This window comes from Amycolatopsis sp. NPDC004625, from assembly GCF_040609695.1.
GTDB lineage: Bacteria > Actinomycetota > Actinomycetes > Mycobacteriales > Pseudonocardiaceae > Amycolatopsis.
Genome location: NZ_JBEXKX010000061.1, coordinates 1 through 45,348, shown reverse-complemented (window position 1 = coordinate 45,348; position 45,348 = coordinate 1). Strand labels below are relative to the sequence as shown.

The 45,348-nt window shown below is 67.3% G+C and carries 36 protein-coding genes; 13 read left to right on the top strand and 23 right to left on the bottom strand.

Going from position 1 to position 45,348, the window contains the following annotated elements:
* Positions 1-243: 243 nt before the first annotated feature.
* Positions 244-624, bottom strand: a complete 381-nt coding sequence (locus tag ABZW17_RS40940; RefSeq protein WP_354826597.1) for a hypothetical protein — start codon at positions 622-624, stop codon at positions 244-246.
* Between the two features lie 451 nt (positions 625-1,075).
* Here ABZW17_RS40940 and ABZW17_RS40935 point away from each other — a divergent pair, with 451 nt between their 5' ends.
* Positions 1,076-2,524, top strand: coding sequence for a HEPN domain-containing protein (locus ABZW17_RS40935; protein ID WP_354826595.1), 1,449 nt, complete (start codon positions 1,076-1,078; stop codon positions 2,522-2,524).
* A 644-nt stretch (positions 2,525-3,168) separates the two neighbouring features.
* The gene (locus ABZW17_RS40930; protein WP_354826593.1) at positions 3,169-3,921 is read left to right on the top strand and encodes a hypothetical protein; all 753 of its coding nucleotides are present in this window, start codon (positions 3,169-3,171) and stop codon (positions 3,919-3,921) included.
* A 112-nt stretch (positions 3,922-4,033) separates the two neighbouring features.
* Here the strand turns inward: ABZW17_RS40930 and ABZW17_RS40925 are convergent, their stop codons facing one another.
* The gene (locus tag ABZW17_RS40925) at positions 4,034-5,992 is read right to left on the bottom strand and encodes a hypothetical protein (protein ID WP_354826591.1); all 1,959 of its coding nucleotides are present in this window, start codon (positions 5,990-5,992) and stop codon (positions 4,034-4,036) included.
* A 192-nt stretch (positions 5,993-6,184) separates the two neighbouring features.
* Between ABZW17_RS40925 and ABZW17_RS40920 the strand changes: the two genes are divergently transcribed.
* Positions 6,185-6,454, top strand: coding sequence for a DUF1883 domain-containing protein (locus ABZW17_RS40920; protein ID WP_354826589.1), 270 nt, complete (start codon positions 6,185-6,187; stop codon positions 6,452-6,454).
* Positions 6,455-7,037: 583 nt separating this feature from the next.
* Here ABZW17_RS40920 and shbA read toward each other — a convergent pair.
* Positions 7,038-7,664: an RNA polymerase sigma factor ShbA gene (gene shbA, locus ABZW17_RS40915; protein ID WP_354826605.1), complete on the bottom strand. Its 627-nt coding sequence runs from the start codon at positions 7,662-7,664 to the stop codon at positions 7,038-7,040.
* 605 nt (positions 7,665-8,269) lie between these two features.
* On the bottom strand, positions 8,270-9,133 hold the full coding sequence (locus ABZW17_RS40910) for a hypothetical protein (RefSeq protein ID WP_354826587.1): 864 nt from the start codon (positions 9,131-9,133) through the stop codon (positions 8,270-8,272).
* A gap of 387 nt (positions 9,134-9,520) precedes the next feature.
* On the opposite strand from ABZW17_RS40910, the gene ABZW17_RS40905 reads away from it, so the two are divergent.
* Positions 9,521-9,742: a hypothetical protein gene (locus ABZW17_RS40905; protein WP_354826584.1), complete on the top strand. Its 222-nt coding sequence runs from the start codon at positions 9,521-9,523 to the stop codon at positions 9,740-9,742.
* Between the two features lie 309 nt (positions 9,743-10,051).
* Here ABZW17_RS40905 and ABZW17_RS40900 read toward each other — a convergent pair whose 3' ends face one another.
* Entirely contained in the window at positions 10,052-10,519 is a 468-nt protein-coding gene (locus tag ABZW17_RS40900; RefSeq protein ID WP_354826582.1) for a hypothetical protein, read from the bottom strand.
* A 213-nt stretch (positions 10,520-10,732) separates the two neighbouring features.
* Here ABZW17_RS40900 and ABZW17_RS40895 point away from each other — a divergent pair, with 213 nt between their 5' ends.
* From ABZW17_RS40895 to ABZW17_RS40880, 4 genes are all read left to right on the top strand, one after another.
* Complete coding sequence (locus ABZW17_RS40895; RefSeq protein ID WP_354826579.1) at positions 10,733-12,271, top strand: hypothetical protein; 1,539 nt, start codon at positions 10,733-10,735, stop codon at positions 12,269-12,271.
* 364 nt (positions 12,272-12,635) lie between these two features.
* Entirely contained in the window at positions 12,636-12,872 is a 237-nt protein-coding gene (locus ABZW17_RS40890; protein WP_354826576.1) for a hypothetical protein, read from the top strand.
* A gap of 368 nt (positions 12,873-13,240) precedes the next feature.
* Entirely contained in the window at positions 13,241-13,810 is a 570-nt protein-coding gene (locus ABZW17_RS40885; protein WP_354826574.1) for a hypothetical protein, read from the top strand.
* A 385-nt stretch (positions 13,811-14,195) separates the two neighbouring features.
* A complete protein-coding gene (locus ABZW17_RS40880) occupies positions 14,196-14,795 on the top strand; it encodes a hypothetical protein (RefSeq protein ID WP_354826572.1) in 600 nt (199 codons plus the stop codon).
* A gap of 21 nt (positions 14,796-14,816) precedes the next feature.
* Here ABZW17_RS40880 and ABZW17_RS40875 read toward each other — a convergent pair whose 3' ends face one another.
* Together ABZW17_RS40875 and ABZW17_RS40870 are read right to left on the bottom strand one after the other, a co-directional pair.
* Positions 14,817-14,951 carry a WD40 repeat domain-containing protein gene (locus ABZW17_RS40875; protein ID WP_354826570.1) on the bottom strand — a complete coding sequence of 45 codons (135 nt, stop codon included), beginning with the start codon at positions 14,949-14,951 and terminating at the stop codon, positions 14,817-14,819.
* Between the two features lie 88 nt (positions 14,952-15,039).
* Positions 15,040-15,750: a WD40 repeat domain-containing protein gene (locus ABZW17_RS40870; RefSeq protein WP_354826602.1), complete on the bottom strand. Its 711-nt coding sequence runs from the start codon at positions 15,748-15,750 to the stop codon at positions 15,040-15,042.
* A 415-nt stretch (positions 15,751-16,165) separates the two neighbouring features.
* Between ABZW17_RS40870 and ABZW17_RS40865 the strand changes: the two genes are divergently transcribed.
* Positions 16,166-16,312, top strand: coding sequence for a hypothetical protein (locus ABZW17_RS40865; RefSeq protein WP_354826567.1), 147 nt, complete (start codon positions 16,166-16,168; stop codon positions 16,310-16,312).
* A gap of 291 nt (positions 16,313-16,603) precedes the next feature.
* Here ABZW17_RS40865 and ABZW17_RS40860 read toward each other — a convergent pair whose 3' ends face one another.
* From ABZW17_RS40860 to ABZW17_RS40845, 4 genes are all read right to left on the bottom strand, one after another.
* A complete protein-coding gene (locus ABZW17_RS40860; RefSeq protein WP_354826565.1) occupies positions 16,604-19,810 on the bottom strand; it encodes a hypothetical protein in 3,207 nt (1,068 codons plus the stop codon).
* A 772-nt stretch (positions 19,811-20,582) separates the two neighbouring features.
* Entirely contained in the window at positions 20,583-20,996 is a 414-nt protein-coding gene (locus ABZW17_RS40855; RefSeq protein ID WP_354826563.1) for an Lsr2 family protein, read from the bottom strand.
* A gap of 847 nt (positions 20,997-21,843) precedes the next feature.
* On the bottom strand, positions 21,844-22,263 hold the full coding sequence (locus tag ABZW17_RS40850) for a hypothetical protein (RefSeq protein WP_354826561.1): 420 nt from the start codon (positions 22,261-22,263) through the stop codon (positions 21,844-21,846).
* Entirely contained in the window at positions 22,260-23,009 is a 750-nt protein-coding gene (locus ABZW17_RS40845) for a zf-HC2 domain-containing protein (RefSeq protein ID WP_354826558.1), read from the bottom strand. The genes ABZW17_RS40850 and ABZW17_RS40845 overlap by 4 nt, the downstream gene beginning before the upstream one ends.
* 526 nt (positions 23,010-23,535) lie before the next feature.
* Here ABZW17_RS40845 and ABZW17_RS40840 point away from each other — a divergent pair.
* Together ABZW17_RS40840 and ABZW17_RS40835 are read left to right on the top strand one after the other, a co-directional pair.
* Positions 23,536-23,982, top strand: coding sequence for a hypothetical protein (locus ABZW17_RS40840; protein WP_354826555.1), 447 nt, complete (start codon positions 23,536-23,538; stop codon positions 23,980-23,982).
* A gap of 5 nt (positions 23,983-23,987) precedes the next feature.
* The gene (locus tag ABZW17_RS40835; RefSeq protein WP_354826553.1) at positions 23,988-25,376 is read left to right on the top strand and encodes an alpha/beta fold hydrolase; all 1,389 of its coding nucleotides are present in this window, start codon (positions 23,988-23,990) and stop codon (positions 25,374-25,376) included.
* 858 nt (positions 25,377-26,234) lie between these two features.
* Here ABZW17_RS40835 and ABZW17_RS40830 read toward each other — a convergent pair.
* Positions 26,235-26,675, bottom strand: coding sequence for an RICIN domain-containing protein (locus tag ABZW17_RS40830; protein WP_354826599.1), 441 nt, complete (start codon positions 26,673-26,675; stop codon positions 26,235-26,237).
* A gap of 716 nt (positions 26,676-27,391) precedes the next feature.
* Complete coding sequence (locus tag ABZW17_RS40825; protein WP_354826551.1) at positions 27,392-28,405, bottom strand: YncE family protein; 1,014 nt, start codon at positions 28,403-28,405, stop codon at positions 27,392-27,394.
* A 1,148-nt stretch (positions 28,406-29,553) separates the two neighbouring features.
* On the opposite strand from ABZW17_RS40825, the gene ABZW17_RS40820 reads away from it, so the two are divergent.
* On the top strand, positions 29,554-29,754 hold the full coding sequence (locus tag ABZW17_RS40820; protein WP_354826549.1) for a hypothetical protein: 201 nt from the start codon (positions 29,554-29,556) through the stop codon (positions 29,752-29,754).
* A 736-nt stretch (positions 29,755-30,490) separates the two neighbouring features.
* On the opposite strand, the gene ABZW17_RS40815 is transcribed toward ABZW17_RS40820, so the two are convergent.
* The 4 genes from ABZW17_RS40815 to ABZW17_RS40800 form a co-directional block, all read right to left on the bottom strand.
* Positions 30,491-31,051, bottom strand: coding sequence for an MOSC domain-containing protein (locus ABZW17_RS40815; protein WP_354826547.1), 561 nt, complete (start codon positions 31,049-31,051; stop codon positions 30,491-30,493).
* Between the two features lie 53 nt (positions 31,052-31,104).
* Complete coding sequence (gene msrB / locus ABZW17_RS40810) at positions 31,105-31,572, bottom strand: peptide-methionine (R)-S-oxide reductase MsrB (protein ID WP_354826545.1); 468 nt, start codon at positions 31,570-31,572, stop codon at positions 31,105-31,107.
* Positions 31,573-31,866: 294 nt separating this feature from the next.
* Positions 31,867-32,526, bottom strand: a complete 660-nt coding sequence (locus ABZW17_RS40805; protein ID WP_354826543.1) for a hypothetical protein — start codon at positions 32,524-32,526, stop codon at positions 31,867-31,869.
* A 215-nt stretch (positions 32,527-32,741) separates the two neighbouring features.
* A complete protein-coding gene (locus ABZW17_RS40800) occupies positions 32,742-33,158 on the bottom strand; it encodes a hypothetical protein (RefSeq protein WP_354826541.1) in 417 nt (138 codons plus the stop codon).
* A gap of 60 nt (positions 33,159-33,218) precedes the next feature.
* Here ABZW17_RS40800 and ABZW17_RS40795 point away from each other — a divergent pair, with 60 nt between their 5' ends.
* Entirely contained in the window at positions 33,219-33,956 is a 738-nt protein-coding gene (locus tag ABZW17_RS40795; RefSeq protein WP_354826538.1) for a hypothetical protein, read from the top strand.
* Positions 33,957-34,114: 158 nt separating this feature from the next.
* Here the strand turns inward: ABZW17_RS40795 and ABZW17_RS40790 are convergent, their stop codons facing one another.
* The 6 genes from ABZW17_RS40790 to ABZW17_RS40765 form a co-directional block, all read right to left on the bottom strand.
* Entirely contained in the window at positions 34,115-39,265 is a 5,151-nt protein-coding gene (locus ABZW17_RS40790; protein WP_354826536.1) for a CHAT domain-containing protein, read from the bottom strand.
* Positions 39,262-40,338, bottom strand: a complete 1,077-nt coding sequence (locus ABZW17_RS40785) for a hypothetical protein (protein WP_354826534.1) — start codon at positions 40,336-40,338, stop codon at positions 39,262-39,264. Before ABZW17_RS40785 ends, ABZW17_RS40790 begins: the two co-directional genes overlap by 4 nt.
* A 1-nt stretch (position 40,339) precedes the next feature.
* Positions 40,340-41,401: a trypsin-like peptidase domain-containing protein gene (locus ABZW17_RS40780; RefSeq protein WP_354826532.1), complete on the bottom strand. Its 1,062-nt coding sequence runs from the start codon at positions 41,399-41,401 to the stop codon at positions 40,340-40,342.
* An 861-nt stretch (positions 41,402-42,262) separates the two neighbouring features.
* The gene (locus ABZW17_RS40775) at positions 42,263-43,240 is read right to left on the bottom strand and encodes a tetratricopeptide repeat protein (RefSeq protein ID WP_354826529.1); all 978 of its coding nucleotides are present in this window, start codon (positions 43,238-43,240) and stop codon (positions 42,263-42,265) included.
* 18 nt (positions 43,241-43,258) lie between these two features.
* Entirely contained in the window at positions 43,259-44,791 is a 1,533-nt protein-coding gene (locus ABZW17_RS40770) for an NB-ARC domain-containing protein (protein WP_354826526.1), read from the bottom strand.
* A complete protein-coding gene (locus tag ABZW17_RS40765; protein WP_354826524.1) occupies positions 44,792-45,106 on the bottom strand; it encodes a BTAD domain-containing putative transcriptional regulator in 315 nt (104 codons plus the stop codon).
* Positions 45,107-45,348 lie beyond the last annotated feature (242 nt).

The following is a 45,348-nucleotide window of genomic DNA, read 5'->3' as shown; positions in this document are numbered from 1 at the left end:
GTCCGTCCGCGATCTCGTCGCCGCCCCGTTTGGCGACCAGCCGTACGAGCTTGCGGAACTGGTCTGGTTCGAGCCCGGTGAACGGGGCAATCCACCCCGGCCGGGACGCTGTGATCCCCGCAAGCCCGACACCGAAGCGGTCGATCCGGACCGCGGGCAGCGTAACCCGGGCGGCCCGGAAGACCGACGAGGTTCTTCCACCGGGGCACGGGCAGCGCGACAACCTACACCTACATCGGCTTGCTATCGCACTGGCACACAGTGTCGAACCTCCAGCCTGGTGAGCGCGAGCGGCACCAGCGCCTCGAGGTCCGGATCGAGCTCGCAGGGCCGGCAGGAGCGGTGACGTCGGCGCATGTGGGGCTCCGACAACAGCATCACTACCACCGAGACCAACCCAGACATCCCGTCGCCCGGCCGGGGAGCCTGCACCAGCTGCGTCGCCCGCCGTGTCAGGTTCGCGGCGGCGTCGTCGGAGAAGCCGGAAAGATCATCAAGTACCGCTGCGTTTGAGGTCCCCGTGCGGTCGAGACGGCATCGGCAGGCCCGCTGCAGCCGGGGCAGGAGCTGCCAGTCCGCGGCGCCGAGATCGTCGTGTCCGGGTTCCATCTTCGTGATCCTCATCGCGTCGCAGGGTGCCTACACCTACTAGCCTCGCCGACTGCACCCACTGTCAAAAACTTTTCGCGGCGACCACCGGGCCCGGATTCCCGGTCACGCAATCGGCGGGCTGACGCGTTCATGACTCTGGCTGCGACACTTGGCCCTTGGCACCGCGGCCAATTATCCGCGCGAACTCCTGCACCGGCGCTGGAGGGCAGGGTATCTCGAGCTCGCAGGTCGGCGTTCGCCTGCTTACCTTTGTCGCCGACCCGTGGCTTGCGCACCGTTCGCCAGGTGGTCCACGACTACGCGGCGTCGCCGGTCGCGGCCGGCAGGAGCACGTGCTACGAAATGTTGTCCTCGGCGAACTGACGAGGCTTGTCACAGTGTGTGGTCGCGCGGAGGGTCGGTGACCACTAAGTTCGCTGCTATCCGCTCACGGACCTGCAGGGCCAATCACGATGGAGCTGACGTGACGACGATCCGCAGGCTGCTCAGCCCGGGCGACTACCCGCTCGTTTGGCAAGTTCATGACGGCTCGTCGGTGTCTGGCCTGGTCACGCTGGCTGGTGGAGAAGCCGTGAGTGGGGTGGCTTACGACTTGCCGGCGAAGTCCGTGCCGACAGGGCACGATGGGTGGATCGATCCGTCGTGGACAGTCTGGGAGCCGAGCGTCGAGCCGTACGGGGTGGCCCGCGGCCAACTGCGTAACAACCTGGATGTTGCGCTGATCGATGCGTCCGTTTCGCACGAGCTGCCGGGCCAGTCCCTGTTGCAGGCAGATCTTGCCGTGTGTGGCGCGAACCTCCGCGAGAACACCGACTTGCTGTTCGACGAGATCACCTTTCAGGTCACCGGTCTGACGGCACTCTCGGGTGTGACTCCTCTGAAGTACTTCGAGCACCCGGCAAGCCTGCGCGGAGGAGAGCGGCCGCCCGAGTTCCGGGCGACATGGAACGACGAGGCGGACCACTCCTGGCCCGCGGGCGCCGCGGACACGGTGCGGATGCACTATCTGTGCACGTTCAGTCATCCGCAGATGTACACGATGTCGGTAACGGCGTCGCCTGCGGTTACCGTCAGTGGGCCCGCTCGGCCGCTTCGACAGTGGCTGAGCGAGTACGTGCACCCGGTCGCCGAACTGGCCAGCTTCGCCACCGGACGGCCACAGGCGATCACCTGGGCGGAGGTCACGTTCGCTGGAGGGCACGGCCCGTGCGTGGTATTCGGGGCAGCGCTGACCCAACAGAACGAGGTCGCCGGCAGGCCGCATCCGAGTGAGCTCCCGCTGGTGCATTGCGGCCCCGATGGTGCACCGTTGCCGAGGCTGCTGGCCGGTTGGGAGGCTCTCAAAACGGAGCACTCGACCTTCGTCGACTACTTCGTCTCGATCAGCACTGCGGCGCTGCCGGTGACCTCGCGCTTCATCGCGCTTATCGCAGCCTTGGAAGGCTTCCACAGTAAGAAGTACGGTATCGGAGCGACGAGCCCGACCGAATTCAAGAAACAGAAGAAGGGTGTGTTCGGGCGGTTGAGGGAGGCCGCTGGTGTTTCGGACGAGGACTACCAGTGGCTCCGCGCAGAGGGAGCCTACTTCGGCGCGTACGCGCTGCAGGAGCGGCTTCGGTTTCTCGCTGGTACCTTGCCGGAGCCTGTGCGAGCGCGGGTGAACTCCGCCGTGGATCCGATCCCACCACTGCTGCAAGGGATTGTGGATCAGCCAGAGGACATCTGGCAGGTGATGGGCAAAGCACGCAACAACCTCGCGCACGGGAACAACACGCGCCAGGACAACGCACAGCTGGCCGCGTTAACTCGCCTCGGACATACCGTTGCGGTCGCGTTCGTCCTCGAATCCTTCGGTGTTGCAGCCGAGAGACTCGCGGTTGCGATCGACCGCGGCGACCGGTCTGTCCTGTGAGGGTGGCGGCCTTGGGAGCGCCCCATGACGGGAGCTGCGCGCACTCCGGCACCAGCCGGGACGAGCAGGCTCGTGCTCGTCGGTATAATATAGGCCTGGGAGCGGACCTCGTTCATCTGCCGTTGGAGCTCCCCGGCCACTTCCTCGGGGCGCCGGACGTAGATGCGCGTGGACACCTCGATGGCGGCGGGCAGGCGGGTCGGTGTGCTGGATCCACGGGTCGTCGAACTTCGGGGATCTGCAGCTCTACCGTCACAGCCAGGCTTGAGCGCCGCAGTCCGAACGCCCAGACCCGCGGTGCAAGCGGTGTTCTCCCCGCCGCTGCCGGGTGCCTACCCGTCCGCGAGGCGTCCGACGTCCACAGTCGCTGACGACGCGAGCAGGAGCCTGAGCTCGCGGCCTGGTCAGAGGTGACAAGCTCGTCTACAGCGGCGACGACGTCGTAGCGCATTACGCGCGATCGGTTCCGCCAACACCCAGCACCGCGACTAATGCCGGTAGCCGCCACGCACTCGCCCCCGAGGCTCCTCCCGAGCAGGCAGCTGGAACTAGGCTGGGATCATCGGCGAAATACACTGCGGGTTCGTGGCAATGTGGAAAGGTACGATGTGGCGCTTCATCCCCTCCAGGGTCCGCTGGACCGCATGATCGACTATCTGAGCGACGCGCAGCAAATCAACGACGTGATCCAGGAACGCCTCCAGCGAACCACCGCTAGTCGTCGAGCGCAAGGCAAACCTGGTGGTGGGCAACCAGGCAAGCCGCACTCCTCCCTTAACCGCGCCGTCGTCGTGGCGTCGGTCGGAGCACTAGAAGCATTCAACGAAGATCTTGCATTGACCGCCCAACCACTCGATCCACAAGCAACTCCACCGTCCGACTGGTACCAGATCGACGGCAGGCACGGAATGGTGCAAACCCCGAGCCCCTACAACCTGCGCAAGCTCTACTGGACCTTCTTTCGCTACGATCCGACACGCGATTGGGAGTGGAATGTGGAAGTCGCCCCAGCAGAACTCGGCACCGGAAGTACGTGGCGGGTCGGAGCGAAGAGGTACCAGGGGGTTGACGCCGCCTCGTTCCTGGACGCCATGGTCAAAGTCCGGCACGGCTTCGCTCACCAGGACAAGGCACAGAAGCCGCCCGTCCACGCAGGTATCGTGACGCTGACTCCGGCCGGCAAGATCTCAATCCACTCACACCACGCTACGAACGCACTGAGCGTGCTACTCCAGTTCGCCGTCGTCACCACGCACGGCCTCAGTAACTGGTTGCCGGTTGCAGGACAGTTCCGATGGTCGGCACGGATGAGTGCAGCACGGTGGGAAGAACTACTGCGAGGCACGGCAGCGGGGAATTTAGTGACGAAGAGCTGGAAGAATGCCCCGCAAATCTAGCGAATACGTGTCGATCACGTACGTCGAAGAAAGGTCGACCACCGGGGCTACGGTAGCATTGGGTGTCCAACATAGCCCCGGTTGTGGCTGCGGCAGCATGGGCGACGTCAAGTCAGTCCGATGTCTGCACGATCGGCCGGATCGCGAAGGGCCGGTAGCCGGTCAGGGCGGGCAGGTCGAAGTGGTCGAACCGGTTTGCTTGCAAGTGCCAGCGGACCAGCCGGGTTCCGGCGCCGCGTTCGTGATGGAACACCAGCGTGGAAGGAGTCTCCCAGAACGGGGCGGCCGGAATTGCCGTGCTGGTGTCGCAGCCGTCGGGCAGCGGCTGCTCCTGCGGTTCGCTTGTCCCAACTTCCAGCAGCCACGCCGACGGCGGGGCGTACTGGAACGCATACAGCCGCCGGCCGCCGGGCGCCAGTTCGTACCGGCGGCCGGCCGGCACCGCGATCCGCTCCTCGTCGGGGGTGTGCCAGATCGTCTTGCTGCTGTCTGCTTCCAGAGTGGCGCCGGAGAACGGGTCCATCTGCCACGGATCGACGGTCAGCGGTTCGGGGTGGGTGTCCGGGCGCCAGCGGAACACGCGGCTGCCGGTGGGGGAGCCCCGCCGGTAGTACACGGCGCCGTCGTGGACGGCGAGGACTTGGTGGGTCAGTTCGTCGGTCCGGGGTAGGCTCGCCGCCTCGCCGGTCGTCACGTCCAGCAGGTGCGGCCGGTGCCACGAGCGGCGGCCGACGTGGTTCTCGACCCCGGCGAGGAATCGTCCGTCGGCGCTGCGCACCAGGTGGGTGCCCAGGTCGACGGGCAAGCGCTTGACCGTTCCGTCCCACCGCACCAGCACACCGGGGCCGGGTGAAGTGGCCACCGCGATCCCGGTGAGCGTTTCGTAGGCGCGGTAGCGGTACCGGTCCGGGACGCGGCCGAGAACCACCGGCCCGTCCAAGCGCCACACGATGACATCCCCGTTGCCGCCGATCACCCCGGCGCGCGGAGGCGCACCCGGGAACGTGACCGGATTCGCCGCCCGCGCTGGCTGCTGCACCGCGGCCAGGGGCGCCGACGTGGACCGCAGCGACGGACGCGGTCGTGCCACGATCCCGCCCTCGACCGGCTCGATGTACCGGGTGGCGGCGTAGGCGAGCAGCCCGGGAACGTCATCGGCAGGGATGAGCAGCCGTTCGGCGAGATCGTCGACCGGGGCAGGGTGGCCCCACGCGGCGATGAGAGTGAGGTCCGCGGCGGCCCAGGCGTAGCGGGCCTGGGCCGCGGCCTGCTCGGCCTGGGTGGCGAGCCGGTCGGGCAGGTCTAGGCGCTCGGCCGCGGAGGGCGGCTGCTCGGCCAGCCGGTGCCGCGTGCCGTCGGGAACAAGCACTCCGGCGGCGACGAGCAGCTCGATGGCTTCGCGGGGTGACTCCGGTGGTGTGACGCCCAGCTGCGCGCAGATGGCCGGGTCTGGCGGGTCGCCGCGCAGGGGTTCGTCGAGCCACGACTCCGGCCGGCGCGGGCCGTATCCGGCGGCGAAGTAGGCGACCTCCATCACCGGGTAGCCCAGCACCAGGCGCCAGCCGGGATCCGGGGCGCCGATCGCCGGCCGGGTCCGCCGTACCCAGCGCGGCAACCCCGGCTCGCCGTCGCAGGGCCAGAACTGCAGCAGCCAGACGTCGCCTTCTTCCCCGGCCGGGGCCGCGCGGCGGGCCACCCGGGCGTGGAACAGCCCTCGCCGGCCCAGTTCGAGGGTGCCTTCGTGCTCGCCGCCGGTGAGGGTGGCGAAGGCGAGCCGGCCGGTGCGGCTGTGGAACGGCGTCTCGACGACCTCCTCCCACTCGGCAAGGGTGATCTGCGGTGGGTGGTCGTGGGCTTCCATCCGGACGGCTTGGTAGGGGTCGCCGGCGTGGCCGTGGACCCAGGCGTCGCCGGCGGTGGCGATCGTGCCGGACAACGCGTCGGTCGCCAACTCGCCGAGCAGTTCGTGGCCCCACGGCGGCGCCGCGTCGGCGGCGTGGCGGTCGCGGATCACCAGTACGCCGTGGTCGGGCAGGTATTCGTCGTCTTCGAGAACCCCCAAGAGCGTCACGGCACCAACGTATCGGGCAACACCGACAGAATCTGGTCACATCTGGCTCGCCGGGCCGATGACCGCGTTCCCTTTCAGGGCGGAGCACCATGACCGCGGCCGAGCAGTGGCGTCTGGTGACTGCGACGCCGTGGCCGCTCCGAACTGCACGGGGTGTTCCGCTGGTGGCCGATCTTCACTACAAATGCTCGTATGGAACACCTGTGGCACGAGATTGGGGCCTGTGCGGGCGGCGCTCGCTTCGAGCTGACACTGCGCGGCTGCGCCGCGAGGATCTGTCTGATGGACGCCGAGAACTACCGGGCGTACTGCGACGAAGACGAGGACGGGTACGAGTACCACTACGGCGGCTTCTGGGAAGCGAGCCCTGTTGAGCTGGTGTTGCCCTACGACGACTTCTGGTACCTCGTCATCGACAGTTACCCCGGTCGAATCAAGTACTGGCTCACAGGGCCTTACTGACCCAAGCAAGAGTTCGTCAGGCCGGCCTCGTTGAACCGGCCGATCTCCGCCGCCCGTCTCCGTCTTCGAAGTTGACCCGGCCTTGCCCGCGACGGTCTGCTTGGCCGACACCTTCTTGCCGTCCGCGTCGGTGAAGCCGTCTTCCTCGAAGGCCATCGCCTAGCGGCGCGGCATCGCGTGGAACTCCGCGCGACAGACGAACGTCCTCCGTCGGCGGTGAGGCTGCGTAGTCTCGGTATGCCTGTTCGGTGTCCTGCTCGCGTACGGGCTGGGTTCGGAGCCAGTCCGCGAGTGTGCGCAAAGCGACCGGGTCGTCTCTTGCTGCGGCCTTGCGGTAGGCCTGTTCGATATCCCGTTCCCACAGTCGGTGATCGCCGTGCGGCGCTAGAGCCACGTGCCGACTGACAACCTTGACGATGTCGTCCGGCTCGCCGGACGCCGAGCCGGCGGCGGTTGTAACAGGCACGCTGGTGAACCTACCCTGCCGGGCCGGAAACCGTCGTCGAGCGGCGGGGCACCTGGTCGGCTGTTACGGCCGACCAATGCTTCCGCCGCTGGGCGGCGCACGCCGCCGGAATGCCCCTCAGAGCCCGCTGTCGCGGATCGTGGCGCGCAGCTTCGTCAGCGCTCGGTACTGCGTGATGCGAACGTTGCCGGCGGAGATGCCCAGCGCCTCCGCCGTCTCGTTCGCCGACAGTCCAACGATGAGCCGCAGTGACAGGATCTCTCGGTGCAGCGGCGGCAGCGACTCCAACAGCCGACCGAGCCGGGGGCGGAGGTCGAGGTCGTGCACGTGGGTCTCCGGCTCGTTGCCGCTGCGCGTGCGGTCTGGCAGCTCGGGCACGGGCTTCGACCGGTCGCGCGTAACCGAGCGGAAGGCGTCGGCGACCTTGTTCGCGGCGATGGCGCGCACAAGGTAGAGGAACGAGCCGCCGCGGTCCTGGTAGTTCGGCAGCACCTTCAGCACGGCCAGGCAGACCTCGTCGGCGACATCGTCGGCCGAGAGCCAGGACTGGTTGCGCCCGCCCACCCGGGCGCGGCAGTAGCGTACGACCGTCGGCTTGATCAGTCGCAGCAGCGACTGGACGGCGTCTGGGTCGCCGGCGTGCGCCGCCGCCACGATCGGGTTGAGCTGTTCCTTCGTCAGCGCGCCCTCGGGCCGCGGCGAGTCCTCGAGCACGGTGTAGCCGTCGACGACCGACTCGGCCACCCTCTCTTGGGCGGCCGGCGCGTCCGGTTCGGTGTCAGTACGGCCCGGGAGGCTGTCCAGCCACAGGTCGGTGGTGAAGATCGAGTCGACCGCGGTGGGGGACACGCCCGCGTTGGACATGGCCAGCTCGTCCGCTATGACCGAACTTGCGAGCCGTTCCGTCGATGCCGTCGCCGCCGCCGTGAAGGCTCCCGCTGCTACAGCCGCCACGACGGCTCGCCCTCGGAGCGCCGACGACGGAGGATGAAGTCGATGGGAAGTGTGGGACTGGCGGGCAAGCTCGTCGGTCCGGGTGAGGATCGCGGCGACATCGCCAGCCGAGCTGAGCTGGCGGATTCGGTGCGACACTTCAGTGCCGAGCGAGGAGCCCTCGATCAGCTGCAGGAACGGGATCACCGACTCCACGGTCACGGTCATCTCGCGCGCCGTTGGGGCGCGGCCTCCGGAGACGATCTCGTCGCGCAGCGCTCGCAGCGCCGTGGCCTCTGGTGCGTCGCGCCAGCTGCAGTTGCCCTGTTCGGCGAGAGCTTCGACCACCTCGTGAAGGCGTAGCACGGTGGCTTGGAGACGGGCATGCTCGGCGTGGTCGTGGTCAGGCGCGTTACTCATGTTCCACCTCGTTTCTGCTCACGTCGTTTGGCTTCGGTGCGTATCCGGTAGAGGTAGCCTTCGACGGCTCGGGCAGACAGATCACAGGCTTGGCCAGCCTCCTCGAACGTCTCGTCGAACAGCGCGATCCGCGCGGCCGTGTCGCGGATGGCGGGCTTCATGCCGTCGAGGAGTTCCTTGACCTGCGCCAGGCCTTCTACGTAGTCGGCTGGGTCGTCGAGCGCGCGGTAGCGGTCGTCATCGTCTGCCAGCGCGAGCGCGCGGGTGTCGGGATGGTCGTGTTCGGTGACCCAGTCCTTGAAGGCGTCGGTGAAGCTGCGTACGCATGCGCCGACGAAGAACGTCTTCAACGACGCGCCGCGCTCCGGTGACCATCGTCCGCCGCGCAGGGCGTCGCGCTCGAACAGGTGCAGGCCACGGGCGACGGCCTCGCACGCCAGCTCGAGCCTGTCGTCGGCATTGTGGGCCAGGTGCTCGCGGACCTTGTCGGTCGCGTCCACAGGGCGTTGCGCGTCCCGGCACATCTGGTAGATCACCTTCCGTCTGATGAACGAACGCAGGACCGGGAGGGCGTATGCGGCCAGTTCGGCGCGGAAGAGCTCGTACTCGGGTCCGGTGAAGTCCTGCTCGGCGAGGCGCTTGTGCACCTGGGCGTCGCCGCCGAGGCGGGTAAGACGGGTTATCGCACGGTCGGCCTCCCGAGTCTCCGCGTTCGTCTCGGCGGCGGTCTCGCCGTAGTCCTCGAACTGCTCCAGAACCCCGTCCACGTCCGCGAACAGGTCGTCGGGATCCAGCTCGGGTTGTAGGTGTGCGCTCGGGCGCCGCGGCGGCTGACCGCCTGGGAACCGGTGCACCGACACCTGCGTCTCCTTGCTGTACGGACGACCCCCGGTCGGGATCGCCGACGCGGTTCCTGCGGTCCTCGTTCCTCCGAGTGCACGGAAACCATGTATGTGAACCTTCTAGGTCCCCTGCCCCCGGTCACCCCACGACTTTCTTCGCAGAAACTTTTCGTGGGCTGGCCAGCAAATTCGCCCCTACATCCCTGTCATGACCGACAACGAGGACCGGGTTCGGCGGCTCGACGTCGCACGCGCTCAGTCTCCCACGCCGGCGCGGCCGGGCGGCGGCAAAGTCCCCGACACCCGCGGGCGCGCGCGGACCCGGCGAAGCCGTGGAGCAATGTCATCGACAGTTGGTTTCGTGACGCGAAAATCCGCCGGGACGCGCTGATCGCGTTGGCGTTGATGCTGGTCACCGTCGTGATCATCGTCTGCGCGGTCGCGGGGGTACTGGGTCCCCTCGCCCGGGCAGCGCCCGACAGCTACGGCTTGCGCATCGCCGCCACGGGGCTGCTCGGCGGTGGCGGGCTCGCCTACGGCGGCAAGGGACTGAACCGGTGGCGTAGACGAGCCCGCCGCGCCGCATCGCCGACAGCCGCGTCCCAGGACGAACGTTCCCCCGATTAGTGTCAAGCAACGTGCTTCTGACCTCGAAGAAACCGGCTGTCGGGGTGCAACCGTCGAAAGATCTCGAACGAAGGGTGACCGGTTTCCGGTCGCTCGACGATTGCGCAGGTAAGAACGTCGAGCCGCGAACGGAGCAGGAAATGTCCGAGCAGACCAACGTCGCAGGTGACCCGGTGGTGATCCGCAGGCCGGGGGTGGTCCGGCTGGCCGAGACCGTGTTCCGCGTGCATAGCTCCAGCAGGCGGGTCCGGGGGCTGGAGCAGGCTCGGCCAGCACGGGGTAGAGGAACTACCGGCACGCGGACGTTCGTCAGCAGATGGTGATGGTGTTCGAACCGGCGACGTAGGTCTCCGCGTAGTGACTGCCGTTCGGGTAGTACAGGTGCACCTGGAAGTGGATGCACGACGATCCCGGTGCGTAGACCTGCATGCTGATGCTGGCTCCTGTGCCGTAGTCGTTTTCGGTTGGCAGCCAACCCGCCGTGTCGGACCCCAAGTCCTTCGCGGTGCGCCCGCCCGCCGGGTTGCTTCGGACGCTGATCCAGTTCGTCAGGCAGCGAGGAGAGTAGTAGACATCGACGTTGGTGACCACCTGGCCGAGTTCGGTCTCGATTCCCCGCGTAGCGATCCACTGCGCGCCGTTGGCGCAGACGTTGGGGCCGCTTCTCGGGTCGGTGCCATTGTCGCCCGGTCCGGCCTGGGCCGTGCCTTCCGTTGCCGCAATGATCGCCGCAGCGGCCCCGAGGCACGACGCCCCACGTCTGATGATGCTTCTCACTTGATTCTCCGTTCGTTCTTCGACGTCTCATCGAGAAGTTCAAGGTAAACATGGGCCGACGAAACAGGAGTGTTGTTGCCGCAATTTATCGCCGTGAAACATACCTAGACGGACGCTGGTGGTGTGGTATCCGGCTGTCTAGAGTCGGCTGCCGTGGGGCAAGGGGCAGCCAGTCGGCGGGGCCGGCCGAATACCGTGGCTGGGAACTTCCGCGTGGGCCAGAGTGCGGATCTGCCGTCCGCGCATGCCGTGAGCTGGTTGCTGCGGATGAACAGGCTGCATGGCCCGGACGACGAGTTGACTACGGTGCGCAACTTCGCGGTTGCCTTGTCTGCGCACCGGGGTGGGACCCCGGTCACGCCAAGCCGGATCTCCCGTTGGGAAACCGCGCAAGCCGCAGTGGGAACCGCTGACATCGTCGGCTACGAGCAGGTGTTGGGAATCTCCGCGGGACATCTGGTGACAGTCGCGGACCTTGTTCGTCGACCTGCGTCATCGCCGCCGGCCGCTCCGATGTGTCAGGTGCAGGAGCTGCTGGAGCGGGCCATCGGTGGTGGTTACCTGCATTGCACCGAGTGGATGAAGATCAGCGCGGCGCTGACCACCCCGACGCACGCGTTGATGCGGCGGGCAGAATGGCAGGTGCTGGTCAACCGCTTGTTGGTGGAGACATCGGTGGCGCGTGGCTGGCGTTATGTTCCCCGGTTCACGGCTTTGGAACACCTTGGCGCCCACCCGGAGGCTGCCCGGCCGATAGTCGAGTCGGTCGATGCCTTGCTGCGGGATCACTACACGCAGGTGCTCATCGATCCGGTGGCGCTTCTGTCACGGATTCCGTTCACGCAGGCGTCAACGGTGCTCTACCGGCACCTGACCGATCCCTGTGGCGAACGGGTGTTGCACGCGACGCTGATCGGCTGGGGTCTGCGCAGCGCGAGCTGCCGGCTGAGTACGGATGTGCGGCAGCGCCTTGCGGATGTGGCCGGTGCCGTGCTGACCGATCGCACGGTGTCGGCCGCGACCCGGAGCGCGGCGGCCGATCTGATCGCGGCGCTGCGGCCGCTCGGGGGACTCACACTGGCAGCGCCGGTCCGGCGGCAACTCGACGTGGAGTTTCGGGCTATGGTCGCTACGCGATCCCGGGTGCCGGAAGACACCGCTGGCCTGGTGGTGGGGAATCTGGTGAATGCGGTCTCGAGTGGGCTTCGGGTCGTTCACGACGAGGACCCTGTGCTTCCGCATGTGCTGGCCGCCGCCCTGTTCAGCAGTAGCGTGGAACGCAAGGTGAATGCCGGCCTGTTGCTCGCCGCGACTCCCCTGAAGGCGCTGGTCGCCGACGCGCTGGCTCGTACGCTCGGCGAGCGCACCGCGATGGGAACCGCGGTCGCCGAGGGGATGGTTGATCTGCTCGGCGTGACCGGCGACCATCGACACCGCGGTGCGCTGGAGACTGTGCTGGCTGATCCGCAAACCCCCGACGGGGTCGCTGCGCGGGCGGCCATGTCCCTGGGGCACCTGCCGGGTCGCACTCCGTCAGCGCTGTGGCTGTCTGCGCTTGATAGGTGCACGGCGTCGGCGGTGCAGCGTGCCGTGCTTTACGGCGCGGGTATGACCGCGGACGTTGATCTGCTCGACATCGTGGCGGCCGCCCCGGAGCGGGACAGCTCGGTGCGTGAGGGAGCGCGCTGGTGGCGCCGCGAGGAACTGAGGGATCAGGTGTCGATGCAGCTCGGGGAAATCAGCAGGCCTTGACGCTCGGAGCGAGCTGGTCGGCATCCACGATCCGCCCGTCCATCACTCAAATTGTCCTGGAACTGTCCAGTTTCTGACTAGTCGCAGATCTGCTTGAGTGGCTCCGGAATCGAGATGATCGAGCCAGGGATGCGCAACTCGACGTGGCGGTGGCTTTCCGCATCGTGTCGTAGGCCGGCCAACCGCTGGTAAATCGACACGTCATCGGATAGGGAAGCGGCGATCTCCGGGTTGCGGGCACACGAGCCGCGGTGGCGGTGCATCATGGCTCGCGATGCGTTGGTTCGGCGGAAGCGAGTTGAGACGAGTGCGACGATCCTTTTCCAGGCGAAGCGTCGGCATCGTCAGCGGTGTGGTGTTCTGCGTGGCGCTCGTCGCCGGCCTGGTGCTGTTGCTGGTCGAGGGCGGCCTGGATCAGGGTGACAAGATCGCCAGCATCGTCAGCATGGTGATCGCCGGGATCAGCCTCCCGATTACGGTCTACACCGTTTACGTGTCGGCCAGGCAGGAACGGCAGGCAACCGTCTCGGAGCCGGGCCGAGCGGCTCGATGCGTTCGCGGACATCCTGGCCGACGCGGTGCGGACGCAGTGGGAGTCTGAGGAACAGATCAGGCGAGTGCACGACCCATTCCCGTTGCCGTTCCGATGGAGCACTGCCGATGGCGAGCTCACCGATCACTGGCAGAACATCAACGGCAGCCCGGACGACGACACCGTCCTGGACCTGGACGGCCAGGGCGAGAACGTCGTCGACGTCTTCCGCCGAATCCCGTCCGGAAGGCTCGTCGTGCTGGGCGAAGCGGGGGTGGGCAAGACGATCTTGACTTTCCGGCTCGCGCTGACCTTGCTGGACGAGCGCGAGCGCGGGACTACGCAGCCCGTGCCGGTGATCTTCTCCCTTGGGTCGTGGGATCCGGCACACGCGTCCCTGCGTGACTGGCTCACCGAACAGCTCATTGCACTACCCCGTGCTCGGCCGGCAGGACGGAGCGGGCGAGAGTGTCGCGGCCCGGCTGCTCGCCGCCCGGCGGATCCTGCCTGTGCTCGACGGCCTCGACGAGGTCACCGAGAGCCTTCGCGGGGAAGCGGTCACCAGGATCAACGCAGGCGTGCGGCCAGGCGATAAGTACCTGCTGACCAGCAGGCCCCGTGAATTCCGCGATGCCGTCGAGGCATCGGACGTGCTGACAGCGGCGGCGACAGTGCGGCTCGAGGCACTGACGATCGACGATCTCGATCGCTACTTGCCGCTGACGACCCGGAAGGGGCGCGGCGCCGGGACGAAGTGGCACCCGGTCCTGGAGCACACCCGGCGCTCCGCTGTCGACAGCGCGCTGTTCGAAGTGCTTTCGACGCCGCTGATGGTCGCACTGGCCGGACGGTGTTCAGCGACACCGACGCAGATCCGGCGGCATTGCTTGCTGTGGACAGTCCGGATTCTCGGACCACACGCGAGGTGCTCGAAGATCTGCTGCTCGCCGGATTCGTCCCTGCTGTGTACTCCGATCAGGTCAGGGGCGCCCGTGCGGACCGGGTGACGCGGTGGCTGCAGTTCCTGGCCCGGCAGATCTGCCGCCGGGAGACGTACGACATCGCCTGGTGGCAGATCGTGCTGGCCGTCCCCAAGGCAGTGGTGGGCGCCGTGGCAGGATCGGTGATCACGGCAGCTGCGTGGCTCGCCGCGGGCTACCCCGGCTGGGCCGGGCGTTGGCCCGACCCCGTCCCCCAGCACGCGTGGGTGATCGCGACCCTGGTGGCCGGCCTGATAGCCGGCATCGCCGGAGGAACCATCGTGGGCCAGGCCCGTGGTATCCGGCCCGCCCCGGCGCGCATCAGGTTGCAGATATTGGGCCGGCTTGGGCAGATCGCCGGGCAGCCCGCTGTCAGCCTGCGGGGCTGGCGCACCGTAGCGTGGCTGCTCGTGTGGACCGGCGGCGGTGTGTGTTCGGCGTCGCGGCGTCGGTGTTCGGTCACAGCGGCAACGTCGTTCCCGTCGGGCTCGCCGCGGGTCTGTTCTCCGGTCTCGGCACGTGGTTTGTCGTGTCCTTCGTCCGCGCTCTCGGGACTCCCGTCGATCCCACCGAGACAACCAGCCCGGCCGAGCTGCTGCGCACTGACCGACGTGCCGCGCTGCGCCAGGGACTCGCCGTCGGCCTGGGCGGGGCTACGGTGTTCTGGATGATGCTGGGCTTCGCCTTCGAGTCCGCGTTCGGCGTTCCGTTCTCCGTCGTGTTCGCCGGCGGGCGCTGGATTCCCGGCTTCCTGATCATGGTCGCGGCGGGACTGCTGATCTGGATGCTGTTCGTCACGGTCTGGGGTTCTTGGCTGGTGGCGCGGCTGTGGCTGTCCCTGACCGGACGCCTGCCGTGGCGCGTGATGCCGTTCCTGACCGATGCCCACCAGCGGGGTGTGCTCAGGGCAGCGGGCGGGGTCTACCAGTTTCGCCACGCCCGGCTGCGCAACTATCTCGCGGTGCGTAGGAACCGCTCGACCCGATCGGTGTCCGAAAGGCGAACCGCGTGACCGACCCCACCGTGTGGAGTACTAGTCACACGGGGGCGGCGCGGGCGTCCAGAGACGGGCAGTGCCGTCGTCGCTTGCCGTTGCCAGCATCGTGCCCGTCTGACTTACCGCTACTTGGGTCAGGGCATCTTCGTGGCCCGACAGCGGCGGGCCCACCGGTGCGCCAGTCGCCCAGTTCCACAGAAGGGGCAGTGTGGTCGCGGCTGGCGGTGATCAGGGTGCCCGGCTCAGGGAACGCGATACTTCAGACGGGACTGTCGTGTGCCGTCCATGGTTCTCGCACGGGCCTTCTCGTTGCTGTGGACCACACGTGGACGGTGCCGTCGTCGGCTCCGGCGGCCAGTGTGCGCCCGTCGGGGCTGAACGCCACGCACGCCATCGAAGAGGAGTGCTCGGCGAGGTGCACGTCGGCGGGTTCTCGGTCGCCTACGTGCCATAGTCGCAGGTCGCCGTCGGCGCCCGAGGATGCGATCCAGCCGCGGGGGCTGACCGCCAGGTCGTTGATCGGGCCGGTGTGGCCGGTCATGACCGAATGGAGGGAGAGCCCGTTGGTGAGGTCCCACACCCGCACGAGGGTGTCCCCGCCGCCGGTGACGAGTGCGCGGCCGTGGAGAGTGAATGCGACCGCGACCACGTAGCCGTCGTGCTCGAGGGACAGCACCGGCAGAGCGGTGGCGGTTTCCGGGGCCCACAACCGGACAGTGGTGTCCACGCTGGCGGAGGCAAGGGTGCGGCCGGTCGGGCTGAAGGCGACACCCCAGACCGGACCGCGATGACCGCTCATCGGCTCACCGTGCGGCGTTCCGTCGTATGTGTTCCACAGCCGGACGGACATGTCCGCGCTCACCGTCGCCAGCCGCCGGCCGTTGGGACTGAACGCCACCCCGGTCACTTCGCAGTCGTGCCCGATCAGGATGTTCGTGCAGGACCAAGCAGCGGTGTCCCGCCTCGGCAAAGGTGTGACCGGTTCGGTCGTCAAGGGTGCCTGGCCGGTTCTTTCTGCCCGCCGTGCCGCGAGCCATAACGTGTGGAACCGTTCAGTGTCACCGCCGAGTGTCTCGACGATGAGCTAGAGATATCCCCATTCGGGACACGCGGGCCCGTGAACGCGTTGTGCACGGTGGCGTGGCTGACGACACCGATGCCGATATCGGCGGCGATCTGCCGCAGGCCCGGCTCCCCGGCCCGGAAGTGAAGCTCGTGCAGGCGGTCGAACAAGACAGTGATCGGACCTGGCGGGGTCCCCGCTCGTTTCAGTATTCCCACGGCTTCAGCGTACGAACCGGTCGACTCCAGTCAACGTTCGTCCACGAGCGTCAACCCGGCTGCGGCGCCACGGAGGATCGTACGAACAACTGGAGGAGGCGGCGATGGGGATGGTCGAGTGGATGACGGCAGTACTGCTGGTCCGGCCCGTGGCGGTCGAGATTGGCAGACTGGTCGTGCTGAGCCGATCGGCGTGGTCGAAGATCAGGCTCGGCCGTGACGACCGCGCCGCCAGAGAAAGTCACCAATGACTACAAACGCCGCGGGATCATGACCTTGTTCGCGGCATCGAGGTCGTACCGTTGCACGCGCACTGCGGGTGCTGCGCGAGCGCGGGATCATCGAGACCGGCCGCCGCCGCTTCCTCATCCGCAAGCCGCGCGTCTTGCGTGCCTTCGCTCGTTCTGAGTCAGACACGGAAGCAGCATTACGACCTCCCGGACCTGTGTAGTCGGCGGCGGCCCCGGCCCGACGGCGACGTTTAGGTGTGGAGACTGCCGTGATCGAAACTGCCGAATGTACGGGTGACCGAGGTCAGGCGCTCAGTGCCCGGCCAGCACGTCCAGTTCGGCGATGATCGCCGAGTACGCGTCCGGGTCGCGTTCGAGGAGCTCCTCAACGACGTAGGCCCAATCGTGCTCCACAAGCTGGCGCGCCAACGCCGCGTCCGGGGACAAGCCGGCGGTGCTGGTCATTGGGAACCTGCCCGGGACCGCGGATGTCGCCGTCTTGCGGTCGTAGTCGACGGCCGACTTCCGCAGGCGGGACGCTTCCTCACCGACCTCGGTCAAGCTGCGGATCCTCGCAGCACAGAGCTTCAGCACGTTGTCCACCCTGCTCATTGATCGGGACTCATCCGCCAGGTTTTCGCGGATGGCCTGAGCGAGCGGAAGTAGATGGTGAAGCGTCGCCGCGGTTCGGTCGCGATCGCCCCAGCCAGCCGCCACTTCGACCATGCCAAGCAGTCCGCTCATCGTGTCGAGAGGCTCGTCCAGCACGTCGACAAGGTCTCCGACCTCGTCGAACAGATCGCCGTCACGCGTATCCCGTGCCACCAGGAGCAACGCGCTCGCCCGGTCCAGCCGATCATCCGCGTTCGTGGCGATACTCTTCGCGAGTGCAGGCTGGCCAGCCGCGAGGGCGGCGCGAAGCACGTCCAGACGGGGTCGCCGTTGCAGCGCCGGGTCGGTTACGGAGGAGAGGGCTCGTTCGGCCCGGTCGAGCTGGTTGGCGGCCAGCGCACCTTCGGTGATGGCGGCCCATGCGGAGGATCGGGCCATTTGGTCGGTCAGCTGGGCTGCCAGTGCCTCCGCCCGGTCGAAGTCTTCGCGGTCGGCCATCGTCCTGATCCACAACACGGAGATCCGTTGGTCGTACTCGTTGACCAGGCGACGGGCGACGTCTTCGGTCAGCTGGAGTAGTTCGGCGCCGACTTCCCGTTCGCCGGCGCGGAAAGCAGCGGCTGCTACGAGAAGGACCAGGTCCGCGTTCGTGCCCAGTTTGGCGTACTCGCGGGTGATCGCCGCCGCCCGGTCGACGTCGCCGGTGTCCGCGACCGCCGCGGCCACGGTGATCAGAGCCTCCAGCCGCTGTGCCGGGTCATGCACCAGGTGAGCGACCTCGAGCGCTTCGGTGCTCAGGCGTGCGGCGTATTCCCGATTCTTCGTGCGTGACGAAGACGCGATGGCCGCGAGCCCGGCACACAGCAAGCGCGGTTGCGCTGATTCCCGCGCGATGGCTTCGGCGCCGGGAACATCCCGCTTGGCGGTGATCCGGATGATCGACTCCAGCCACGCTTCACGCTTGTCCGTGTCATCCATCGTGTTCACGACCCGCAGCGCCCGCTCGTCGTCGCCCGCAAGCGCGGCATACCTGGCAAGAGAACCAGCGTGGAACGACGTTCGGTAGAAGCTGTCCGCATCGAGGACTGCTTCCGCTTCGTCCAGCAGGGACTTCGCCCGATCGGCTTGGCCCAGTTTCCCGGCGGCGACCGCCATGGCGCCCAGCCCGTCCGTGTGCCAGCGGGGTTCCTCGGCCCAGAGCACCTGCTCGGCCTCGGTCAAGAGAGCATCTGCCTGATCCCGCGCGCCCGCGTCAGCGGCGTGCCCAGCCAGCTCCGCAAGAGCCTCGGCCCGGGCAACCGAATCGCCGATGAGAGCGATGACACGACGTGCCCGCTGGTGATCTCCGGCTTGTTCACTGGCTTTGGCCAGTTCGACCACCGGACCGGCGCCGAAGAACTGATTGAACTCTGCGGCGTGTGCTTCTGCCTGGTCGAGCATCTTCTCCGCATGCCGGGTTTCACCCGCCGCGTGGCAGACGGTGGCGGTGGAGATCAATGCTCTGATGCGGTCAGCAGGGTTGCTGATGGCCTCGATCATGGCTTCCGCCCGGTCCAGCTGCCCGAGGAACGCCCAGCCCGAGGGCGCCGACGTCGGCAGCCTGCGGTTACCGCGCAGCAGATGCACTCGATGGACCGCGAGGCGTACGAGCGCCATCAGGTCGGGCTGCTCCGAAGCCAGAAGCGAATTCTGGGTGGCAGAGATTTCGCCTAGCGCGGCGCCGTCTCCGCCGGTGCGAACGAATGCGAGGCGGTGGCGGTGTGGGTCGGTCGCGCAGGCGTGCATGCGGGGTAAGTCGTGGTCTGCCTGCAGCATCGCGAAGTAACCGCGGAGGAGGTACTCGGGGGTTTCCGGCGGCCATCGCCTCGCGGCGTAGTCGTCGGCCCAGTCGTGCAGACGCTGTCGGTAGTGGGCCACCTTCGGACCCAGCATCGACCGCGCGCCGACCAGGAGCTGTTCGTGCGCCAGCACATGGACGTCGTGAGCGAGCTGAGGGCGCTCTGGTGGCCGACGGGCGAAGCTCCGGCCGCTCGCGGTGCGCAGGCTGTCCTCGATGTGCCGATCCGAGAAGCCGGTCAATTCGGCCAGGTCGGGCGTGGTGAGCCCGCCGGCGGCCGCTACGAGCAGCCCGAGCAGGGCCTGCTCGATCGAGGTGCCGTGGAGGAGGCGTTTTAGATCGCGTTCTTTCGCATCGCGCACGGCACGAGCCTCTTCGGACGGGGCGAGCCGGCGGACGATCGCCGGTTCGCGGAGCGGGTGGTCGTCAGGCACATCGTCGGGTAAGGGCGGGCTGTCACGGCCGGAGACGATCACGCGCATCCCCGCAGGCGGTCTCATCGGGAGCAGAGCCGCGATGCTGTGTGCATCGGGGCTGCCATCGAAGCCACGATCTTCGTCCAGACCGTCCACGACCAGCGCGAGCTGTTCACCGCGCCGGCTGTAGCCCTGCGCCACTTCGGCCAGCAGCCCGAGCATGCCGGTCTCCCTGGTCGACTCGGTGAACGGGGGGAGCGGGATTCCGCGGAGTGCGCCGAGCTGCTCGAGAAGGTTGTCCACGAATGCCCGACGATCGCTCTGATCGGGCTGGCTGCCGGTGATGAAGAACGCGACGATCTGGACACCAGCGGGTGGTTCGAGGACAAATGTGCTCAGCAACGCCGACTTGCCCGACCAGGGGTCCGCACGCCACCACGCGTAGGTTCCCGCGGTTGCGGGCGATGTGCAGAACCTGGCCAGCTCGGCGAGTTCGTCGTCGCGATCGACCAAGTGGCGGGGAGCGAACGACTCGACCCGCGACAGGTAGTAACTGCGCGCTGGTTCGCCGTTGCCGATGTGCACGCCACCGTGCACGGTGGCAGCCTGGATCACCGGACCGGTGAACCTGCCCGAAGCCGAGTTCTGCGCCACCGGGCCATCATCCCGGATCGCGTCGGTCTCCGGTACCTGTCACCTGCGCGGGACCGTGGTGGAACCCGGCGTGGAGATGCCCCATCTCGATCGCTGTGCCGAATTCGCTGTCGCTGATCACGTCTGTCGTCGCCGGTACTTGGGAAGGCGGAGCGCCTTCGGCGCGCGTCCAGAGGCGCTGCGCAAGCTGTGCCGCAGGAGATCACCGTTGGGGCGTGATACGTACAAGCGGAACGTGGCCGAGTACTCCTTCACTGCCGCCGGCTGTGTCACCACCAGCGACGGTGGGAGCGGCGCTCACTCGTCAAGACGAGGTCTTCGTATATCGACTCGGACAGCGCCACTGCGAGGAACATCTGTCCGGGGTCGGAACAAGTGACCTCGGTCCCGCCCGGTGCGCGCATCGTGCGCACGACGGGAGTGTGAAGCCACCCTCGGTGCCATCACTCACCGAATCATTGTGCGGCACAGCGGCCGACAGGCCGGCCGTCGCGCATCGGTTGAGCGGGTGAGGTCAGTGCACGGGTGGGAGCGAGAGACGCGGCCGACTCCGGGTCCGGTACAGCACGGACGGGGGCGTTCGGGGAGTTGGTGATGAAGCGCCGAAATGGAGCGCGAGTCGGTCACCGGTGTCTTGACCAAGCTGGCGGATCCGAACGCCGAGATCCCGTGAATGCGGGCAGACGTGGCCGTCGGCGACGAGGGTGTCCTCACCCTCGTCGCCGACGGAATGTCTGCGGTGATCTCTACCCAGTGATCGACTGTCACCCTGCTACTTCCGGGCGGCGGCGACCTTCTTGCGCGGCGCCCGCCTGCGCGGAGCCTTCGCGGGCTCTTCCGCCTCCATGATCTGTGCCTGTTCGTAAGCAGCGGTGACCTCGGAGGAGAGGCGTCCTCGTTCGGAGACCTCGTAGCCGTTGGCGTTGGCCCAGGACCGGATCTGCTGGTTGCGTTCCCGGTCGGACGCGGTCGGCGCCGTGGATTGGCCGGTGGCGACGCGGACCTTGCGGCCGCCGGTGCGGCGGCCGGCGCCGATGTAGCGGGCGAGTTCGTCCCGCAGGGCGGCGGCGTTGTCGTCGGAAAGATCGATCTCGTAGGTGACGCCGTCGAGAGCGAACGGGACGGTGTGGGCGGCGGGGGTGCCGTCGATGTCGTCGAGCATCTCGACGAGGACCTTCTGGGCCATTCCTGCTCCTTGGAGAACGCTGACACTTTTGATGCGGCACGGTTGTGGCTAAGCGCACAAATCCGATGTTCTACTGTGGAGTATAGACATACTCGTTGCTTCCGCGAAGTTCGTCCCCTCCGCCAGGTGGAATCTATTGAGTTCATGGGACGGGTTGCTCTGGGGATCTCGGATCCTGCGGGAGGAGAGGCTACGGTGAAGGCGGAAAGCGTGACCGAGACCGCCGAATATCTGCAAGTTGCACGCGCGGAGCCTGTGTCGGCCAGTCCTGCGCAGCTGGCGCTGGCCGCCTCGCCTGTGTCTGGGGAATCGGTGACGGGTTTCGGGTTGGTCTGTTCGGAGTAGTGGTGGAGTTTGAGCTGAGCTAATTGGCGAATCCTGCCGGTCGCTTGCGACATCGGTGCGTCGGACGGCGACGAAATCAACGCAGCGGGTGACGAATGCGGGCTTGGCGGATGAGCTGGTTTTCGCTGCTCCGGCCGGTGAGTCGACCTCGGTGCTCAGAGATTTGGGGCGACGGTTCCATGTGGTCGCACGGCAGGTGTCGGCGGTGGCCTGGCTGATCTGTGGCGTGGCGTCGGCTGGCAGCAGCTGTGGGCAGGGAGGGGTGGGGGAGAACCGCCTCGTACGTCACCGGCAAGGTGACCTCATCGGCGAGACCGAGCGCCGCGTCGATGTCGGAGTAGCGGTCCCCGCGCCCCTTCGCCAGCGACCTGCTCAGCTCGAGCTGGTCGCACCACGGTGTTTCCTCCGCCCAGGCGCACAACCGGTCGACGATGTCCCACGGTCCCCCCCCCGTCTGGCGATCATAGGTCGAACCGATCACGTGTTCACGACGCGGAACGCGTCAAGCACCCGTTCCTTGGCGATCTTCCTTCGCATCCAGCGCGGAAAGGCCTCGTCCCGCGATTGACCGGCTGACCCCGTACGTTCCCGCCGTCAGCCCGGCCCCCGCGCCCAGCACCGTCAACGTGGGCACGAAGTTGCCCGTGTCGATCGAGTGCCAGGCCAGAATGGCGATGACCACCATGTTGACGATGCTCAGGCCGAGGGTGATCAGCTGCGTGATCCAAATCCGCGTGGAGAGCACCCGCTGGTGACGGGCGTGGTCCAGTTCCAGCTGCCGCTGGTGGCAAGCCTGCTCCCGGGCGAGCGCCATGACCTCGTCGGCGATGTGCGGAGCCTTGGCGTGCCATTCGGTGGCCTTCTCCCACGGCGCCAGCGTCTCCCAGGCTGTCCCTCTCGGAGGTCCCGCAGCGGCGGTCATGAAACCCCCTGAGGAATGGGAACCGGCGAGTCCGCCGCTTGCGCCAGCGGCTCCGGCGGTGGTCCGAGCCGGTTGAGCACTGTGTTCAATGCCTCGGTCGCGGACTCGATTCCCACGGCCTCACCGCCGGAATCCCGGCGTTCGCGCACCCCGGTGCGCTTTGCCAGCAAGGAACGCAGCCAGCGACGTGCGGGCTTCGGCGCCGTGTCCGGTGGATCCGGGCTTGCGCCTTCGACGCCGGTCGCGCCGGACACCGGCGGATGAAAGTCCTCCAGCGAAGTGAGGAATGCCCGGGAAACCTCTGGCGGAGGCGAATTCCGCACCGCCTCGCGCGCCCGGAGAACCGCCGCCAGTTCAGCCGAACACGCCGCGCAGTGCGCAATATGGGCTTCCGCCCGTTGTGTTGCCGAAGGCGAGAGGTCACCGACGACGTAAGCTTGCGTGGTTTCCTCTAGCAAGTGGGACTCCGGAAGTCCCCAACCCCGGGCTAGTTTCGATCGGGACTTACTCCCGGCATCGCCTGGCAGCGTTACGATTTCGCCCAGCACTGCCAAGATGCCGGCCTCGACAAACGCGCGGTCGAGGTTGTTGAGCGCGGAAATCTGGTGCACCAAGTCTCCGGCAGGGTGGGACCGGTCGAGGACTCCCGACGGCACGACGGAGAAGATCGAAGAGAGCGCATCGTAGAAGGTTTCCGGATTCGACCGGAGTTGCTCATTGACCCACCGTTCCTGAGTTTCGTCCATGTCGGGCCCTCCTTGACAACCAGAGCCGAGTGTAGTCGAGGCGACTGTCGACGACCCAGGCTCTCAATTCCAGACTGCCCCGCCGCGGCAACCGTGGATACGGCTCGCGAACGTAAGGGCGCTGACCTGTTCACCGCACGATTCGTTGCCCGGTTCAACCAAGCTTGACCTTCCTAACCGCCACGAGACGGCCGACGACACGGCTTACTGCCGCTCAGCTCAGGGGCGCTGAGGCGTTTGAGCTCCATCGCCAGGAAGGCGACGTCGTCGAGGACGTCGACGTCGAGCGCTCCCAGCTACTGCACCCTCGACGGCAGCGACTACCCCAGCCATACCGGCCAGGAAGTGGGTCGGCCTCCGGAAAGGGAGCGAGGTACAGGTGCCTGACGGAGCCGTCGCTCCGCGTTCGCCGAGTTCGGCCTTCGTGCGGTGTCCCATCAGTGCCTCTGGCCGGAAGCGGCGGACTCTGTTGTAACTGTCATAGCGTCGGCAGCGACTCCGTAAATCAGTACTGGAGGAGCAGTCAATGAGACGTTGGGTGATCTGGAGTGGCGTACTCGTCGCCGTGGCGGCCGCCGCCGTCGGAGGGTACCTCTGGCTGCGGGGCGGCAACGGCGCGACGAACGGCACCAGTGCCGATGCCGCAACTTCATCCTCGGCGCCGCCAGCGCAGCCGGGTTCGTCGATGACCGAGGCCAGAGCGCAACGGATCGAACGACAACTGGTCAGCCCAGATTCGAACGACGTGGCGGACGTCTTGGCGTCGTCAGTGAAGGCCGCCTACGTGAAGGAACCTGGCGCCTTGCTCCCCGCCGGCGCGATGATGCACCTTGATGTGGCCCGCGCCGAACAAGCCGGTCAAGACGTGCTGAGAGTTCCGGCAACCGTGACGGGGTCGACACCGGGCGCGTGGATCGTTCTGGTGATTCGAGAGAACGGCGAGTGGTTCGTGCTCGGGACTGAGCAGCCGTGAGAGGCATGCCCCGGACGATCCTGCTCGTAGCAGCGGTCGTCTCGACGTTGGTGGTCGCGCCTGTGCCGAGTCAGGCCGAGGCGGCGGATTGCACGAGCGGCTCGCTGGCCGGCCGTGTGCCGGTTCTGCTGGTGCACGGCTTCAACTCCGCTCCGAGCACTTGGGGCTTCGGCGACCAGCATCCCGGTGTGCCGTCGGCGGTGAAGCAGTTATGTAGTGCCACGACTCACGTCGAAGGTTTCGACTACAGCGCGGTCCACACCGAGTGGGTGACTGACAATCGGATCGGGCCCGCGTTGGCTACCGCAATCGCGGACTTGGCGCAGCGGTCGCGGCAGGCAGGCGGCCCCGGCAAGGTCGTCATTGTCGCCCATTCGATGGGTGGCCTGGCGACCCGATGTGCGCTGGATCCCGGCTGCGGTCACCGGTCGGTCCGCGATGACGTGGCCGGTGTGGTCACATTCGGTACGCCCAACCATGGGACATTCCTCAAGAGCTACGGGCTCTCGCTGCCTGAAGGCGTGTTGCTGCGTGCGCTCTCGGGGCAGTGTGTCCGACGGTTCGAGGCGTCGCTGTGCGAGTTCGTGGATGCCATCGCCACCAGCCCGGCTGCCCACGCCTTCACCCCAGGCTCGGGGGAGGAGAAGCGGTTGCCTCCCTGGCCGCAGAACCTGCCTACCCGAGCGGTCGCGGGAAAGATCACCCTGACGACCAGCCTCTTCGGACATGTTTTCCAACTCGGTGACGTCGGTGATGCCGTCGTGGGCGTGGAGTCCGCACACGGCGATGCCGGCGCCCGCGCCCGAACCGTCGACTGCGGCACGGTGGGAGTCGCCGCCTTTTTCAAGCTCCAAGCCGTTGTTGACATCAGCTGCACGCACGTGCGGGAACCCCGTGATCCACGATTCTTGGCGGAGGCCAAGCAAGTAATCGAAGCCGCACCGAAGGGTGCCGTATCGCACCCAGGTGGCACACCGTCGCTGACTTCAGCAACGATAAATCCGTTTGTGGGCACCTGGTTTGCCCACGGCGGCGGTCTCGACATTTCTGCCGATATGACCGGTCGGCAAAAGATTAGTATCGGACCGTGTGTCGTGGACAACCTGCCGGATACGCCATACTGCAATCAGGTGGTGTCGTATCGATTCACGGCCATGAACGCACAGGGCGCGGTTACCGGCACAGTCATCAAGGTCGGTTACGAGACGTGGGAAGGCGGCAGGCCACCGGCCGGCTTCAAGCCCGATGGCGACTTGGGCTTTCGCGTGGGTCTGCCGGTCACGCTGCGAAAACCCAAAAAGGACATGGTCACCGTCACCGCCGGTCCCGCTGCCGGCTTGCCGTTCTGCCAGCTGAACGGTGCCAGCGCGGCTGCCGGAGAGTGCGGAGCCTAGCTCGCCTCTGCCCGGGGCGTCCGGGACCACCGGGAAGCCGAGACCAAGACGGTGTGGGCCGAGGTGGCCTGTGATGATGTGGACACCGTGCCTGCGTCCCCTGACCGGTGAACGGTGACACGACCGAGCCGGCAGACGCCCCGGCCGTGCTGCGTGTGCTCCTGAGATGAGGGCAGAATCGTGGCGCCGAGCCGGAAGGAATGTAAGCTGATGTCCGTCCACGACAACCCCGACGAACCTGCGGCGACGACTCGCAGGTGGTGCGGCGGGTGGACGACGTGACCGGGGCGCGCGAGCAGCTGCCCGGCGTGCTGGACCAAGCACGAAGAGCTGCAGGTCGTGCTCCAGCTGCTCTGCCGCCAGGTCGTCCCGGCCATCCCGGGCGCCGACCTGGCCAGTATTCAGTTCTCGACGATGGCCGCCCGTACACCGTCGCGGCTATCTCGGACCAGGCCCGGGACGGCGACCAGGTGCAGTATGACGTCGACGGCGGACCGGCGGTCGAGGCGGCCAAGACCGGTAAGGTGGTGCGGGTCGCCGTGGCCGACGACGCCGCCGCCCGGAGTTCCCGGCCTCGGCGCGCGTCGCGCCGATCGGCAACTACCTGTCCACGCCGCTGTTCCTCGACGAGACGTTCTCCGGCTCACTGATCTGACGGTCGTCCGATCGAACCTGCGCTTCCAGGGCCGCCGCGTCGCCGACCTGGAAGTCAAACTCACCGATCCGGCCACGATGACATGAACCGCGACGATCCACTTCGCCCGAGCCTATGGTCCGGTCGCCGACCCCCTCGCGCGGCCGAGCCGCGTCGGGCGGAAGCTTGTTCGCCTCAATCGCGGGATCCAGCCTTAGCGTCTGTTATGTCGATTGGGATCTCCCTTGATCTATAGCTGCGATGCGTAGTAAGAGGAATTGTTGTTGAAGCTCGTCATTCCGGGCGTACATGTGGGGCGGATTGTCTCGATCGATCAGCTGGGGGAAATCGAGCACGTGGCCACTTCGGAGAGACACGATCAGGCAACCGATATTCTCAGGGCCACGTATGAATCCCCATCGCTGGTGACTCGGTTCATTTGGCGGTGACATTATGGGTGGACGCGAAAGATCGAATCGCTCGCCCGCGTCCAACCGAAGGCCGGTCTCCACGGATGTGATGGTGTATTCGCGAGAGCGTGAGACCTGGTCGACCCACCAAAGTTGTTGCTCACCGCCATTCGGCGACCACATGATCGGCTCGGCGCCTGGCGTATGGCGATGGTTAGTGTCGAGCGCCATGCCTTTGAATCGGTCGACAATCATAAACGGGCCGCGTGCTGCGGCTCGTCGTCGCCTCTTCGGCAATTGCATGTTTGATATGCCGACATCAAGGACCCCGAGGCGCAGTTTCAGATCAACCACAGGCTGGCGAGGTTCCGTCACCGATGTCCTCCTGCAGTCGACGTCGCTGTTTGTTGTGTAGTCGGCTGACGCAGATGCGCCGTTACGACGGACGATGGAAGGTGCACGTGTCTCGGCCGACCGTGGCGCACGTGAGGGGCGACTGAGAGCAGCTTAAGACTAGCGAACCTGCTGGTACTGCCAAGCCCGTCATCGCACCCTCGAAACTAATGACGCGCACTGGCCTTATCGCCCACTCCGCGGTCTCGCCCCAACGCCCGCGGCGGCGCGCTGGCGAGTGACCATCGGGCCAGTCGGGGCATCCCGAGTGCCGACTACCAGTGCGCCGACAGGCCGCTTTGCAGGTCACCTCAACAGGCGACCGTGATCAGCGCCACGCACCCGTGGCGGACTGTAGGCCTAGCATGAACGCTGGTCAGAGTGGCTGTACGGGGCGTCGCCGGTCGGTAAAGACCCCGACGATGCACGTCGCGATCAGGTGCTCCATCGCCTCGACCGTGAGCGTCGCGTCGGCCTCGGATCGGTGCGGCACCGCCCGGTCCGAACCAGTCCGCCCAGAGGACCCGCAACGTCTCGTAGGCGGGAGCTGTTCGAGGCGGCGTCGCCGGGCTGCTCGCCTAAGGGCGCTGCGGGCCGATGATCGAAAGGGTGTTGGTCTTGCTGCTCGTCACGTAGGCGTGGTGCGTGGTCGGGTCGACCGCGATGGAGCTCGGGTACTGTCCGACCGGCATCGTCGCGATGATCGAGTAGTTCGTCGTGTCGACTACCGAGACTGAAGTGTCCGAACTGCCCATGTACAGAACGTGACGATCGGGATCGACGGCGAGGCGGCCGGGCCGGCCGGGAACCGGAAATGTCGTGGTGACGGCGTTCGTGGACCCATTGATGACGGAAACGGTGTTGTCGTCGGAGTTGGACACAAAGACGGTGTGGGTGTCCGATGCGACGGCAATGCTGCTGGCGTTGTGCCCGACTTGAATGGTCGCCCGCACTGAGCGGCTGATTCCGTCGATCACAGTCACGCTGCCGACTTGGTTCACGCAATAGACCACGTGTGTGGTCGGATCGACGGCGATGTCCATCGGGCTTTCCCCAGCTGGGAGCACAGCCGAGACCGTGTTGCTCCGCTCGTCGATCACCGAGACCGTGTCGTCACTGTGGTTGGCGACGTAGAGCACACGGGCGCCGGGATCGGTGTCGGTGGCGTAGGGGGCGGAGCCCACGGGAATATCGGCTGTGACGGCTCCGCTTTCGCCGTTGACCACGGTGACGCCGCTACCGGCTCCTGCGGGATAGTGCGGCAGGTAGAGCGTGTGCGTCAGCGGGTCGACCGTGACGTCGAGGACGGTATCCGATCGGACCCGTGTCGAGAACGACGATATCCGCGCAGTGGTGCCTGTGTCGAACGTCGTTACATTGCGAGTGGAATCCATGGCGTCGTCGGCGACGAAAGCCCGCCGCAGGGTGGGATCGACTGCGACGCCGAACGGCTGGCTTCCCGTGGCGACTGTGGCGATCACCCCATACCGGACGGGGGCGACAGGGCCAGTACCTGTGCTCGGATCGCCGGTGGCTTCGGATGCGTCGTGGGCCGGGGACGGCGCACATGCCGTTGCGACGACGGCCAGCACGAAGATGACCAGACATCTGGTCCGAGCAGATGTGTTGTCTCGCGAGAACCTTCCGTTTCGCATGGCGTTGGTGTCGCTGGCGAGCCTGACGGCGCTACCGACGGCGACCCAATTGTTGCAGAACCTCGTGATTCGAGACTGAAGTGCCTGCCGGGAACACGCCCGCGGTGTGCTCCCGGCCCACAACGTCAGCCGGTCGCGAGGACCTTCAGGCTGGAGATTCCGCGCTGAACGTGGGCCTCTCGGCTGGACACGGACGCCTGGCCAGCCGCCGTTTGCACAGAACTCGCGATTTTCATCTAGAACTCCATGAGCCTCGAATTGAACAGCGGAGACCGCACTCCGCAGGACCCGGGCCCGGGGACAACAACAGCACCCTCGTTACCGTCTGCAACGCGGTCGTCGCGGGGCTGGCCAGCCTCTACATCACGACCCAGTCGGTTGCGGTGGTCGCCCTCGCCGCCGGCTTGCTTGTCGTTGTGGCGCTCGTCGGTGCCTACACCCGGCGACGCTGAGTTCGGACTGTGATGGGAGATTCCGTAACGGGGGGGGATCGCGGCGTGCACTCCCAGCATCCGCGGCCGTGCGTCGCGGACCCGCACCGCTCCCGGCGGGCGCCGTTGGTGCTGCGTGGCCGCCCGTTCCAGCGCCTGCAGCCATGGCCGCTGTGCCTGCTCGTCGTGGATGCCACAGGCGGCTAGAAACGTTATTACCGTCTCGGCCTCCGGCACGGATTTGGCGTTGAGCAGGTCACTGGCGGTCGACCGCGGCAGAGCCGGGCGTCGCCTGCCTCGCGCCGGCAGCTTCGCGGCGGCATCAGCAAGTCCCTGCAGGGACAATGACCGGTCACGGCGCAGCTGTTCGAGGGCATCAGCCAGTTGGGAAGCGTGCTGATCTCCGTCGGATCCAAGCCCACCTCCCGTCTGCCCGCGTCGCTGTCCGGAGAAGGCTGCCTGACAGCACCGGACACCGTACTCAGCCAAGCGGTAGCACCGTATCCTCCCTGGGCTACCCGTCTCAGGGTGGCGCTCATCCGGCAGCTGTGTCCGGGTCCGTATGGAGCCCCTGCCGGACCCCGTCCCCGGATGGTCGGCTGTTCCGCGAGCGCGGGCAGGCCGGGCTCGTGAACCTGAGGACAGGACACGATCATGTGGACGTTGTTGATCACACTCATCGCGCTGGTGCTGCTCGTCGCGATCGGCGCTGCCGTGGCGGTGGCGCTCGCGACCACCAACCATCAGCGCGCTCAGCGGGCGCTGACCCTCCTCGAAATCCTGCTTGGTGCCCTTTTCAACAGCAGCGGCATGCTCGCTGCAGTGATCCACCTGCACCAGGCCGGACTGCTGTGACGTCGCGACGAGGGACACTGTGCCGAGATCGGCGGGCACATTGCTTTACTGTAATTGCATTTGTCTCCGTGCAACTTGGTCAGGCTATTGGTGTTGATGCGGAGGTCGAGAAGGTGCGTCACGACCGGACTTTCGGAGCGGTACTCGCGGGATTGTCGAGTGTCCAGCTCGACATCGTAGGCGCAAACCCACCGCGACCTTCGTTGGCGATGTTCTCCCTGGTTAGCTTGCCGGGAGACGTCCTCGAGCCGGGGACTGCAACGGATCGTCTCTGGGGCTTTCTGCACTGCTGAGGGGAGGGCTGCCCGAGAGGAATGCCCGCCGCCTCGCGTCCCGTGATCAAGCCGGGCCGCTGCCGTTGAGCCGGCCCTCGCGGGGAGGGCACGTGCAAGAGCCGTGACTCTGCGCTACCATAGCCGCATGATCTCCCCAAACACGGGAGATATCCCACGGGTGGGGGTTCAAGTCCCCCTTTGAACACGCAAAGGTGGGAAATCTCCCGCGCAGTCGCGGGTTACCCAAGCTGCAGGTCGGTGGCGAACTCAACATGTTGCACTCGGGGGCGTGGTCAGCTGGCCGTGGCGGAAGTCGAAGTGCTGGGTTGGGCACCGGTGCACGTCGGCCAAGGTCATGTAGTTCTGGAAGAACGGGGCCCACCGGGTTGGGTAGTGCATGCCGCGGGCGAGTTCGATTTCGCTCTCGCCGTCCTGGGTTCCGCGCCGCGGTGGGAGCTGCGTCAGGTCGCGGGGGAGCGCATCACGGTGAGGGTCGCGGGGCCGAGCCGCAGGATTCCGTCGTCGAGCGGGGTGCAGCGTACGCCGCCGTGGCCGCGGAGCCCGCGGAACGCGCCGGGTGCCAGCACCACGTCCATCCAGGCGCAGGGGTGGGCGGGGCGGTGGGCCTGGAACCGGACTTCGCCTGCCCCGGAGTCGAGGCCGAAGACTGCGCCGGTCCCGCCTCGCGGGGCGGCCAGCTCGTCGACGGGAAAGCCGCGCACGACGATGTTGCGTCGCGGCAGGTGCGGGTCCGGCACCGCGGCGAGGCCGAGGTCCTGCGCGAGCACGTCGAGTGACTCGGCGGCGAAGAGGGTGACGGCGGCCCGGCGGTGGGCGGGCTGGTTGAAGTACCGGTCACCGACGAGCCCGAGCCCGGCGCGCACGGTCACCTCGTCGCGCTCGACGGGTTCGGGGTCGGGTCGCGGGCCGTCCGCGGGACGGCCTTCGAAAGCGTGCGCGGGGGAGACCTGGAGCGCGACGATCTCGACCGGGGTCGAGATCGCGCCGGGCGGTTCCGGCATGGGTCTCCTCGATCCGGGCCGGCGCGCGAACCGGAGTTCGCGCGCCGGTGTCCTCAGTGGCCGTCGGTGTCGTTGGTGAACAGGGTGCGGTAGTCGCCGTAGCCCGCATCGTCCAGGTCGTCGGCGTGGATGAAGCGCAACGACGCGGAGTTGATGCAGTAGCGCATTCCGCCCTGGTCGAGCGGGCCGTCGTCGAAGACATGGCCGAGGTGGCTGTCCCCGTGCAGGGAGCGGACCTCGGCCCGGATCATCCCGTGGCTGAAGTCCTCCCGCTCGACGACGTTCGACTTGGCGATCGGCTTGGTGAAGCTCGGCCACCCGGACCGGCTGTCGTACTTGTCGACCGAAGCGAACAGCGGCTCGCCGGACACGACGTCGACGTAGATGCCCGGCTCGTGGTTGTCCCAGTACGCGTTCGCGAACGGACGTTCCGTGCCGTCCTGCTGGGTCACGCGGTACTGCTCCGGATCAAGCCGCGAGACGGCTTCCGGATTCTTGTAGTACTTGGCCTGCTGAGGCACAGCTCTCCCTTCCCCGCCTTGCGGCGCGAAGCTGGCGCACCAGGTGAAACGCACCTGGACGTGCAGAGGTACAGACGTGCGGCGCACCCGCGCTATTCCACTGGGCGGCCGGCCGACGCGGGCGCGTTCTTCTTTCGTAAGGATTGGGTGGACGCGCCCGCCCGAGTTACTGTGCCGTCCCTGACACGGACGCCACTTGAAGGGAAACCACGGCCAGCACTGTGAAGGTGAAGGACAAAACGGCGCTCCGGCCTAGCAGGAGTGCGCCGGTCGGACCTGGTCGACAGGCGACGATCAGACGTCGACCCGGAAGTAGAGACCGTAGCGCGTCTCGAACTCGACGAGGCTCAGCTCGGGATGCAGGCGCAGCCGATCGTCTGCGTGCTCGCGACGCAGGCGATCGACGACGCCTTCGACGAGGTCACCGATCTTCCGGAGGTTGACGAGGGTGTTGTGGCCTCGGACAACGCTGTAGTCGTTGGGCCATGGCTCCTGCGGGAACGTGACCAACGGGGTGTGCTCGTCGTGGGCGAGTCTGAAGAGGTGCGTCCGCTCCGGACGTTTGGACGGGCTCGCCAGCGAGTAATCATGCGCCAGCGAGCATCGCAGCGCATAGAGCGCTTCGATCGACGCCGAATCAAGATCGGTGAAGCAGGCGAGTGCCTGATTGATGGCAGGACGGGACTGGACTATGGAAAAGTCGGCGAGCGTGAAGGTCTTGCCGATCTGGTCGAGCAGCACGAGGTAGGCCGTCGCTCCCAGCCACAACGTCGCGCTCTGCCTCACCAGGAGTCCCGTGGTGTCCCGTCCGGCCGCGTGCCGGGCGTCTCCGAGAAGAGCGTTGAAACTCGAGCGGTATTGCTGGCCGTCCACTGCGGGTACGTCGACCAGATGCCTGGCGATGGCTGCTCGGGTTTCGGCGGTCTGGGACTGCGTGGTGGCGCCTGTACTCATGAGGGATTCCTTTCCTGCTTCAGCTGAGCGGAGCCGAACAGGTCAGGATACGAGTACGCCGCAAGTCGGTTTCCGCAACGGCGTAACGCCGCCCGGTGCCCGGTCCGTTGGCTGCGGTCGGCTCACTCGGCTGAGCCTCACGGGGAACCGCTCGTCGGGACTTGGAAGCGGTGGTGGATCCCTCGTCCGGGTGGGTCGCCGCAGGGGCCGACGAGCTAGGATTTTCGTTCGAAACGCTCCAGGAACTGACCTGCGAGTTCCTGCCAGCCGATCAGGGGCACGTCACTGTCGATCATCTGCAGCGCGTAGTCGAGGTCGTCGGTGCTCTCCGGTGTCCAGTCGGGCTGTCGCGGACGAATGTGCCAGACAGTTTCTTCTTGGATCCAGTACAGGGCAAATACCTGCTTGTTCACATCAGCCCGTGTCATGACGTGCACGCCGTCCAGGCCCTTGGCCAAGTCAGTGTTGACTTGCGGGAACTGAGTTCGGTACGACCACGACCGCCACGCGCCGGCGAATGCCAGGTCGATCCTGACTTTGTCGTATGGCAGGGAGTCACGCCCCGAGGTGAGCAGGCCGAGTGCGGTCCCCTCCGATACAGCGTTGCGTTGACGCGCCGGTGTGAGTGGCATCGCTTCAATCTAGCCGACGCTGGTGCACAATCGACGGACCTGTCCGTGAGGAGTAGGAAAGTGAACCTGCGGCTCCACGATTACCCGTCGGCGGTCACCTGTAGTGGCTCCAAGTACCCAGAACGTGCTCAAGTGGCAGGGATCCGCTGGGTCGTGGAGCAACTGGACGCGGTCGGTGGTCAGATTCTGCTCTACGTCCCCAAAAAGAGTGACATCGAGAGAGCAGACCACCACATTGAGAAACTCTCGAAGGTGCCTGGCGTCGTAGTGGGTTCCTGGCAAAGTATGGGCGCGTGGTCCGGCGGCCCTGTGCTCGCAGCGTGGCCCAGCCGCAAGAAGCTGGCCGAGATCGCAGACGATCCACGCGTACGCGCGTTGTGCGTCATCCCCTGGGCGGACGGGGAGACCGATGCGTGGCAGATTGCCGCTGATCCGGAAAGGTTGTCCGGGGCCGAGCCCGTGCCGAACGCTGACGACGCTGCGCTGGATCCCGTGGTCAAGGTCGCCTTGGAGCACCTGTCAGCGATGGTTAACCATGCGAACCAATTGGCGGGCGCGCTCGACCATCGGGATGCGGTCGCGGTGCTCCGCATCCTGCACAAGGGAGGCTATCGGCTGCCGCGCGAAGCCGTGTACGCCTGGGCGCTGGCGAACGATTGGCCGGCGCGGGGCGCTGAACGGCTCCGTGAGCTGGCCGGCAAGATCGACGATGGGCGGACGGTGCAGATGAAGGGACCATCGCCGTTCCGGCCGGACGTCTTATCGAGTTGGCGGGCCGAAGCAGGCGAGGACAATTGACTTCCCGCAGCCGGCCGCCGATATGCCCGGCGGCGGGTTTGGAGGCGCCGGAGATGCGGCGACGTGGGGATGTCTGAGGTCGAGAGATGATCAATACCGGCAGCGTGGCAGACCTTGGGCGGCCGTCCGGTGCTGCTGCGTGCAGCGGGCGTACTGTCTCAGCCGCTGCCCAAGCAGACATACGGGCGGCGGAACGGATCCTGGGCTACCACCTGCGCCAAGGCTTGAGCCATCGGGCGGCCCCTGGCGATCTCGCGGTGGAGGCTTACCATGGTCTCCGAAGCCGGTTGATCACCGACCCGGTGCAGCGGGGCGACCACGCGCGCCGACCCGCGCAGCAGCAGAGCGCCGGCGAAGCCGAAAAATTCATCACCGAGGCGTGAGCGCGTTGCACCCACATCGCAAGCCACCAGAATGGCCTGCTGCGGACATCGGCGAAGCCGGGCGAGTTCGTAGGCGAACAGGGAGCCGTCGGCCAGTTCGAGGCGGGAGAACATGGTGTTGCCCGTCTCGTTGGTGCCATGGGCGGCCAGATGAGCCAGGCCGGCGCCCTCCATGTGTTCCAACACCTGGTCGACGGTTGCCTGCGGGCCGTTCAAGATCCGCGCGACCGGATGGAACCCGGACAACGCTGAGAGGTCTGCTCGGGATCCCTCGATTGCCGGGCCGCTCACCAAGGTAACCGACTGACTAGTCACGGGTGTTTCTTCGGCGAGTAGCCAAGCGGTTGCGGAAGGGGCGATGACGATCGGTCGTCCGGTGCAGGAGGGCAGGGTGCTCCAGGGCAGAGCGTTCAGAATTCCGGTCGGCACAATGACCAGCTCGCGGTCGCCGATCACATCCGTGATGGGCGTTCCGAGGATGTTGTCGAGCAGCGCCGCCCGCTGGGCCGCCGACCGCCGCACTACCTCGGTCAGGGGCTGGGGCAGGTTGTCCGGGGCGAGCGCGTCCACGTCGGCGGAAAGCTCCCGTATCAGCTGTTCGGCCTTGGACAAGGTGCCCAGCTGGACCAGCCTGGTCCGGGACCGCGTCACGACGACGGCCGAGAGCTTGTCCCTGCTGTGGCCCAGGATCACCAGGGCGCGCTCGCCCAGTCGGGCCTTGACCTCGTCGAGGGTCGCCACGGCTCGCGGGAGACCGAAGGGATCGACGGCTCTAGCGTGCGTGATCGCTTCTTGCTGAGCCCGAAAGTAGGCGGATCGCAGTTCAGGAGTCGCGCGATTTTCGCTCTCGGCGTTAGCGAGTTCCCGGGCCAGCGAGCGTAATCGGTGTGCCTCGACGGAGCCACTGGCCGCGTCGACAGTAGACAACGGCCGGTAGCGATAGGCCTGAGCCCTCGTCCGTTCCAGCCAGCCGAACACCGACCGCGGTCGCCCGTCGGCTAGCGCCAGGTCGACGGCCAACTGCCCCAGCTCGTACCCGTGCACGGCCACACCGGTCAACAGATCGAGGCCGCCTAGGCGATCACGGGCTCGGCCGAGCTCCGCCAGCCCCTGGCGAGCCTGAGCGAAAGCGCGCCGGTGATCCCCGCGAGCGACCGCGAGTTCGGCGTGACAGAGTCGCCACAGCATTTTGCGGTCGATCTGGGCCGTGGTACCGGGTGCACGGACGGTTCGAAGCAGGTCAGAGGCCTCAATCGGGGCGCGCTGACCGGCCAGCGCGAGCTGGACACCGAGCATCCGGGCCACCGACGCCTCGTCGGGCAGACCGGCTAATTCTAGGCGCTCGGCCAGGCCGACCGCGTCGTGGACTGATGCTCTCTTCACCCGGTCGCCGGAACGAACGAGCGCGGTCGCCGCGCGCAGCCGGGTCAACGCTGCGACCTCCGCCCACGCGTCGCTCTTGCGGCGGGCAAATCGGCGTTGTGCCGATTCAGCGAGGTGCCGCGCCTCTTCAGGCGACCCCAGCAGGAGCTTCGCGGCCGCGTTCGTGAGCTCGGCTTCCGCGAGGTCGTGCCCGGCTTTGCTCGCTCGGAGCTGCGGCAGCAGTTCGTCGAGCACGTTGTCGGCTTCTTCGGCGAGGCCCGCGGCGAGCAACCCCCGTGCCTGGTCGATCAGTAGCCGGGCGAGCCGGTCCGGCTCAGCCTCCCGATACCCGCGCTCGGCACGTTCGTAGCATTGCAGAGCTTGCGGGATATCGGCCTCCAGGAGCGCCAAGTCGCCGAGCATGTGCTGCGCGCGGGCCTCCACGGCCGACAGGCTGGCCTGTCGGGCGAGCCGGGCGCACTTTGCTAGATCTTGACGGGCAGCACGAAAGTCTCGCGTCGTCATTCGGGCCATGCCGCGATTGAGCAGCAAGCTGATCAGTGGGCCGCCAGTTCTCCCGACTCGTTCCCGGAGCCGGATCGCGGTGTCGTAGTGGGTAAGGGCTTCGGCGGGCCGGCCGAGGCGGTGGAGCAGCACAGCCAGCTCGGTCTCGAGGCTTGGCCTCAGATCTTGTTGGTCGGCCGGTGGAAGCTCGCTCAGAAGGGCCGCCGCGATCTCGAGGTGCGTGAGCCCCGCTGCTGGGCTGCGGCCGTGACCCGCGGCGTTGCCCAAAGCAACGCGCAAGCGCATGCGCTGGCCGGCTGTCGCTGGGGAGGCGGCTTCTTGCAGCTCGTCCAGCGTGCTGGCGAGCATTCGGTAGGTATGAGCTGGGTTGACGGTGACCAGGCGTTGCATCTGATCGATCCGATCGAGCTCAGTTCTCGGTAAGTCGACGGAATCGAACAGCCAGCTGAAGTCGTCGACCGGGAGAGTGGCACGGGGCCCATCGGGTGCGCGGCCGTCGGACCGTTCGAACTCCCGGTAGCGAAGCGATTCGGCTTCGGATTGGTATGCTTCCGAGACTGTGCGGGCGACCGAGGCATCGGTGTTCAGTGCGTCGAGGGCACGAATTCCTGAGTGAAAGCGTCCTAGGCGCGACTGGCCGGTCGACCAGCCGGCAACGAGGTCGGCGTCGAAGCCTTCGAGACCCAGCGTGCGCAGTGCCGTGTCCAGGAGCCACGGAGAGCGTTCGCCCACTTCCGCGGCAAGGTCCCGGAGCAACGTCCGTCGTTTGGTGATTTCCCGGATTGGCAGTTCTTCGGCGATGCCGATCGCTTCCGCGGCTAGCTCATCTGCCAGCCGTCCGCCCAGATCCAGGCCGTAGCGCCGCAACCGCAGGAGGGCGACGACAAGCTCCAGACGATGCAGCCGGTGCGGCTGAGTCTGCGGCAACCGTCGGATCTCCGTCAGCGTCTCCGTGACGAAGGACTTCGCTTCGGCTGCTCGTCCGACCTGTTCAAGTAGTCCTGCGGCGTCCAGAGTGAAGGTGACGAAATCGGCCACGGCGCCGTCGCGGGCTGCCCGGCGACGACCGGCGACCGCGACGTCCAGCGCTTCGACCGGTCGTGCGGTCAGCCTCAAAGCCTGGATCCAGAGTTGCCCCACGAGCGCGGACTCGTCTCGGTGGTCGTAGTCGTGGCCGTTGAGTTCGTGCAGGGCCTCGTCTCCGTTGCCTGCCTCGATGAGCTGGGAGGCCCGGCGGATCACGAGCTTGCGCCGAACTTCGGCGTCGGCCTGCAGCAGGTCCTCGTCGGAGACGCCCAGAGTGGCCGACTTCGATGCCAGGTAGGCCTTCGACGCGGGCGGAAGCTCCTGGACGGACTGGGTGAGGCGGCTCAGCACTGAATCGTCCCAGTGCTGGTCCAAGGTCACCCGGCTTTGGCCGAGCATAAGCCGGTGGTAGAGCTCTTCGGCGCGCGCCACCACACCGGTTCGGCCCCGGTAGAAACTAATCGCCGCTCGGTGGATCTGGTTGATGACATCCGCCTCGTCGGCGGCCAGCCGGCGCAGCATGGTCGATCGGACGTCGGCGCGGTGGATCACCGCCTGCTGCCCGGGCACCCGGGTGACAAGCATCGCCTCTCGGGCGAGCGCTTGGAACAGCGCTTCGGCGTGAGCGTCGTCCCGTACGGATAACCCGCACGGTCGCGCCAACACGTCACGGATCAGCTCGGGCGTGACCCTGCGCAGCGTGAGCCCCGGATGGGCGATCCGCCGGACGTCGGGGTCAGCGATATGGCCCAGAAGCCGCCGGTACAGCTCACCTTCGATCGTCCCGCGATGGAGGGCGATGTCCTGCAGCGCGCTGTCCCGCGGCGCGGAGCGCAGCACCGCGGCCGCGAGGTGCAGCGCCAGCGGGCTGCCACCGACCATGTCGACGACTCGCAGCGCCTCGTCTCGGCCGAACTCGCCCGGCAGCAGCTGGGAAAGGAGTTCGACCGCCTCGTTCGCCGGCAGTCCGATCAAATGGATCTGCCGGCCGCCGAGCCACGGAACCGGGGCCCGGCCCGCGATGATTAACTCCGGTCGTCGCAGCTGGATCTGCAACTCTGCGAGGAGGTCGCCGACGAGCTGCTGAATGGGTAGGTCACGTCGCTGGACCTCTTCGAAGGTGTCGAACACGACGATCGTCCGCCGATTCCCGGCGAGGTCGGCCAGCTCGGCCACCAAGCTCGGCAGCGTCGACCCCAAATCGCCGTCTGGGCCCGGACGGCCGGCTCCGCGTCCGCTGATCCTCATCAGCTCGTGACACCGCGTGGCGAGCGCCGCCGCGGCGTCGTGGCCTTCGGTCGGCTCGGCAAGCTGTGTGGTGAGCTGCCGGGCGATGGCGGCCACCAGGCTCACAGGCTCAGCCGGTTCCAGCACGCTGTTGTCGAAGTTGAGGTAGCCAATCAGCGTGCCGTCGCGGTCGGCCCCGGCGAGGAGGTACCGCGCGGCCAGCGCGGACTTGCCGATCCCGCCGGCGCCGTGCAGAAGCAGTGGACCGAGCCCGCCGCGGAACTGGTCCGCCATTTGCCAGAGCACGTCCTGACGTCCGACGAAGTGCTCTCCGGCCAACGCCCGCAGGGGCTCCAGGAGCTCACCCCGGCCAAGCTCCCGGACCAGCTCGTTCGTGTCTGGGGTCGGCACACCGGAGTCGCCCAGCCATCTCGCGAGCCAGGCCACCGCCCGGAGCCGGGACATCGGCAGGGTGTCGAGGTCGACGGGCGAGCCGCCGCCGACGTAGTGGTCGATCGCCCATTGGCGATCGTCTTCCGGCCGCTGGGCGATCGCCTTCCAGGCCGCGCGCACCCGGTCGGCGTTGGCCCTTCGAACAGCAGATCGGCGCACGGCATCGTGGAGTGCCCAGTGTCGGTGCCCGTCGCCGGTGCGCACGCGCGCCGACTCCGAAAATAGCTCTGCGCCGTCGGCGTGGGCCAGCTCGTCGCTGGTTCCTAGCCATGGCAGCTCGTAGTGCGACAACAGGGCCGCGCGTAGCCGGAGCTCCTCGATTTTCGCTGTCATGATCCGGTCCCGGGCCCGAAGTGGGCGTGGGCCGCGCGGCTGGCGGCCGCGCCCAGCAGCCGCAGATCGGTCAGGTCCGCTTCGGCGACGACCCGGTCGACGAGCTCAGCCAGGTGCTGTTCGGGCAGCTCCCGGCCGATGTGCTGGGCGATGCCTCTGAAAAAGCCGTGGACGTGAGCCCACGTGAGGTCCGCGAGCTCCTCGTGTCGGAGTACCTCGAGCACAGCAGGGGAGAAGTCGCCTGGATGGCCGGTCACGATCAGCCGCGTCTTCGGCAGCTGCCCAGCCTCGACCTCCTTGGCAAGCTGCGCTACAGCAATACGGACGGCGGGCTGCACCGTCGGACGGTCCAAGCCATCGACGAAGATCCAGCGCAAGCGACGGGGGAGCTGGGCGTACCGGCCGACGAAAATGTTGACGAGCTCGCGCGCCTGTCGGGACTCTTCAGTGTGCGGATCCACCTCAAAGTTCGCGGCCAAGCCGAGCCTGGTGGCCAGGATCGTCATGAAGCCTGCCAGCTCCACCCGGTCGTAGAACTCGTCTTCCATGTCGATAATTAAGAAATCGCAGACGAGAGCGGGATCGTTGGCGATGTGGCCGATGAGGTGCCGGCTGTAGGACTTCCCGCTGCCTGGCTCACCGGTGATCGACAGCACGGGATAGTCGTACTCAGCCAGATCTCGGAGATGGGCGCGAAGCTCGCGCCGGTCGAGCAGGGCCCGGGCGCAGCCGGGGCCCAGCAGGTGCGACAGGTGTCGGTCCGCGGAAGAGTACCAGTTCGCGCCGGAAACGCGGGCGGCGAGGACGGTGTCAAGCGCCCCCGCAGTGGCGGGCTTGCGGCACTTCACCAGATCGATCAGCTCACCGAGCTTCCCGGCATCGGCGCAGTCGCGCGTGATCACCGGCCACAACGCACCGGCCTTCTGATCCCAGTGGATCTCCTGCGGCGGCAGGCCCACCGTGGTATAGATCTCGATGAGGTCGTCGACGCGGTAGTAGGCGTCGCCGAGCGTCTTGTGCAGCAAGCGCGCAGTCGCGTCGTGCCACTTGGGGTCGTCGATCCAGCGGGTCATGCTACGCCTGCGCGAGATCCACGCCGAGTTCGACGAGCCGTTCGGTCACCCGGCTCGCCCGACGACCTTGGTTGCGGAAGGCCACCCCGTCCTCGCCGTTCGTACGGACCCATTGGTGGTGCAGTGCGATCACCCGCCAGTCGCGGTCGAACACCGGCGATCCCGACGAACCGGCTTCGGTGTCTGTCCAGTACTGGATGACGTCGTCGTCGACGTGCCGGACCAAGTTGTGGTGCAGCGCGAGCTTTTTGGGTAAGCCATGCGGATGCTGGACGATCGAAACGCGGTCACCGACCGTGACCGGCGGGATCGCGGTCAGGGAGAGAATCGGCACATCGTCGGGCAAGGGCGCAGAGACCGAGACGACGGCGAAATCATGTGCGGATTCGCCCTTGATCGAGGTCGGAGTGCACTCCACGGCCAATGGCTCGAGCAGCGTGCCGTCGGTGCCAAGCTCGTAACGGAACTCGGCCAGCACCCGGGTTGCCGGCGACTCCTTGTCCGCATCGAACAGCACGTGATGGTTCGTCAGGATCGTTGAGACGCCGATCCGGAACCCGGTGCCGTGGAAAAGCCGGGATCCGTGGGCGACGGTCAGTCGGCAAACGGCCTGCGAACAGCGAAGGCCGCGTTCGAGAAAGGAAATGTCGAGCAAGGTTTCTTCGTCGGCGAATATCTGCCGTTCGGTGTTGTCGCCGGTGAAGTTCCGCCAGCGGGTATCGGTCGCCGCGAGCGTCGACGGCCGGTCGGCGGGGAGGTCCGCGCCGAGTACCGGAGCGTCCCCGAGCAATTCGCCGATTCGTCGCCCGAGCGCGGCACGGCGCTCCACTGCTAGCGAAATGAGCTGTCGTATGACGAGTTGCGCGGCGGCTTCGTTCAGGACGTCGAACCACATGCGGTGGGCGGGCTGCCCCCAGGCGACCGCCGTGGGCGGAACACCTGATTCGACGGCCAGGGGCTCGATTTCCTCTGGCCGATAGAACGCCGAACCCAGCACCCCGCGCAGCTCGCGCAGCCGCGGATCGGTCCAGTCGAGCGGGTAGCCATCCAAAAAATCCGTCATGCCTGCGCAACCTCTCTCGGATCCCCCGGCCGATCGGCTCCACAATAGCGGGGGCCGCGGATCGCGGTGCGCGTCACCCGTCGGCGCCCGTAACGTCGTCTCCGCCGGGGATGGACGAATGCGGGTCTTGCCCGTCGACTGTCTTAATCCACGGCCCATCGCCGCATGACTGGCCCCATACTTACCCCATGAGGAGCTTATCGGTGCAGGTCAGCTGAGTATGTGATGAACCCCTGGATGTCGTCCTCGTTGGCGGCGCAGCTGGTCCAGCAGCCTCTTCGCCCGGATGATGATCGATGCGCCCTCGGGTACCCCGGCAGCTGGCTCGAGGCGCGCAAACTGATGAACGAGGCCGCCGCAGAGAACGCTGATGAGTTGGCTGAGAGCGGCGCTTACCAGCTCACACTGGTCGATGCGGCGGACAGCCCTACAAGCATTTCAAGATCGACCGGTCGCCGGTGGCCGCGTATCTCAGTGTCGGCTTGGCGCACCGCCCGTGCTCGGCGGTCGCCAAGGTGGCTGGCTGGGGAAGCGACCAGTCGAGGGTGCCGTCGTCGCGTTAAGTAGGTCGCCAATCTACGGCATTCACTCAAGCTGCAGGTCGGTGGCGAACTTCAGGTTGGGGTTATAGATCAACTCGGTCCTCGGACACAGTATTACCCCACGGATCGCGAAACGCGATTTTGAAGCTGGGCAATCGTATCTCAGTCGGCGACATCGAACGCCTCGTACTGGTCCTTCCCGGTCGCGGTTAGTGTCGGGTCCGGAGCGCTGTCCCGGTCGGCCGACCGGCCCCGACCTGGACCTGGTCGAGGCGTGGTGCGGATTTCGACGTCGACAAGCTCACCATCGCGCAACTGCTCAGGAAGAGAGCAAACCGAACAGCGCTTGCCCCAATGGTGGTACGCCGATCCGCGTGCACAGGTCCGTGGCCCGCCGCGACTCGGTTTCCGCGACCGCGGGTAAGCGGGCTGCGGCGAGTGTGAGCCCCAGCACGTGGTGGGCGTGTGCTTCGCCAAGCCGGTGTCCGGTCTCCCGTTGGATCGTGACCGCCTGCGATGCCTCTGGCAGTGCGCGGTCGATCCGGCCGAGGTCGAGGTGGGCCATCGCCAGGATGGTCAATGCCTGGGCCTCCAGCACCCGGTACTCTCCCCGCCTGCTGAGGTTCAGCACCTGGCGGGCGTACTCCACCCCTTCGGTCGGCTGGTCCCGGTGGCAGTGGGCAAGGCTGATCAACGCCTCGATCTCCGGGTAGCGGTTGCCGGCCGTGACCGCCACCGTCAGCGCCTGCCAGGCGTGGTCGATCGCGGCTTGGTGGTCGCCGAGCCGCAGGCAGATCGTGGCGGGTGTGTTCAGCGCGACGGCCTCGGCCGGGCGGTCTGCGACCTCGGCGGCTAGGGCGACGGCTGTGACGGCGATGGCGTAGACCTCGCGGCTGCGCCCCGGGTCGCGGAACACTCCGGCCAGGATGGACAGTGCGTCGGCTTCGCCGCCCTGGCTGCCGAGCTCCCGATACCGGCGCACCGCGGTGGTGAGCAGGTCGAGCGCGGTGTCGAACCTGCCCTGTTCGTGGGCGAGCTTGCCGAGGCTGGTGTGGCCGTTGGCTTCCGCGATGGGGTACGAAATCCGGCGGGTGATGGCCATCGAAGTCGTGACGTGCGCGGCCGACATCCGCAACCGGCCCAGCTCGCGGAGGATGACCGCGAGGTTGCCGAGGTTCGCCACCTCGCCGTGGGCGTTCCCAGTTCGCCTGTTGAGCACAAGAGCGTGAGTGAGGTGGGGAACGGCGTGCTGGAGCCGCCCGGACTGCCAGTGGACGACACCGAGATTGTTCTCCACGGCTGCCTGTCCTGCCAGTCAGCCGATGCGGTGCGAGATGGCTAGCGCCCGGTTGGCGTGCTCGATGGCCGACCGGTAGTGACTCGTGCGCATCCAGGCGTTGGCCAGGCTGAGCTCGCAGGCGGCCTCGGCCATCGGGTCGCCGGTCGCGCGGGCCGCGGTCAGGCCGTTCTCTGCCACGGCCAGCCAGTCCACCGCGAACATCCGCAGCGTGAAGTAACCGTGCAGGACGTCGGCGAGCGCCCACGCGGTCGGCTTCGGTCCCCGCGCCGCCGCTCGGACGACGATGGCGATCAGGTTGTGCCGTTCCGCGTCGAGCCAGCGCAGCGCCTCGGTGGGGTCCGGGAACGCCGGCGTCCCAGTCGGTGCCGGGCCGGGGAGCGACAACCGCGGCATGTGGGGGTAGAGCACCCGCGCCGCAGCGTCCGCCGTGTGCAGGTACGAGTCGTACAGCCGGGCCGTCGCCTCCCGGGTGCCGATCTCACCGTCTTCGGCGACGGCGCGGTCGGCGGCGTAGATGCGGAGCAGGTCGTGCAGCCCGTATCGGCCCGCGGCGCGCTCTTCGACCAGATGGGCGCCGCCCAGCCGGTCGAGCGAGCCGGCTGCCTCGTCGGGTGTCGCGCCGGTGAGCGCGGCCGCGGCGGCCGGAGTCACGTCGGGGCCGGGCACCAAACCCAGCAACCGGAACAGCCCGCGCTCCTTATCGGGCAGCGTGGCGTAGGACAGGTCGAAGGTGACCCGCACGCCGTCGCGCTCATCACCCTCCGCCGCCAGGACGGCCAACCGGTTGCCGGTGCGCATGCTGGCCGCGCAACGGGCCAGCCCACTCGCGCGACGGGTCACGTTCGCTCCGGCGATGCGCAGGGCCAACGGCAGGTGGCCGCACAGTTCGACCAGTTCCGCCGCGGCGTCCGGTTCCTCGGCCGCCCGTTCGGTGCCGACGAGGCGTTCGAGGAGCGCACCGGCCTCATGAGCGGTGAGCACGTCGACGGGCACCCGATGGGCACCGTCCCGCGCGACCAGACCGGCCAGCCGGTCGCGGCTCGTGACCAGCGTCAGGCAGCCGGCACTGCCCGGCAACAGGGGCCGGACGTGCTGGGTGTTCCTTCCGTTGTCCAGGACCACCAACACCCGCTTGTCCGCGAGCAGGCTGCGGTACAGGGCGGCCGCGTGGTCCGTCGCCACCGGCACCTGGTCGGGCGCACAGCCCAGCGCGTACAGGAACCCGGTCAGCGCCTCGATCGGGCGCAGCGGGTGGTCGACGGCGAACCCGCGCAGGTCGACGTACAGCTGCCCGTCGGGGAACTCGTCGCGCACCCGGTGCGCCCAGTGCACGGCCAACGCGGTCTTGCCGACACCGCCGGTCCCGGTGATCGCCACGAGCCTGAGTGGGGTACCGGCGGGGCCACCCGCCTTGCGCAGCACATAGTCCAGCTCGTCAAGCTGCTCCGCGCGACCGGTGAAACCCGCGACATCGGCGGGGAGTTCCGCCGGCGTCGGCCGGCGCAGCCCGGCGCCGGGGCCGTCCCCGGGGAGCTGCTGCCACAGCACCTACTGGTGTGCGGCCCGCAGCTCGGGACCGGGCTCGATGCCCAGCTCGGCCACGAGCCTGACCCGCACCTCGGCGAACAACGCCAGTGCCGCCGCCTGCTCGCCGGCTTTGGCCAGCGCGAGCCCCAACCGGGCAGCCACCCCTTCGTGCAACGGTTCCTCGTGGGCCCGCAGCCGCGTGAGCGCCCGTTCGCCATGCCTCGGCTCGACGGCCAGGTCCGCGTAGGCCAGGACGGCGGTCACGTGCCCGCGGGCCGCCGCGACCGCAACGGGGTGGTGCCGCAACCGTTCGCCGAGGTCCCTCGGCGTCGCCATGGTCCAGTGTCGTGGCCGGCACCATCCACCTCGACACCTACGTCGACGCACCCAACACCGACGGCTGGCACGATGAGGTCGACCCCTACACCCACGTGGATCGGGTGAGGACCGGCCGTGGGGGGGGCCCGGGGGCGGGGCCCCCCGCGGGGTTTGGTGGGGGGCCCCCCCCGGCCCCCCCAAAAACAACGCCGAACAACCCGGTTCGCCGGTCAGGGGCAGGGTGGCGCGTAGTCCAGGCC

What these genes read in the sequence shown, in the direction of transcription:
- ABZW17_RS40785 (WP_354826534.1), bottom strand. Translation starts at nt 40,338, where the DNA reads ATGACCCGCTGGATCGACGACCCCAAGTGGCACGACGCGACTGCGCGC.
- ABZW17_RS40855 (WP_354826563.1), bottom strand. Translation starts at nt 20,996, where the DNA reads ATGGCCCAGAAGGTCCTCGTCGAGATGCTCGACGACATCGACGGCACC.
- ABZW17_RS40850 (WP_354826561.1), bottom strand. Translation starts at nt 22,263, where the DNA reads ATGACCGCCGCTGCGGGACCTCCGAGAGGGACAGCCTGGGAGACGCTG.
- ABZW17_RS40765 (WP_354826524.1), bottom strand. Translation starts at nt 45,106, where the DNA reads ATGGCGACGCCGAGGGACCTCGGCGAACGGTTGCGGCACCACCCCGTT.
- ABZW17_RS40835 (WP_354826553.1), top strand. Translation starts at nt 23,988, where the DNA reads ATGCCCCGGACGATCCTGCTCGTAGCAGCGGTCGTCTCGACGTTGGTG.
- ABZW17_RS40845 (WP_354826558.1), bottom strand. Translation starts at nt 23,009, where the DNA reads ATGGACGAAACTCAGGAACGGTGGGTCAATGAGCAACTCCGGTCGAAT.
- ABZW17_RS40840 (WP_354826555.1), top strand. Translation starts at nt 23,536, where the DNA reads ATGAGACGTTGGGTGATCTGGAGTGGCGTACTCGTCGCCGTGGCGGCC.
- ABZW17_RS40940 (WP_354826597.1), bottom strand. Translation starts at nt 624, where the DNA reads ATGAGGATCACGAAGATGGAACCCGGACACGACGATCTCGGCGCCGCG.
- ABZW17_RS40920 (WP_354826589.1), top strand. Translation starts at nt 6,185, where the DNA reads ATGGAACACCTGTGGCACGAGATTGGGGCCTGTGCGGGCGGCGCTCGC.
- ABZW17_RS40865 (WP_354826567.1), top strand. Translation starts at nt 16,166, where the DNA reads ATGGGGATGGTCGAGTGGATGACGGCAGTACTGCTGGTCCGGCCCGTG.
- ABZW17_RS40820 (WP_354826549.1), top strand. Translation starts at nt 29,554, where the DNA reads ATGTGGACGTTGTTGATCACACTCATCGCGCTGGTGCTGCTCGTCGCG.
- ABZW17_RS40905 (WP_354826584.1), top strand. Translation starts at nt 9,521, where the DNA reads ATGCTGGTCACCGTCGTGATCATCGTCTGCGCGGTCGCGGGGGTACTG.
- ABZW17_RS40780 (WP_354826532.1), bottom strand. Translation starts at nt 41,401, where the DNA reads ATGACGGATTTTTTGGATGGCTACCCGCTCGACTGGACCGATCCGCGG.
- ABZW17_RS40930 (WP_354826593.1), top strand. Translation starts at nt 3,169, where the DNA reads ATGATCGACTATCTGAGCGACGCGCAGCAAATCAACGACGTGATCCAG.
- ABZW17_RS40800 (WP_354826541.1), bottom strand. Translation starts at nt 33,158, where the DNA reads ATGCCACTCACACCGGCGCGTCAACGCAACGCTGTATCGGAGGGGACC.
- ABZW17_RS40830 (WP_354826599.1), bottom strand. Translation starts at nt 26,675, where the DNA reads ATGATTGTCGACCGATTCAAAGGCATGGCGCTCGACACTAACCATCGC.
- ABZW17_RS40790 (WP_354826536.1), bottom strand. Translation starts at nt 39,265, where the DNA reads ATGACAGCGAAAATCGAGGAGCTCCGGCTACGCGCGGCCCTGTTGTCG.
- ABZW17_RS40805 (WP_354826543.1), bottom strand. Translation starts at nt 32,526, where the DNA reads ATGAGTACAGGCGCCACCACGCAGTCCCAGACCGCCGAAACCCGAGCA.
- ABZW17_RS40815 (WP_354826547.1), bottom strand. Translation starts at nt 31,051, where the DNA reads ATGCCGGAACCGCCCGGCGCGATCTCGACCCCGGTCGAGATCGTCGCG.